Source organism: Streptomyces sp. MA5143a, assembly GCF_900290235.1.
GTDB lineage: Bacteria > Actinomycetota > Actinomycetes > Streptomycetales > Streptomycetaceae > Streptomyces.
Window position 1 is genome coordinate 228,247 of record NZ_OLMK01000050.1, and the last position, 56,343, is coordinate 284,589.

Annotated in this window: 51 protein-coding genes and 1 pseudogene (2 of these 52 cut by a window edge); 26 read left to right on the forward strand and 26 right to left on the reverse strand. The window is 71.9% G+C overall.

What is annotated here, in order from left to right:
* The 3 genes from SMA5143A_RS23630 to SMA5143A_RS23640 form a co-directional block, all read right to left on the reverse strand.
* Positions 1-507, reverse strand: partial view of a phosphoribosylglycinamide synthetase gene (locus SMA5143A_RS23630; protein WP_107464846.1) — the 5' portion only. Its footprint begins 612 nt before the window's first position; only the first 507 of its 1,119 coding nucleotides appear in the window; it begins with the start codon at positions 505-507; the stop codon falls past the left edge of the window.
* 56 nt (positions 508-563) lie between these two features.
* The gene (locus tag SMA5143A_RS23635; protein ID WP_107464847.1) at positions 564-1,142 is read right to left on the reverse strand and encodes an NADPH-dependent FMN reductase; all 579 of its coding nucleotides are present in this window, start codon (positions 1,140-1,142) and stop codon (positions 564-566) included.
* A 372-nt stretch (positions 1,143-1,514) separates the two neighbouring features.
* Entirely contained in the window at positions 1,515-2,087 is a 573-nt protein-coding gene (locus SMA5143A_RS23640) for a YbaK/EbsC family protein (protein ID WP_258193689.1), read from the reverse strand.
* 369 nt (positions 2,088-2,456) lie between these two features.
* Between SMA5143A_RS23640 and SMA5143A_RS23645 the strand changes: the two genes are divergently transcribed.
* Complete coding sequence (locus SMA5143A_RS23645) at positions 2,457-3,338, forward strand: Bax inhibitor-1/YccA family protein (RefSeq protein ID WP_107464848.1); 882 nt, start codon at positions 2,457-2,459, stop codon at positions 3,336-3,338.
* Between the two features lie 119 nt (positions 3,339-3,457).
* On the opposite strand, the gene SMA5143A_RS23650 is transcribed toward SMA5143A_RS23645, so the two are convergent.
* On the reverse strand, positions 3,458-3,688 hold the full coding sequence (locus tag SMA5143A_RS23650; protein ID WP_009338122.1) for a DUF4287 domain-containing protein: 231 nt from the start codon (positions 3,686-3,688) through the stop codon (positions 3,458-3,460).
* Between the two features lie 103 nt (positions 3,689-3,791).
* On the opposite strand from SMA5143A_RS23650, the gene SMA5143A_RS23655 reads away from it, so the two are divergent.
* Positions 3,792-4,103 carry a hypothetical protein gene (locus SMA5143A_RS23655; RefSeq protein ID WP_181361981.1) on the forward strand — a complete coding sequence of 104 codons (312 nt, stop codon included), beginning with the start codon at positions 3,792-3,794 and terminating at the stop codon, positions 4,101-4,103.
* Positions 4,104-4,130: 27 nt separating this feature from the next.
* Here the strand turns inward: SMA5143A_RS23655 and SMA5143A_RS23660 are convergent, their stop codons facing one another.
* From SMA5143A_RS23660 to SMA5143A_RS23670, 3 genes are all read right to left on the reverse strand, one after another.
* Positions 4,131-4,913, reverse strand: a complete 783-nt coding sequence (locus tag SMA5143A_RS23660; protein ID WP_107464849.1) for a hypothetical protein — start codon at positions 4,911-4,913, stop codon at positions 4,131-4,133.
* Positions 4,914-5,196: 283 nt separating this feature from the next.
* Positions 5,197-6,417, reverse strand: a complete 1,221-nt coding sequence (locus SMA5143A_RS23665; RefSeq protein WP_107464850.1) for an acetyl-CoA C-acetyltransferase — start codon at positions 6,415-6,417, stop codon at positions 5,197-5,199.
* Positions 6,418-6,871: 454 nt separating this feature from the next.
* Complete coding sequence (locus SMA5143A_RS23670; RefSeq protein WP_181361982.1) at positions 6,872-7,960, reverse strand: SGNH/GDSL hydrolase family protein; 1,089 nt, start codon at positions 7,958-7,960, stop codon at positions 6,872-6,874.
* A gap of 158 nt (positions 7,961-8,118) precedes the next feature.
* Between SMA5143A_RS23670 and SMA5143A_RS23675 the strand changes: the two genes are divergently transcribed.
* The gene (locus tag SMA5143A_RS23675) at positions 8,119-9,513 is read left to right on the forward strand and encodes a cystathionine beta-synthase (RefSeq protein ID WP_107464851.1); all 1,395 of its coding nucleotides are present in this window, start codon (positions 8,119-8,121) and stop codon (positions 9,511-9,513) included.
* 369 nt (positions 9,514-9,882) lie between these two features.
* On the opposite strand, the gene SMA5143A_RS23680 is transcribed toward SMA5143A_RS23675, so the two are convergent.
* On the reverse strand, positions 9,883-10,332 hold the full coding sequence (locus SMA5143A_RS23680; RefSeq protein ID WP_107464852.1) for a hypothetical protein: 450 nt from the start codon (positions 10,330-10,332) through the stop codon (positions 9,883-9,885).
* A gap of 221 nt (positions 10,333-10,553) precedes the next feature.
* Between SMA5143A_RS23680 and SMA5143A_RS23685 the strand changes: the two genes are divergently transcribed.
* The 3 genes from SMA5143A_RS23685 (at position 10,554) to SMA5143A_RS23695 (ending at position 13,990) form a co-directional block, all read left to right on the forward strand.
* Positions 10,554-12,143, forward strand: a complete 1,590-nt coding sequence (locus SMA5143A_RS23685) for an alpha/beta hydrolase (RefSeq protein WP_107464853.1) — start codon at positions 10,554-10,556, stop codon at positions 12,141-12,143.
* 244 nt (positions 12,144-12,387) lie between these two features.
* On the forward strand, positions 12,388-13,266 hold the full coding sequence (locus SMA5143A_RS23690) for a MurR/RpiR family transcriptional regulator (protein WP_107464854.1): 879 nt from the start codon (positions 12,388-12,390) through the stop codon (positions 13,264-13,266).
* A 127-nt stretch (positions 13,267-13,393) separates the two neighbouring features.
* The gene (locus tag SMA5143A_RS23695) at positions 13,394-13,990 is read left to right on the forward strand and encodes a hypothetical protein (RefSeq protein WP_107464855.1); all 597 of its coding nucleotides are present in this window, start codon (positions 13,394-13,396) and stop codon (positions 13,988-13,990) included.
* A gap of 214 nt (positions 13,991-14,204) precedes the next feature.
* Here SMA5143A_RS23695 and SMA5143A_RS23700 read toward each other — a convergent pair.
* From SMA5143A_RS23700 to SMA5143A_RS23730, 7 genes and pseudogenes are all read right to left on the reverse strand, one after another.
* Positions 14,205-14,645, reverse strand: a pseudogene (locus SMA5143A_RS23700) (amino acid permease); the annotation flags it as partial.
* 98 nt (positions 14,646-14,743) lie between these two features.
* Complete coding sequence (locus SMA5143A_RS23705) at positions 14,744-15,439, reverse strand: lipoprotein (protein ID WP_375136536.1); 696 nt, start codon at positions 15,437-15,439, stop codon at positions 14,744-14,746.
* Positions 15,440-15,552: 113 nt separating this feature from the next.
* On the reverse strand, positions 15,553-15,927 hold the full coding sequence (locus SMA5143A_RS23710) for a hypothetical protein (RefSeq protein ID WP_033524857.1): 375 nt from the start codon (positions 15,925-15,927) through the stop codon (positions 15,553-15,555).
* A gap of 14 nt (positions 15,928-15,941) precedes the next feature.
* Positions 15,942-16,553, reverse strand: a complete 612-nt coding sequence (locus SMA5143A_RS23715; protein WP_107464856.1) for a roadblock/LC7 domain-containing protein — start codon at positions 16,551-16,553, stop codon at positions 15,942-15,944.
* Positions 16,554-16,590: 37 nt separating this feature from the next.
* Entirely contained in the window at positions 16,591-17,679 is a 1,089-nt protein-coding gene (locus SMA5143A_RS23720) for a DUF4388 domain-containing protein (RefSeq protein WP_107464857.1), read from the reverse strand.
* Entirely contained in the window at positions 17,676-18,074 is a 399-nt protein-coding gene (locus tag SMA5143A_RS23725; protein ID WP_037692967.1) for a hypothetical protein, read from the reverse strand. Before SMA5143A_RS23725 ends, SMA5143A_RS23720 begins: the two co-directional genes overlap by 4 nt.
* 453 nt (positions 18,075-18,527) lie before the next feature.
* Positions 18,528-20,030: a diaminopimelate decarboxylase gene (locus tag SMA5143A_RS23730; RefSeq protein WP_107464858.1), complete on the reverse strand. Its 1,503-nt coding sequence runs from the start codon at positions 20,028-20,030 to the stop codon at positions 18,528-18,530.
* Positions 20,031-20,186: 156 nt separating this feature from the next.
* On the opposite strand from SMA5143A_RS23730, the gene hutU reads away from it, so the two are divergent.
* The 4 genes from hutU to hutI all read left to right on the forward strand — a co-directional run bounded on the left by hutU (position 20,187) and on the right by hutI (position 25,886).
* A complete protein-coding gene (hutU, locus tag SMA5143A_RS23735; protein WP_107464859.1) occupies positions 20,187-21,944 on the forward strand; it encodes a urocanate hydratase in 1,758 nt (585 codons plus the stop codon).
* Between the two features lie 101 nt (positions 21,945-22,045).
* Positions 22,046-23,251 (forward strand): allantoate amidohydrolase, encoded by a 1,206-nt coding sequence (locus SMA5143A_RS23740; protein WP_107464928.1) that lies wholly within the window; start codon positions 22,046-22,048, stop codon positions 23,249-23,251.
* A complete protein-coding gene (locus SMA5143A_RS23745; protein WP_107464860.1) occupies positions 23,248-24,603 on the forward strand; it encodes a formimidoylglutamate deiminase in 1,356 nt (451 codons plus the stop codon). The genes SMA5143A_RS23740 and SMA5143A_RS23745 overlap by 4 nt, the downstream gene beginning before the upstream one ends.
* Positions 24,600-25,886: an imidazolonepropionase gene (hutI, locus tag SMA5143A_RS23750; RefSeq protein WP_107464861.1), complete on the forward strand. Its 1,287-nt coding sequence runs from the start codon at positions 24,600-24,602 to the stop codon at positions 25,884-25,886. The genes SMA5143A_RS23745 and hutI overlap by 4 nt, the downstream gene beginning before the upstream one ends.
* A 95-nt stretch (positions 25,887-25,981) precedes the next feature.
* Here the strand turns inward: hutI and SMA5143A_RS23755 are convergent, their stop codons facing one another.
* A complete protein-coding gene (locus SMA5143A_RS23755; RefSeq protein WP_099963883.1) occupies positions 25,982-26,884 on the reverse strand; it encodes an RNA polymerase sigma factor SigF in 903 nt (300 codons plus the stop codon).
* A gap of 248 nt (positions 26,885-27,132) precedes the next feature.
* Here SMA5143A_RS23755 and SMA5143A_RS23760 point away from each other — a divergent pair, with 248 nt between their 5' ends.
* The 5 genes from SMA5143A_RS23760 to SMA5143A_RS23780 all read left to right on the forward strand — a co-directional run bounded on the left by SMA5143A_RS23760 (position 27,133) and on the right by SMA5143A_RS23780 (position 31,919).
* Positions 27,133-27,501: an STAS domain-containing protein gene (locus SMA5143A_RS23760; protein ID WP_055540172.1), complete on the forward strand. Its 369-nt coding sequence runs from the start codon at positions 27,133-27,135 to the stop codon at positions 27,499-27,501.
* 317 nt (positions 27,502-27,818) lie between these two features.
* Positions 27,819-28,334 (forward strand): ATP-binding protein, encoded by a 516-nt coding sequence (locus SMA5143A_RS23765; protein ID WP_107464862.1) that lies wholly within the window; start codon positions 27,819-27,821, stop codon positions 28,332-28,334.
* 204 nt (positions 28,335-28,538) lie between these two features.
* Entirely contained in the window at positions 28,539-29,270 is a 732-nt protein-coding gene (locus SMA5143A_RS23770) for a peptidase (protein ID WP_107464863.1), read from the forward strand.
* A 13-nt stretch (positions 29,271-29,283) separates the two neighbouring features.
* Entirely contained in the window at positions 29,284-30,426 is a 1,143-nt protein-coding gene (locus tag SMA5143A_RS23775; RefSeq protein WP_107464864.1) for a hypothetical protein, read from the forward strand.
* A 38-nt stretch (positions 30,427-30,464) separates the two neighbouring features.
* Positions 30,465-31,919: a hypothetical protein gene (locus tag SMA5143A_RS23780; RefSeq protein ID WP_107464865.1), complete on the forward strand. Its 1,455-nt coding sequence runs from the start codon at positions 30,465-30,467 to the stop codon at positions 31,917-31,919.
* Between the two features lie 98 nt (positions 31,920-32,017).
* Here the strand turns inward: SMA5143A_RS23780 and SMA5143A_RS23785 are convergent, their stop codons facing one another.
* Positions 32,018-33,523, reverse strand: a complete 1,506-nt coding sequence (locus SMA5143A_RS23785; protein WP_107464866.1) for a peptide MFS transporter — start codon at positions 33,521-33,523, stop codon at positions 32,018-32,020.
* 577 nt (positions 33,524-34,100) lie between these two features.
* On the opposite strand from SMA5143A_RS23785, the gene SMA5143A_RS23790 reads away from it, so the two are divergent.
* On the forward strand, positions 34,101-34,778 hold the full coding sequence (locus tag SMA5143A_RS23790) for a response regulator transcription factor (protein ID WP_048819934.1): 678 nt from the start codon (positions 34,101-34,103) through the stop codon (positions 34,776-34,778).
* A gap of 182 nt (positions 34,779-34,960) precedes the next feature.
* Entirely contained in the window at positions 34,961-36,229 is a 1,269-nt protein-coding gene (locus SMA5143A_RS23795; protein ID WP_107464867.1) for an ATP-binding protein, read from the forward strand.
* Positions 36,230-36,265: 36 nt separating this feature from the next.
* Here the strand turns inward: SMA5143A_RS23795 and SMA5143A_RS23800 are convergent, their stop codons facing one another.
* A complete protein-coding gene (locus tag SMA5143A_RS23800) occupies positions 36,266-36,832 on the reverse strand; it encodes a GtrA family protein (RefSeq protein WP_107464868.1) in 567 nt (188 codons plus the stop codon).
* Between the two features lie 252 nt (positions 36,833-37,084).
* On the opposite strand from SMA5143A_RS23800, the gene SMA5143A_RS23805 reads away from it, so the two are divergent.
* The 4 genes from SMA5143A_RS23805 (at position 37,085) to SMA5143A_RS23820 (ending at position 41,410) form a co-directional block, all read left to right on the forward strand.
* Entirely contained in the window at positions 37,085-38,224 is a 1,140-nt protein-coding gene (locus SMA5143A_RS23805; RefSeq protein ID WP_107464869.1) for a 5-(carboxyamino)imidazole ribonucleotide synthase, read from the forward strand.
* Positions 38,221-38,745: a 5-(carboxyamino)imidazole ribonucleotide mutase gene (gene purE / locus SMA5143A_RS23810; protein WP_079058503.1), complete on the forward strand. Its 525-nt coding sequence runs from the start codon at positions 38,221-38,223 to the stop codon at positions 38,743-38,745. Before SMA5143A_RS23805 ends, purE begins: the two co-directional genes overlap by 4 nt.
* Before the next feature lie 99 nt (positions 38,746-38,844).
* Positions 38,845-40,041: a dipeptidase gene (locus SMA5143A_RS23815; RefSeq protein WP_107464870.1), complete on the forward strand. Its 1,197-nt coding sequence runs from the start codon at positions 38,845-38,847 to the stop codon at positions 40,039-40,041.
* 139 nt (positions 40,042-40,180) lie between these two features.
* Entirely contained in the window at positions 40,181-41,410 is a 1,230-nt protein-coding gene (locus SMA5143A_RS23820; RefSeq protein ID WP_107464871.1) for a dipeptidase, read from the forward strand.
* Positions 41,411-41,553: 143 nt separating this feature from the next.
* Here SMA5143A_RS23820 and SMA5143A_RS23825 read toward each other — a convergent pair whose 3' ends face one another.
* Positions 41,554-41,916, reverse strand: coding sequence for a VOC family protein (locus SMA5143A_RS23825; protein WP_107464872.1), 363 nt, complete (start codon positions 41,914-41,916; stop codon positions 41,554-41,556).
* A 110-nt stretch (positions 41,917-42,026) separates the two neighbouring features.
* Here SMA5143A_RS23825 and SMA5143A_RS23830 point away from each other — a divergent pair, with 110 nt between their 5' ends.
* Positions 42,027-42,533, forward strand: a complete 507-nt coding sequence (locus SMA5143A_RS23830; RefSeq protein ID WP_107464873.1) for a CGNR zinc finger domain-containing protein — start codon at positions 42,027-42,029, stop codon at positions 42,531-42,533.
* A gap of 236 nt (positions 42,534-42,769) precedes the next feature.
* Here SMA5143A_RS23830 and SMA5143A_RS23835 read toward each other — a convergent pair whose 3' ends face one another.
* A complete protein-coding gene (locus SMA5143A_RS23835) occupies positions 42,770-44,113 on the reverse strand; it encodes a UDP-glucose dehydrogenase family protein (protein ID WP_107464874.1) in 1,344 nt (447 codons plus the stop codon).
* Positions 44,114-44,332: 219 nt separating this feature from the next.
* On the opposite strand from SMA5143A_RS23835, the gene SMA5143A_RS23840 reads away from it, so the two are divergent.
* Complete coding sequence (locus tag SMA5143A_RS23840) at positions 44,333-45,490, forward strand: acyl-CoA dehydrogenase (RefSeq protein ID WP_055516948.1); 1,158 nt, start codon at positions 44,333-44,335, stop codon at positions 45,488-45,490.
* A gap of 173 nt (positions 45,491-45,663) precedes the next feature.
* Positions 45,664-46,026, forward strand: coding sequence for a four-helix bundle copper-binding protein (locus SMA5143A_RS23845; protein ID WP_107464875.1), 363 nt, complete (start codon positions 45,664-45,666; stop codon positions 46,024-46,026).
* A gap of 110 nt (positions 46,027-46,136) precedes the next feature.
* Here SMA5143A_RS23845 and SMA5143A_RS23850 read toward each other — a convergent pair whose 3' ends face one another.
* A complete protein-coding gene (locus SMA5143A_RS23850) occupies positions 46,137-47,408 on the reverse strand; it encodes an LCP family protein (RefSeq protein WP_107464876.1) in 1,272 nt (423 codons plus the stop codon).
* Positions 47,409-47,527: 119 nt separating this feature from the next.
* On the opposite strand from SMA5143A_RS23850, the gene SMA5143A_RS23855 reads away from it, so the two are divergent.
* A complete protein-coding gene (locus tag SMA5143A_RS23855) occupies positions 47,528-48,076 on the forward strand; it encodes an acyl-CoA thioesterase (protein WP_180303459.1) in 549 nt (182 codons plus the stop codon).
* Between the two features lie 239 nt (positions 48,077-48,315).
* Here the strand turns inward: SMA5143A_RS23855 and SMA5143A_RS23860 are convergent, their stop codons facing one another.
* A complete protein-coding gene (locus tag SMA5143A_RS23860; protein ID WP_181361983.1) occupies positions 48,316-49,737 on the reverse strand; it encodes an LCP family protein in 1,422 nt (473 codons plus the stop codon).
* 136 nt (positions 49,738-49,873) lie between these two features.
* Between SMA5143A_RS23860 and SMA5143A_RS23865 the strand changes: the two genes are divergently transcribed.
* Positions 49,874-50,902, forward strand: coding sequence for a glycosyltransferase family 2 protein (locus tag SMA5143A_RS23865; RefSeq protein ID WP_107464878.1), 1,029 nt, complete (start codon positions 49,874-49,876; stop codon positions 50,900-50,902).
* An 84-nt stretch (positions 50,903-50,986) separates the two neighbouring features.
* Here the strand turns inward: SMA5143A_RS23865 and SMA5143A_RS23870 are convergent, their stop codons facing one another.
* The 4 genes from SMA5143A_RS23870 to SMA5143A_RS23885 form a co-directional block, all read right to left on the reverse strand.
* Complete coding sequence (locus SMA5143A_RS23870; protein WP_107464879.1) at positions 50,987-52,657, reverse strand: LCP family protein; 1,671 nt, start codon at positions 52,655-52,657, stop codon at positions 50,987-50,989.
* A 323-nt stretch (positions 52,658-52,980) separates the two neighbouring features.
* Positions 52,981-54,729: an LCP family protein gene (locus SMA5143A_RS23875; protein WP_107464880.1), complete on the reverse strand. Its 1,749-nt coding sequence runs from the start codon at positions 54,727-54,729 to the stop codon at positions 52,981-52,983.
* Between the two features lie 245 nt (positions 54,730-54,974).
* On the reverse strand, positions 54,975-56,171 hold the full coding sequence (locus tag SMA5143A_RS23880) for an LCP family protein (protein WP_107464881.1): 1,197 nt from the start codon (positions 56,169-56,171) through the stop codon (positions 54,975-54,977).
* 161 nt (positions 56,172-56,332) lie between these two features.
* Positions 56,333-56,343 carry the 3' end of a TIGR03089 family protein gene (locus SMA5143A_RS23885; protein WP_107464882.1) on the reverse strand. Its footprint extends 745 nt past the window's final position, so only the last 11 of its 756 coding nucleotides appear in the window; its start codon lies off the right edge, out of view; its stop codon occupies positions 56,333-56,335.

The following is a 56,343-nucleotide window of genomic DNA, read 5'->3' on the forward strand; positions in this document are numbered from 1 at the left end:
GGGATGGAGGTGGCCCGTGCCGCGGCGGGCGGTCACCCCGATGACCTGATGTCGTCCCTCCGTGGAGAACGCCTGAACGCTGAATCCCGGCCACTGCGGCACGGGGCCGGAGGGACCGGGACGAGGAAGCGGATCGGGCGGGGCGGGGCGGACACGGCTCAGGGCACGGACGGCGGACGGGGGGTTGGGGGCCCGGCCGAGCCGCCAGCCCTCCTCCAGCGCCGGCAGCACGAGCTCCAGCGGGTCCTCGGCGGACAGATGCAGCACATGGCCGATGCCGTGCCGCCGCACGGTCCCGCGCACCAACGCACGCAGCCCCTGCTCGTCGGAGTGGTCCGTGAGCAGGAGCTCGTGCGAGGCGTCCTCGATCTGGCGCAGGCTCCGCGCGTCGGCGAGGCCGGGGTCCCACAGGGACCACACGTCGAATCCGGCGGCGACGGCCTTCCGGACGACCCGGTACCGGGGCAGCACCAGCAGCAGCCGCCGGTCGTCGATTCGACCCGCCATGGTCACGAGTCCGCCTCTCTCTTGTTGTGGAGGAACCGGAGCCGGAACCCGGTGGGTCAGGCCGCCGCTTCCTGGGGGGTGGCGGCGAGGTGGCCGGCGACCGCGTCGACCAGGCTGTCGAGGGCCTTGACCACGGCGGGCTCGGTGATGACGCCCTCGGGCGTGCGGAGCTCGATCGCGTTGCCGACCGCGACCTGCTCGCAGTCGATGAGCGCGGCACCGCAGTTGCCGAGGATCTGACGGACGTGCGGCTGTACGTTCTCCCCGCCGGCCGGGCCCGGGGAGGCGCTGACGACGACCGTGGGCAGGCCCTCCAGCGGCGCGCGGTCCGCGTCGCCCGGCCGGGACAGCCAGTCGAGGGCGTTCTTGAGGACACCCGACGGGTAACCGTTGTAGGCGGGGCTGCTGATGATCAGGACGTCGGCGGACGCGACCTGCGCCTTCGCGGCCAGCAGCTCGGGTGTGCCGCCGTCGCTCTCCAGGTCCTCGTCGAACAGCGGGAAGTGACGCAGCGACAGCTCCGTCACCTCGTAGCTCTCGTCCCGCTGCTCCAGCAGTCGCCGGACGGTGGCGATCACGGCGGCGTTCGCCGACTCCCGGCGGATGCTGCCGGAGGCGAGCACGATCTTGGGCATGGCTTGGGGTCCTCTCCGAGGTTCCTTCCGGGCGCGCGACCCGGCTCCGGTCGTTGAAGGGCGAGCATGCCGGGGCCCGTTCCCGTCCCGTTCCCGTCCCGTTCCCGCCCACGGCACCGCGCGGGGATCGGGGTGTCGGCCGGGGGAGATCCCGGGCCCCGCGCGGAGACGGACGGGGGGGAACCGTCTCGCGCGGGACCCGGAAGCGAGGGGTGGGGCCCTGTGGCCCGGGGAGTGCGGATGCGAAGGGCTGCCGATGTGGGGGGCGCGGGAGGGGCGGGGTGTGGGGGTGTGGGGCGTTGGGTCCGGCGGGCGGGAGCCCCGGCCGGCCGGGGGGCCAACCGGCCGGGGAGCCGGGGGAGGGGTGCCGGCTCAGCCGGCGATCGGCGCCACCCGGGGGCGGGCGAGCACCTTGTAGTCCTCGGTCCGGATCGCGACCGAGAGGTCGAGGCGGCCCGCGGTGAAGTAGATCTCCTCGTGCTCCAGCAGCTCCGGGGCGACGACCAGCTCCAGCTCGGGGCCGCAGGCGAAGGGGAGGACCGCGCCCCGCGGGGTCCCGCTGAGCCGCTCGGCCTCCTCCGGAGGGGTGAACGAGGCCGCCGTACCGCCGAACAGCCGGGCCACCGCGACCAGGTCGACCGTCCGGTCGCCCGGCACCACCGCGACGACGTCCCGGATGACACGGCGGCCGCGCCTGACCCGGACCATGAGGGAGCGGGCCGACTGCTCCAGAGGGCTGTCCCGGAGCCTGCTGGCCTCCTCGACACGGTCCTCCGGCGCGTGCGGGATGACCCGGTAGCGGGCACCCCGCAGATCGAACGTGGTCAGCAGGCGCGGCCAGTCACGGGAGTGCTCCGCGGCGGGAGCGGTGGCCTCCGGGGCGGGCGCGGCCGACGCCCCGGGCGTCTCACCGCGTGAGCGGTCGGTGTCGAGCAGGGTAGGCACCGGATCCCTCTCCTTAGGTTCCTTGGGTCGTCCCTCGGTTCGCCGCGTGCTTTCCGCCGGCACCCGAAAGGTCGCAGACCCGCCTCCCCTTTCCCTCCTGCCTCGTTCCCGCCCCGCCACCCGCCCGCCCGGAGGAGCGGTGGAGTCCGCCTCGACGCCCGCCCGCACCGCCCCGTTGATCTCCGAATGGTCGCGAGCCGGTAGCGGCTTGGTCAGGGGTTGGGGCGGTCGGAGCGGGGAATCAGGGGAACGCGTAGCGTGTTCGATGACACGGCAGGGGAAAGATCCTCCCTGAGCACTAGAGTCAATCCCTTTGCCTACCTATTACTCTTGAGCCAAGGCCACGCAGGGTGGCCATGGAGGAGTGAAATGAGGAGCAGCAACCCGGTCTTCTCGCGACGGGGGTTCAGCCGCGACAACGGCTACGCGGGCTTCAACACCGCGCCGCAGGCCGGGGGAGCAGCTGTCGGCACCCAGGGCAACCCCTACGCCCAGCAGGGCGCCAACCCCTACGCGACGAACCCGTACGCCCAGCAGGACGTGCAGCACGGCGCCCCGCCGCAGGCCCCGGTCACCACCGGCCGTATGACGATGGACGACGTCGTCATGCGCACGGGCCTGACCCTCGGCACCGTCATCGTCGGCGCCGTCCTCGCCTGGGCCCTCCTGCCGGTCTCGCCCACCAGCTACGGCCTGGCCGTCGGTGCCGCGCTGATCGCGTTCGTCCTGGCGATGGTGCAGTCCTTCAAGCGCAAGGCCTCGCCCGCGCTGATCCTCGCGTACGCCGCCTTCGAGGGCGTGTTCCTCGGCGTGATCAGCGAGATGTTCAACAGCCAGTGGGACGGCGCGCCCTTCCAGGCGGTGCTCGGCACCATGGCCGTCTCCGGCGCCACTCTGCTGGTCTACAAGGCCGGCTGGATCCGGGTCACCGCGCGGTACGCCCGTATCGGTCTGACCATCGCGATCGCGTTCATCCTGGTGATGGCGGTCAACCTGCTGCTGGTCGTCTTCGGGGTCGCCCCCGACGGCGGTCTGCGCAGCATGGGCCCGCTCGGCGCGATCGTCGGCATCTTCGCGATCCTGCTCGGCGCGTTCTTCCTGACCCTCGACTTCAAGCAGATCGAGGACGGCATCGCGTACGGCGCCCCGCGTGAGGAGTCCTGGCTGGCCGCGTTCGGCCTCACCATGACCCTCGTGTGGATCTACATCGAGATGCTCCGCCTGGTCGCCATCTTCAGCGGCGACGACTAGCAGGAGGCGGGCCCCGCGCCCGCTTCCCGCAGGGCGGGCCCCGCGCCCGCCCTCCCGCGGCAAGGCGAAGGGCCCCCGGACCTCACGGTCGGGGGGCCCTTCGTGGTGTCTCGGCGCCCTCAGCGGAGCTTCCTCGCGGCCCTCCTCAGGTCGTACTCATGAACGATCGCTTTGGCGTGGCCGTACGCGAGGTCGTACTCGTGCCGGAGCCAGCTGACCTTCTCCTCGAAGTTGAAGAGAGCGGGGCCTTCATCGACTTTGCGCAGCCAGTCGGAGACTTCACGACCGGTGCAATGGGGGATGCGGGCGAGCAGATTGCGATGGGTCTCCTCGGAGAAGACTTGGGACATCGGCGCCTCCGGACGAAAGGAAATGTAAGCCGGTCCTTCAGGTCACGTTGCCTGAGTGGCGGCGTGTTGGCAACAGTCCGGTTCCTGCGCGTACGCTCGCGGCGTGCTTGATACGACGCCGTTGACCCGTGCCGTGGACCATTTCGCCGACCGGTTGCGGGCCGCGCCGCAGAGCCGGCTGCAAAGGGGCGCCGCGGCGGAGGCACTGGGGCTGGCCAGGGAATTGGCACTGCGTGCCCAGCGGCTGGAGGCGCCCGATCAGGCGCCCCGGGAGATGCCGGACGCGGGAATGTTCGCCGCGGCGGACCAGGTGATGGTCGCCGGGAACGATCTCGCGCTCGTGCTGCCCGACGAGGCCGGGCTGGCGGAGGCGGTGGCGCTGGTGGAGGAGGCCCAGAAGAGGGCGGGTGTGTGATCCCGCCGGGCGCCGCCGGCGGGTCGCCTACAGGGAGGCGATGACCCGGTCCGCCAGGATGTAGACCATGTCGTCCCCGCACTCGAACGTGAGGGTGTACGCGCCCGAGACGCCCGAGCCGCCCAGGAGGACCGGGGTGTCACCGCCCTGGAGGGCCCTGGCGAGACGCTCGGCGGTCTCCCGGTGACCGGGGGTCATGCACAGGGTGGTGCCGTCGGCGAAGACATACACGTCGAGGGTGCCGAGGGGGCCCGGACGGACGTCGGCCAGCTCGGTGCGGGAGGCGGCCAGGTCCTCCAGACAGGCGACGGTGCGCTCGTGGTCGTTGCTGACCGGGGACTGCACCGGCACGAAGTCGGGGTGCGAGGGGTGGCGGCGGCGGGCCGCGGCCAGCTCCGCCGACTCCCCGGCGAACTCGTCGCCCTCGAGGCTCGGCTCGGTCACCGGCTCCAGATGCTCCAGGCCCGCGAAATCGGACTGCCGGGGCAGGAACAGCTCACTGTCGGGCAGGCCCAGCAGGGAGGGCGCGTCGGAGCCGTCACGGGCCTCCTGGGCGGCCCAGAACGCCCGCGCCTCGGCCAGCTCACGCTCCCGCTCCTCGGCGAGCGCCTCGGCCACGGCGGCGCGTATCTCCTCGGTGTCCGCGGCCGGACGGGCGGCGGGCACGACGGCCCGCGCACCGGCGGGACGGCTCTCGGCCAGTTCCTCCCGCAGAGCGGCGACCTGACGGCGCAGCCCGGCGAGGCTGCGCAGGACGGCGACGCCCACGGCGGCGGTGGCGGCCGTGGTGAGCAGCAAGGCGATCGGCATGGCGCTCACTGACGTACTCCCAGGTTCAAAGTCGACCCCCGACTTCCTACATCAGCTTGAAGGGCGGACTAACCAGCTGTCAGTGCGTAACGTCACGAAAGGGACAGGACTTTGCCCGGGTGTTTCGTGGTGAAACGGCTCTGACCTGCGTAAATCGCTCTCCGGGGGGAGATAGGTCACATCCTGGGGGAGATTGGATCACAAAACGGCCCGGAGTCCCGGGGATTCCGGGACTCCGGGCCACAGCGTCACGGTCGGTTCCCGTGCGGCTACGGCAGAGGGGTCAGCTGAGGCGCTCGATGACCATCGCCATGCCCTGGCCGCCGCCGACGCACATCGTCTCCAGGCCGAACTGCTTGTCGTGGAACTGGAGGGAGTTGATCAGCGTGCCGGTGATGCGGGCGCCGGTCATGCCGAAGGGGTGGCCGACGGCGATGGCGCCGCCGTTCACGTTCAGCTTCTCCAGTGGGATGTCCAGGTCGCGGTACGAGGGGATCACCTGGGCGGCGAACGCCTCGTTGATCTCGACGAGGTCGATGTCGCCGATGGTCAGGCCGGCACGGGAGAGGGCCTGCCTGGACGCCTCCACCGGGCCGTAGCCCATGATCTCGGGGGACAGGCCGGAGACACCGGTCGAGACGATCCGGGCGAGCGGGGTCAGGCCCAGCTCGCGGGCCTTCGTGTCGGACATGATCACGAGGGCGGCGGCGCCGTCGTTGAGCGGGCAGCAGTTGCCGGCGGTGACCAGGCCGTCCTCGCGGAAGACGGGCTTCAGACCCTGCACGGCCTCCAGGGTGACGCCGGCGCGGGGGCCGTCGTCCTTGCTGACCACGGTGCCGTCGGGCAGCGTCACCGGGGTGATCTCGCGCTCCCAGAAGCCCTTCTTGATGGCTTCCTCGGCGAGGTTCTGCGAACGGACACCGAACTCGTCCATGTCCTCGCGGGTCACACCCCAGGAGCGGGCCAGGTTCTCGGCGGTCTGGCCCATCGAGATGTACGCGTCGGGGAGCAGGCCGTCCTCGCGCGGGTCGTGCCAGGTGGCGCCGACCGACTTCGACACGGCCTCCGTGCGGGCCTCGGCCTCGGCGAAGACCGGGTTGTGGGTGTCGGGCATGCCGTCGCTGGTGCCCTTCACGCTGCGGGACACCATCTCGACGCCGGCCGAGATGAAGACGTCGCCCTCGCCGGCCTTGATGGCGTGCAGGGCCATGCGGGAGGTCTGCAGCGAGGAGGAACAGTAACGGGTGACCGTGCAGCCCGGCAGGTGGTCCATGCCCATCTGTACGGCGACGATCCGGCCGAGGTTGTGGCCCTGCTCACCGCCGGGGAGACCACAGCCGAGCATCAGGTCGTCGATGTCCCTGGGGTCCAGCGCCGGGATCTTGTCCAGGGCCGCCTGGATGATGGTGGCGGTCAGGTCGTCGGGGCGCAGGTCCTTGAGCGAGCCCTTGAAGGCGCGGCCGATGGGGGAGCGGGCGGCTGAGACGATCACGGCTTCGGGCATCACGGCTCCATAATCAAGAAGGTGTGGCGCGTAGCGCCCCGTTGAGGGGCGGTGGTCGGGCGACGGGCGGGCGTATGGTGCCCCCGGTCGTGAGGGGCAGGGCTGTGGGGGAAGTTACCCGTACGTATGGTCGAGGTCACGGGCATCGAGGTGTGACTCCGACCGCACTTTTCTAAGCGCTTGCTTTTTGGCCGGGGGGTGCCTAGTGGCTCGGGGGTGCGCGGTTCGTCGGCGGGTGCGGGTGCGTGGTGCTTTCTCGCGCAGTTCCCCGCGCCCCTGGAGGGACGGGCCTGCGGCCCGCCCTCCCCCATGAAAAGCACGGGGCGCAGCCCCGGTCGCTTTTCAGGGGAGCGGGGCGGTGACACATGCGGCTCCGCCGCGTGGGCGCGAACGGCCCCCACCCACCCGCACCCGCCGACGAACCGCGCACCCCCGAGCTATGAGGCGCCCGGCGCTACGCAGACGGCTCGGTCGCCGTCGTGGGGGCCGGGTCCGTCGCCGGCACCCGGCGGCGCCGGCGTCGCTTCAGCAGGGCCCACGGCCCCCGCGGCCCCGTCGGCATCGCCGCCGTCACCTCCGTGCCGGCCTCGGACGCCGCCTCGGCGGCCGCACGGGCGACCGGCAGGAAGCCCTCGCGGCGGGAGACGTCGGGGCGCTCCTCCTCCGCGGGCCACAGGTTGAGCGCCGCGCACATGGTGGGCAGGACGGCCATCGCCGCCGTCGCGTACCCCTCCGCGGAGGGGTGGTAGTTGTCGGGGCCGAACAGCTCCCGCGGGTTCGCCTCGAACTCGGGGCCCAGCAGGTCGCCCAGCGACACCGTACGGCCGCCCTGTTCGACGACACCGATCGTCTGGGCGGCCGCCAGCTGCCGGGACGCCCGTCGGGCGAGCCAGCGCAGGGGCTGCTGCACGGGCTCGATCGTGCCGAGGTCGGGGCACGTGCCGACGACGACCTCCGCGCCGGCCGTGCGCAGCCGGCGCACCGCCGCCGACAGGTGCCGCACCGAGCGGGTCGGCGGCATGCGATGGGTCACGTCGTTCGCGCCGATCATGATCACACAGACGTCGGGGACCCGGGCCGGGTCCTCCAGCACCAGCGCGACCTGGCGGTCCAGGTCGTCGGACTGGGCGCCCGGCAGCGCGACGTTCCGCAGCTCCACGGGGTGCTCCGCCACCGCCGCGAGCCCCGAGGCGAGGAGCGCGCCCGGTGTCTGCCGGGCCCGGTGGACGCCCTGGCCCGCGGCGGTGGAGTCACCCAGCATGACCAGACGGATCGGCGGATCCTCGGAGGGGTCGTAGGTGCCGTCGTACGGGGCGAACGGGCCGGACCGGCGGCCGTACCGACTGCCGTAGGAACGGCCGTAGAGGCCCTCCGCGCTCGGTGGATGCGGACTGTTGCCGTTGCCGACGGCCCGCTTGGCCATCCGCACCTCGGCCAGCAGCACGCCGACGGCCGCCGCACCGACCAGTCCGATGCCGCCGCCGCCGTACGCCGCGCCCGCCGCGATGCGCCGGGCCACCCTCGCTCTGGACATGCTCGACATGCGTCGCCGCCACCTCCTCGTAGCCGTACAACCACTCATTGCCCCGAAGCGGCCCTCGGCCAATCCCTGGGCGAAGTGAACAGGGAGGAGATCAAGAGGGGCGGGGCTTAGGCTGGCGTGACATCAAGACCATCACTTTTGCGGCTCCGGAGACAACGGTGCAATTCCACGACTCGATGATCAGCCTCGTCGGCAACACCCCGCTCGTGAGGCTCAACAGCGTGACCGAGGGCATCCAGGCGACCGTCCTGGCCAAGGTTGAGTACTTCAATCCCGGCGGGTCCGTGAAGGACCGCATCGCCCTGCGCATGATCGAGGCGGCGGAGAAGAGCGGAGAGCTGCGGCCCGGCGGCACGATCGTCGAGCCCACCAGCGGCAACACGGGCGTCGGGCTCGCGATCGTCGCGCAGCAGAAGGGGTACAAGTGCATCTTCGTGTGCCCCGACAAGGTGAGCACCGACAAGATCAACGTGCTGCGCGCGTACGGCGCCGAGGTCGTGGTGTGCCCCACGGCCGTCGACCCCGAGCACCCCGACTCGTACTACAACGTCTCCGACCGGCTGGTGCGCGAGACGCCCGGCGCCTGGAAGCCGGACCAGTACTCCAACCCCAACAATCCCGAGTCCCACTACCACTCGACCGGCCCTGAGCTGTGGGAGCAGACGGAGGGGCGCATCACCCACTTCGTGGCCGGGGTCGGCACCGGCGGGACGATCTCCGGCACCGGGCGCTACCTCAAGGAGGCGAGCGACGGCCGCGTCCAGGTCGTCGGCGCCGACCCCGAGGGCTCCGTGTACTCCGGCGGGTCCGGGCGGCCGTACCTGGTCGAGGGCGTGGGCGAGGACTTCTGGCCGACGGCGTACGACCGGACCGTCGCCGACGAGATCGTGGCCGTGTCCGACAAGGACTCGTTCCAGATGACCCGGCGGCTGGCCAAGGAGGAGGGGCTCCTGGTGGGCGGCTCCTGCGGTATGGCGGTCGTCGCCGCGCTGCGCGTCGCCGAGCGCCTCGGCCCGGACGACGTCGTCGTCGTGCTGCTCCCGGACAGCGGGCGCGGCTACCTCAGCAAGATCTTCAACGACGAGTGGATGGCCGACTACGGCTTCCTGGAGGACGAGGGGCCGAGCGCCCGCGTCGCCGACGTCCTCACCGACAAGGAGGGCGGCCACATCCCCTCCCTCGTCCACATGCACCCGGACGAGACGGTCGGTCAGGCGATCGAGGTGCTGCGCGAGTACGGCGTCTCCCAGATGCCGATCGTGAAGCCGGGCGCCGGGCACCCGGACGTCATGGCCGCCGAGGTCGTGGGGTCCGTCGTCGAACGCGAGCTGCTCGACGCGCTGTTCACCCAGCGGGCCTCGCTCGACGACCCGCTGGAGAAGCACATGTCGGCGCCGCTGCCGCAGGTCGGTTCCGGTGAGCCGGTCGGCGACCTGATGTCCGTGCTCGGCCGGGCCGACGCGGCGATCGTGCTGGTCGAGGGCAAGCCGACCGGGGTCGTCAGCCGGCAGGACCTGCTGTCGTTCCTCGCCAAGGACGGTCTCAAGCAGTAGGCCGACCTGGAGGAATCGCTCCAAGAGGGCCGCAAGGGTGAAGATTTGCCCGGGTATCGCGTGCGACTTCGCAGAAGTGGTACGAGCGCGTCACGTCCGCGCAGCACCCGCTTAACACGGGTCCGGCACATTAGTGGGTGTCGGCAGGGCGGGAGCGGCTCCTCGCCCCGGCCGGCACCCGAAACGGCGTCAAGGACCTCCGGAGCGGCTCCCGGACCTCCATGGACGCCATGGACGCGAAGCCCGGCCTGACCCGGCCCGCGTCCCCGCGGGGACCGCCGTCGTCCCGCCCCCCGTCGCACGGGGGTGCGGCGGTCCCCGCGCATATCCCTCGTGCTGCGTACCTCCGGGTTCGCGCCCGGCGCACTCCTACTCCTGCCAGTCCGGGTCACCGGACGTGTCGCCCTTCCGGCTGCCCAGGCGCGGGGACGTGCGCAGCGCCCAAGCCACGTTCACGCCCACGATGCCCGCCCAGGTGACGAAGAGGCCGGGGAGTTCGGCCACACCGCCGCCGATGCCGGAGAGCGGGATGGCGACGACGAGGGAGACGACGCCGAAGCCGTAGCGCTCGCCCCAGGAATCGGTGGACCTGGGCGAGTGGGAGCCACGGGCCACCACCATCTGCTGCTCCGCGACCTGGCGCCGGACCCGGCGGTCGACCGCGCCGTCGATGCGCTGGTCCACCTTCTCCAGGAACGACTCCACCAGGGCGGACTCGTAGTCCTCGCCCAACTCCCTGCGCGCGTGCAGGGTCGCGGCGAGTTCCTTCTTCAGCTCGGTGTCCCCGAGCCGTGTGTCACGGGCATCCATTCCGGTCATGCCCCTCACGGTAGGCAGCCGCGCCCCGCCCGGCACTGGGGACAGCCCCCCTCTTTCACCCCGGACGGCAAAGAGCCGGTCGAGGTTGTCCGACTCCAGCACTATCGGCCCCAACTCCCCCTCCCCCCAGGGTGGGAGAAGGTCTGCCCCGTGGAGGGATCACGCCGCGCGCGGTGATCGACAGGATGAGTGCGTCCCGTACCCATCGACCCGAGGACCTCATGCGCGCGCGCAACAGTCGAACAGCCCTTCTCGTGGCGGTCAGCGCCGTCACCACACTGGTTCCCGTGCTGACCCCCACCGCGGCGTCCGCCGCGAACGACCCCCTGCGCCCCTACCTCACGCAGAAACCTTCCTGGCACCGCTGCGACAAGTCGCTGCCCGCCTCCCTCCAGTGCGCCACGATCAAGGTGCCGCTCGACTACCGCAGACCGGGCGGCAAGAAGCTCGACCTCGAGATATCCCGGATGAGGACGAGCACCAAGAAGGAACGGCGCGGTGTGCTCCTGCTCAACCCGGGCGGTCCGGGCGGCACGGGCGTCGACATGCCGTACTACATTGGCCGCGAGCTGCCCAAGTCGGTGAAGAACACGTACGACCTCGTCGGCTTCGACCCGCGGGGCGTCGGTCTGAGTTCCCCCGTCGGCTGCGGTCTGACGTCCGGTGAGCGGAACTGGGAACGGCCCTACAAGGCCGCCACGTTCACCAAGGACGTGAAGTGGGCCCGGACCGTCGCGGAGAAGTGCGACAAGAAGCAGGGCGACAAGCTGGCCCACCTCACCACGCGCAACACCGCCCGGGACATGGACGTCATCCGCGCGGTGCTCGGTGAGAAGAAGATCTCCTACCTCGGATACTCCTACGGCACCTATCTCGGCGCCGTCTACACGCAGCTGTTCCCCAAGCGCTCCGACCGCATGGTGCTGGACAGCGCCGTCGACCCGGCCCGGATCTGGCGCGGGATGATCCAGGTCTGGGCGGAGGGCGCCGAGCCCGCCTTCACCCGGTGGACCGAGTGGACCGCCGAGCGGGACGCCAAGTACAAGCTGGGCGCCACGCCCGAGGCGGTCCGCACGACGTTCTACGACCTGGTCGCCCGGGCCGACCGCAAGCCGATCGACCTCGACGGCACGCTGCTGACCGGGGACGACATCCGCTCCGGCCTGCGGGCCCTGTTCTTCGGCGGCACAGGCGACGTCGCCGAAGCGGTCGTCGAACTGAAGAAGGCCGCGGACAAGGCCCCGACGTCCAGCACCAGCAAGCCCCGCACGCCGGAGCCCGTTCCGCCGTCCTTCGGCCGCGCCGTGCCCAAGGACAACAACGACGCCGCCTTCTGGGCCGTCGTCTGCGCCGACACCCGCAACTGGCCGCGCGACCCCGAGCAGTACCGCCAGGACGCGATCAAGGACAAGGCCACGTACCCGCTGTACGGCGACTTCGCCTCCTCGATCAAGCCGTGCGCCTTCTGGAAGAAGCAGGGCAGCGAGCCCGCCACCAAGGTCGACAACAAGGTCGGCGCGCTGATCCTCCAGAACGAGTGGGACTCCCAGACGCCGCTGGTCAGCGGCCAGGGCCTGCACCGCGTCATGAAGGGCTCGAAGATGGTCACGGTCGCCGGAGGGGTCGGGCACGGCATCTACGGCAACAAGTCGTGCGCCGACAAGACGGCCACCGCCTACCTGACCACCGGGAAGCTCCCCGCGAAGGACGTCACCTGCAAGGCACGTCCGGGCGCGGAGGAGGACGCCACCCGCAACCGGCTGCCGCTCCCCACGCCCCCGGGCATCCCGGGGATGGCCGGCCGCTTCTGACCGTTTGAGCCCCCGGGACGCCGACCGCTCGCGGAGGCGTCCCGGGGGCCCGGAGCGAGCCCCGCACGAGCCGAACCCCGACGGCCGGAAGGACGCGTCACGCACGGCCCCGGAGGAAAAGGTGTGCATAGGACCATGCAGACTTCTCGGTGACTGAATAGGCTGGGTGCCGCACTGCGCTGATCGCGGGACGGCGACGCGTCTCCCGTTCCGGCGCGGGCGGGACGTGGAAGGGGAGCGCGCCATGAGCGCCGAGCGGAACACCGGCGGCACGGGGGCGGCGGGCGGTGCGGACAGCCCCGCCGCGCGCCTCCAGACCCTGTTCGAGGGACACCGGCTGACGCCCACTCAGCGGCGGATCGCGCACAGCATGGTGCGGCGCGCCGCGGACGTGCCGTTCCTGTCGAGCGTGGAACTGGCGGAACTCGCCGGGGTGAGCCAGCCGTCCGTGACCCGGTTCGCGGTGGCGCTCGGCTTCGACGGGTACCCGGCGCTGCGCCGGCACCTGCGCGAGGTCGCGCCCGCCGAACCGGCCTCGGCCGCCGCCGCCCTCAACGAGTACCAGCAGGCCGTCGAGGCCGAGATCGAGAACCTGCGCCATCTGGCCGAGGTCCTCGCCGACCCCGCCCCGGTGGCACGGGCCGGGCGGCTGCTCGCCGCGTCCAGGCCGCTGCCGGTCCTCGGTCTGCGGGCCGCCGCCGCCCAGGCGTACGGCTTCGCGTACTTCGCCGGGAAGGTCCACCCCGACGTACGGCTGCTGCACGAGGGCGGCAGCATGCTCCACGACCGGATCGACGCGGCGGTACGCGCCGGGGCCACCGCGCTGCTCTGCTTCGCGCTGCCCCGGCACCCGCGCGAGGTCGTCGACAGCCTCGCGTACGCCAAGGAGGCCGGGCTGACGGTCGTCACCGTCGCCGACTCCGCGTTCGCGCCCGTCGCCAAGGTCTCCGACCTGCTGCTCCCCGCCGCCGTCGGGACCGGCCTGGCCTTCGACACCGCCTGCGCGCCGATGCTGCTCGGACGGGTGCTGCTGGAGGCCATGTGCGACGACCTGCCCGAGGCACAGGCGCGCCTGGAGGAGTTCGACGCGAAGGCCGCCGCCAGGGGACTGTTCGTGGAGTAGGACCTCTTGGGTTCCGGCCCTGTCGGTGGTATCCGCTTTCTCAGGCGCGTTTCACCTTCGCTGGTTACCGTGCCTGACGACCGACGTACGACAGGGAAACCGAACCTGGGACACGGGAGGCGGGAGAGTGGCGCGCGGAGGACAGGGACTGGCCCGTGTGGCCGTCGTGGTGCGGGCCGGGGCGGCACCCATGGGGTGGCTCGGAGTGATCGCGGCGGGCGCCGGCCTGGTGCCGTCGGGGATGACCGGACGGCGCGTCGGGGTGCTCGGCGGGGCGGCGTTGTTCATCGTGGCGGCCGTCGTCGTCGCGGCGTCGCGACGGGGACGGTACGCGGAACTGGCGCGCGGGGCCGCGCGGGCGGGCAAGCACGATGTGCTCCAGGACCGTGCGGTGACCCTGCGGAACTGGCGGCGCGGACACCGCTGGTGGCTGCTGCTCGCGTTCGCCGCGGCGCTCGCCTCGTCCTTCGCCGTCCCGGCGGCGGGCGGGATGCTGCTGGCGGGCGCCGGCGCCGGCCTGTGGCTCAAGTCGGGCCGGCTCGGCCGCCGCGAACACGCCGGCGGACACCTGCTGTGGGTTCGCGTCGACTGGCTCTCGTCCCGCGGCGGCGCCCCGGCCGGCAAGCGCGTCACCGCCTACCGGTCGACGGGCGCCGGCGCGGGCGACGCGGGCCCCGGGGGCGGCAGGCGGCCCACGAGGGCGACGGCGGCCGGGCGGGCGTAGGAGGCCGGGCGGGCGTAGGAGGCCCCCACCGGCACGTGGTCCCGGCCCCCGGCGCGGGTCACGCCTCGCCGCGCACCCGGAGGACCAGCTTGTTCACCGCCGACAGGGCGATACCGATGGCCAGCAGGACGCCCGCGCGGATGTAGACCTCCGCGGGGCGGTCGGCCAGCGGACTGGCGAGGACCAGGGAGGTGAGGGCGCCGAGGACCGGGAGGACGACGAAGGCGATGGCGATCAGCGTGGGCGGCAGCGCGTCGTTCGTCAGCTCGCCCAGGTAGTCGCCGCTGAACGCGCGGGCGGCGGCACTCGCCGACGACAGGCCCGAACACATCACCATGAACGCGACGATGAACGTCAGGAAGGGCAGCTTGAACGCCTTCTGGGTGTAGAGGGCCGCCCCGGCCGCCTTCGGGTACTTGCCGACCAGCTCGACGTACGAGGCCGCCGTCAGGATCGCCACCACGAACCCGATGACGAAGGGCAGCCAGAGGGCCCCGCCGACCTTCCCCGCGACCTTGCCCGTCGTCGCGTAGATACCGGTGCCGAGGATGTCGCCGATCACGAAGAGGATCAGCAGCTTCGGACCGAGTACGCGTTTGAGGCCGGGCTCCTCGGCGGGCGCGGGAGCCCCGGCGGTCGTTCCTGTGGTGGACAAGAGAACCTCCCCCGATCGGTGTCCGTCCGGGGGCTTCTGCCCGGTGCCGCGCCGGAAAAGCCCGCGGGGGCGATTCCCGGAGCTTCGCCGGGGTCCGCTCAGGTGGCGCGCAGCGTCCGCCTGGCCAACTCGTACGCCGGGAGCATGTCCTCGTGCTCCCGGGTGTCGAGGCCGCCGAGGTGGACGACGACGGGGCCCTCGGCGGTCACGGTGAGGAAGGCCCGTTCCTTCTTCGTCTCCTCCAACGCCTCACTGGTGTAGAGGTACTCGACCTCGGCGCCGGAGACCTCGGAGTCCGAGGTGAAGTCGCTGTACTTCGCCTTGCTGGTGTCGCCCTCGGCCTTCACGAACTCCTTCAGCAGCGCCCGCGCGTCCCCGGCCCCGGCGCCCGCCTCGCCGGTCCACACCCGGATGAAGCCGAGGTTCCCGGCGGGCTTGGCGTCGATCTCGCACGCGGCGGTGAAGGGGCCCTGGTGCATCAGCGCCTCGGCCAGTTCGGCGGCGAGCTCGTCCCCGCCCTCCGTGGTGCCGGTGTCGATGGCCTCCGCCTTCCAGTTCTTCGCCGTGTCGAAGGCGACCGGCAGCTCGCACGCGGAACCGGCCGCGCCCACCGAACCCCCGCTCGCGGCGACGCCGTCCCCCCGGCCGGAGCCGGCGGAGCCCGCCGCCCCGCCGGCCGAGGCCGACGGCTTGGCCCCGTCGCCCTCCGCCGGCTGCGAGCATCCCGCCAACAGCCCTGCCAGCACCGCCACCTGGGCGAGCGCCGCCCCCCGTACCGCTGTGCGCACCGTCACCTTCTCCTCTCGATCCGGGTCTCGATCCGAGGCGGACACGGTAGCCCGCGGTGGGGCATGCCTGGGCGGCGCGCCCCGGTCGGGGTGCGCCGCCTCGTGGGTGGGCGTTCGGGTCAGACCTCCAGTTCCGCCTCGATCCTCTTCAACTGGTGCCTGGCCATCGCCAGGTTGGCCCGCTTGGCGTCGAGCACGAGGTACAGGAAGAGGCCGTTGCCGCCGCGGCCGGTGAGCAGCCGGATCAGGTGGTAGGCGTCGGACAGGGTGATCAGGATGTCCTCGATCTCGCCCTTGAGGCCGAGGTGCTCCATGGTGCGCAACTTGGCGCGGACGACGTCCGTGTTGCCCGCGGCGGCGACGGTGAGGTCGAAGCCCTTGCTGCCGCCGATCGTGCCCAGTGCCATGCCGCTGGTGTAGTCGACGAGGGCGGCGCCGGTCGCGCCCTCGATCGACGCGAGGGCCTCTTTGAGTGCGGTCTCGGTGTTCGCCATGGTGTGCGGTCCTTTCAACTCTCTGACGTGGTGGGTGAGTGGGGAGCGGTACGGGGGGTGGATCGTGAGGTCGTGGCGCCGGGCGTCCGGCGGGGCATGGTCGACCTGACCGTGGCCCTGGACGGCGTCTGCGACGTGGTCGGTTCGGTGCCCGGGGGCGTGGTCTGGGCGAGGGACCTGGCAGGGCTCCGCCCGGTCCTGTCGGCCGGGGCCTTGATCGCGGCCCGGCCGGGGACCGGGTCGGCCGCGCGGCGGGGCGAGGCGTCCACCAGCTCCCCGATACGGGTGCCGGTCCGGCGGCCCTCCAGGTGCAGCCGGCCCACGTTGACCCGGTCCTGGGCGAGCAGCGTGAGCACGGCGGAGGCACCCGCCGCGTACGTCGCCACATAGCCCTGCTCGCCGCGCAGCAGCAGCTCGCGGAGGTCGCCCCGGCCGCCCGCGTCGGTGATGCGTACGGCGACGCCCAGTGCGGCGGCGGTGAGTGCGGCCAGGCCCTCCGGCTCCACGCCGGGGGTGTCGTGGGCCAGCACCAGCCCGTCCACGCTGGCCGCGAGCGCCCCGGTCAGCTGGGGCACACGGGCCCGCAACCGGTGCAGTTCGTCGAGGACTTCCGCCTCGGCGGCCATGGGTGATCTCCTCTCGGCGGGGCGCTCCCGCTGCCGCTCAAAGGGCCTCCAGCGCATCCCTGAGCCTTTGCAGTAGGGCGATGTCGGGGTCGGCGGTGACCAGCGGCCACGGCGGTGCGGGGACGGGGACGGGGACGGGGACGGGGTTTGGTGTCGAGTCGGGGTCGGGGTTCGGCGGGGTGGTGCCCGGTGCGTCGGCCGGCTCCGGCGGGGTGGGGCCGGGCACGGTGGCCGTCCCGGCCGGGGAAGAGCCCGGGAGGCCGTCGGGGGCGTACGCGCCGGGGTGCGGGGCGGCGCAAGGGGTGGCGTACAGGGCGGTGGCCGGTGTCGGCGGGGTGGCCGGTGTCGGCGCGGTGGGGCCCGGTGCCGGCACGGTGGTGCCGGGCGCGGTGTCCGGTGCCGGTGGGGTTCTGGACGGGTGGGGTGGTGCCGGGGAGATGAGGCCCGCCGCGGCCAGCCGGCGGACGGCCACCAGGGTGTGGAAGGTGGGGCGGCCGAGGGTCAGGGAGATGTCGGCGGCGGTGCGGAAGCCGTTGATCTGGTCGAGCACGGCTCCCTGGCGGATCGGGACCGGTGGGGAGGAGAGGCCGACCGCCCGCATCAGCGGGGCGTCGTCCGCCGCCGCGTCGGGCCAGATGCGGTGCAGCAGGTCCCGGCGGCGCAGCGCCTCCCGCGTGATCGCGGCCACCGGCACCGGGCGTATCGGGCCCAGCCAGTGCGCGGCCCCGTAGCGGAAGCGGGCCGGGGCGCTGCTCGGCCCCAGCACGAAGTACGCCGCGTCGAACAGGGCACCCGCGTGGCACAGTTCCAGCGTGCCCTTGGTGACCCGGCCGCTGTCGACGAGGAACCGTCCGACCCGCAGCTTGGCCCCCGCCGTGTCGACGGCCTCCCGCCAGCCGTCGGTGTCGAGGACACCCCCGGCGCTGAGCAGCACGTCGAGCCCGGGGGAGCGGGGGCTCTCGGCGTGTACGACCTCTCCGTCGGAGAGATAGAGCGAGCCGGACTCGCGCAGCAGGACGCCGGTGGCCCGCTCGGCGGCGAGCCGGTGCAGCATCGGGGAGACGGCGTGCCGGGTGTGCTCGCCGCGCACGGGCAGCGGGGGGGCCGACGTGGTGATCACGCTCATGCCAGCACCAGCCGCCCCGCCATCTCGCCCAGCCGGATCCGGGCCAGCGCGAGATTGCCGTCCGACCTGGCCAGCCACAGATGCAGGAAGACACTGCTGTCGAACGTCGTCCGCACGAACCGCAGCACGTGGTAGGTGTCCCGGTTGCTGACGATCAGGTCCTCGACCGGGAGATCGGCCCCGGACCAGTCCGACCCCTCCTCCGGGGCGAACGCCCGGTGCTCCGCCGCGAGCCGGGCCAGCTCCGCCGCCTCCGCCGCGGTCGTCTCGTGGTCACCGCCGGGTGCCTCCCCGACCGTGCCCAGTGCCAGTCCGCTGGTCCAGTCGACCACCGCGGCGCCCAGGGCACCGGGCAGCCTCATGGCCTCCACCAGACACTCGTCGATTCCGGGCACCGTGGCTCCCCTCCTGCCTGCGGTTCGGCTGAGTGACGCAGACGCTACGCAACGTGTGCGCGAGGGGTGAGCGATCTGGCATTTTCCAGCGGAACATGCGGAGAGGTGACTAAGGTGGGTCGACTTGCCTCATTTTCACCGCTGTTGAGGTCCGCGAGGGCGGCCGGTGCGCTGAGGTGGGGGTATGCGGTCGACTCGCATACGGGCCCCGGGCGGACCGCCGGGCGTCGACCATTGTGGGGGGAGCGAGGGGCGTGCGAAGTGAAGCGTCCGTCAGCCCGCGCGCCCCCGCGTTGACGAACGCGCGGGGAACCGCGCGACGGGCCGGAGGCAACGTCCGCCCGCCGCACGGGATTTCCCTAACGGTGGACCGCATTTCCCGGTGGTGAACGGCATTGCCCGGTGGGCAGTCCCGGCAGTGGACGGCCCTTTCCCCGGGGCGGAGGACGGGCGTCAGAGCCCCAGGAGCCCCGACCGTTCCCCGCCGCCCGACTCCGCGACGATCTCCTCCGTCGTCTGCGCCCGCCGGACCACAGCGAAACGCACTTCGCCCCCGCCCTCGCCGGGCGCGTAGCCGTGGATCGCCGGCCGCGGCAGCGAGTTGTACCCGTAGTGGTGCGCGAAGTAGTACGCCCCGGTGTCCAACGCCGCCGCGTAGTCCCCCGGTTCGAGGCGCGGCAGTGAGCGCCCCCGGGCGAGCAGGTCCCCGGCGAAGCAGGCCGGTCCCGCCACGTCCTGCACGACCGCCGGCCCCTCCTTCACCCGGCCCTTGCTGTCGTACGCCGCGATCCGCAGCGGCCACGCCCCCGGCGCGTACACCGTCCGCGCCGCCACCTGCACCCCCGCGTGGGTGACCGCCACGGCCCGGCCGCCCGCGCTCTTGGTGTACTCCACGCGCGCGACCACCGTCCCGTGCTTGGCGAGCAGCGACCGCCCGAACTCGGTGACCAGCCCGTGCCGCCCGTCGAACAGTCCCGGCACCGCCTCCGCCAGCAGCCGCGCGTACTGCGCGTGCGTCGGAGTCGCCGCCTCCGACGCGAAGTTCACCGGCAGTCCGCCGCCGATGTCGATCGTGTCGATCTGCTGCCGCCCGATCCGCCGGTTGATCTCCTCGGCGAGTTCGTACGTCTCCGCGATCCCCCGGGTCATCAGTGACAGCGGCATGCCCTGCGACCCGGAGTGCGCGTGCAGCCGGCTCAGCCAGGGCCGCTCCAGATACGCCCGCACGACCCACTCCCGGGCGCCCTCGTCCCGCAGCGGCACCCCGAACTTCGAGGTGGCCGTCGCGGTGGACAGCGCGTCGATCGCACCCCCGCCCACCTGCGGGTTCACCCGGATGCCGAGAGGGGAGCGGGTGGTGGCCGAACGGACGAGCGCGTCGAGGCGGTCCAGCTCCTGCGGATTGTCCGCGTTGACGGCGATGCCCAGCGCCAGCGCCTCCCGCAGCTCCGCCGGGGTCTTGGCGGGCGAGTCCAGCACGGTCTGCCGGGGCGACACCCCGGCGGCCCGCGCCAGGGCCAGCTCACCGGCGCTCGCGACCTCCGCGCCGATCCCCGCCTCGCGCAGCAGCCGCAGCACCGGCACCAGCGGTGTCGCCTTCACCGCGAACGCGTGCAGCACCGGCGTGCCGGGTGCCGTCACCTCGTCGAACGCCTGTCGCAGCGCCGCAGCCGACGCCCGGATCCCGGCGACGTCCAGCAGCCCGATCAGCGGGGTGCTCGGCCCGAGCAGCCCCTGCTCCACGGCCGCCCGTACGGCGTCGTCCCGCCGGGCCGCGCGCTCGTCGTCCGTCTCGAACAGGCGCAGCGTGCGCTCGGCGTCCGTTTCGGCGTCCCCGTCCGGCCGGGAAGCGCGGTCCCCGGCCGCGCTCTCCGGCAGCGGGGCGCGATCCTGCGGCGCCCCGTCACGCCGGGCGGCGGGCCCCGTCCCGTCGGTCCCGCGCGTCGCGTCTCCCATCTCGTCCCCCCGTGGTGGTGTCGTTCCCGGGCCCATGCACCCAGTGTGTCCAGCCAAACATCCACGGCGCGCGGTCGCTGGCGTACGGGCGTATTGACTAGCTCTATTCATCGAGTCAGGATGTGAATAGTTGCTGTAAATCGAGGAGGCAGACCCGTGTCAGGACCCCGCCCGCCCGTCTCCCACCACCACCCTCAACCGAGGCCCTACGGGCCGCCCCCCGGTCCTGTTCGAGCCCCGCGCGGTACGGAACTGAGCACCCTGGGCTGGCAGCAGGAGGCCGCCCTCCGCATGCTGCAGAACAACCTCGACCCCGAGGTCGCCGAGCACCCCGACAAGCTCGTCGTCTACGGCGGCACGGGCAAGGCCGCCCGCGACTGGCGCTCCTTCGACGCCATGGTCCGCACGCTGCGGACCCTCAAGCAGGACGAGACGATGCTCGTCCAGTCCGGCCGCCCCGTCGGCGTCATGCAGACCCACGAGTGGGCCCCGCGCGTCCTCATCGCCAACTCCAACCTCGTCGGCGACTGGGCGAACTGGGAGGAGTTCCGCCGCCTCGAACAGCTCGGCCTGACCATGTACGGCCAGATGACCGCCGGCTCCTGGATCTACATCGGCACCCAGGGCATCCTCCAGGGCACCTACGAGACCTTCGCGGCCGTCGCCGCCAAGAAGTTCGGCGGCACCCTCGCCGGGACGATCACCCTCACCGCCGGCCTCGGCGGCATGGGCGGCGCCCAGCCGCTCGCCGTCACCATGAACGACGGCGTCGCGCTGTGCATCGACTGCGACCCGCGCGCGATCGAGCGCCGCATCGAACACCGCTACCTCGACGTGAAGGCCGACAACCTCGACCACGCCCTGCACCTGGCCACCGAGGCCCGTGACGCCCGCCGCCCGCTGTCCATCGGCGTCCTCGGCAACGCCGCCGACCTCGTCCCGCGGCTTCTCGCCATGGGCGCCCCCATCGACATCGTCACGGACCAGACCTCGGCCCACGACCCCCTGGCGTACCTCCCCGTCGGCGTCGACTTCGACGACATGGCCTCCTACGCCGCCAAGGACCCGGCGGGCTTCACCACGCGCGCCCGTGAGTCCATGGCCCGGCACGTCGAGGCCATGGTCGGCTTCCAGGACGCCGGCGCCGAGGTCTTCGACTACGGCAACTCCATCCGCGGCGAGGCCCAGCTCGCCGGGTACGACCGCGCCTTCGCCTTCCCCGGCTTCGTCCCCGCCTACATCCGGCCGCTGTTCTGCGAGGGCAAGGGACCCTTCCGCTGGGCCGCCCTGTCCGGCGACCCCGCCGACATCGCCAAGACCGACAAGGCGATCCTCGACCTCTTCCCCGAGGCTGCATCTATTCACAACGCGTCCCTGCACCGCTGGATCAAGATGGCCGGCGAGCGCGTCCACTTCCAGGGCCTGCCCGCCCGCATCTGCTGGCTCGGCTACGGCGAGCGCGACAAGGCCGGCGAGCGCTTCAACGACATGGTCGCGAGCGGCGAACTGGCCGCCCCGCTGGCCATCGGCCGCGACCACCTCGACTGCGGCTCCGTCGCCTCCCCCTACCGCGAGACCGAGGCCATGCTGGACGGCTCGGACGCGATCGCCGACTGGCCGCTGCTCAACGCCATGGTCAACGTCGCCTCCGGCGCCTCCTGGGTCTCCCTCCACCACGGCGGCGGCGTCGGCATGGGCCGCTCCATCCACGCCGGCCAGGTCACGGTCGCCGACGGCACGAAGCTGGGCGGGGAGAAGATCCGCCGCGTCCTCACCAACGACCCCGGCATGGGTGTGATCCGGCATGTCGACGCCGGCTACGACATCGCCGAGTCGGTCGCCGACGAGCGGGGCGTGCGGGTGCCGATGCGCGAGGGCGCCGAAGCCACGAACGGCGCGGGTGAGGACGCGTGACCCCGAGCCACGGCGGCCACGACGGCGGCTCCCCGGCGGGAGCCGCCGCCTCACCGGCGCCCACGGGCCCGACCGGGGCCGGCGGCGCCTCCTTCCACGAGATGTGGCGTGATCTGCTCCCCATCGGGCGGCACCCCGACTCCGGCGGATACCGGCGGTTCGCCTGGACCGGCGCGGACGCCGAGTGCCGGGCCTGGTTCGAGGAGCAGGCCCGCGACCGGGGGCTGACCCACGAGGTCGACCGCAACGGCAACCAGTGGGCCTGGCTGGGCGACCCCCGGCAGGGCGACGCCGTCGTCACCGGCTCCCACCTCGACTCCGTACCCGACGGCGGGGCCTTCGACGGGCCCCTCGGCGTCGTGTCCTCCTTCGCCGCGCTCGACGAACTCCGCGCCCGCGGAGCCCGGTTCGACAAGCCGATCGGGATCGTGAACTTCGGCGACGAGGAGGGCGCGCGCTTCGGCCTCGCCTGCGTGGGCTCCCGGCTCAGCTCCGGGCAGCTGACCGTCGAACAGGCGCACCGGCTGACCGACGGCGACGGGGTGACCCTGCCGCAGGCGATGGAGGCCGCCGGGTACGACCCGGAGGGCATCGGCGCCGACCCCGAGCGGCTCGGCCGGATCGGCGCGTTCGTCGAACTGCACGTCGAGCAGGGGCGGGCACTGGACCTGTCCGGTGCCGCCGTCGGGATCGCCAGCGCCATCTGGCCGCACGGACGGTGGCGCTTCGACTTCCGGGGCGAGGCCAACCACGCGGGCACCACCCGGCTCGTCGACCGCCGCGACCCCATGCTGTCGTACGCGGAGACCGTGCTCGCCGCCCGCCGCGAGGCACGGCTCGCCGGCGCGGTCGCCACCTTCGGCAAGATCTCCGTCGAGCCCAACGGGGTGAACGCCATCCCCTCCCTCGTCCGCGGCTGGCTCGACTCCCGCGCCGAGGACCAGGAGACGCTGGACACGGTCGTCGACGCGATCCAGGAGGCGGCCCACGACTACGCCCAGCTCCACGGGGTCGAACTGGACGTCGTCCGCGAGTCCTTCACCCCGGTCGTCGAGTTCGAGCACGCCCTGCGCGACGAACTCGCCCGCATCCTCGGCCGGGGCGCCGCCGAGCGAGAGGTGCCGGTGCTCGGGACCGGCGCCGGACACGACGCCGGGATCCTCTCCGGACACGTCCCGACCGCCATGCTGTTCGTACGCAACCCCACGGGCGTCTCGCACTCCCCGGCCGAGCACGCCGCCGAGGACGACTGCCTGGCCGGGGTGACCGCGCTCGCCGACGTACTGGAAGGGCTGGCCCGCAGGTGACGGAGACGACCTACTGGCTCGAACACGCCTGGCTCGGCACCGATGTCGAGCCGGGCGTGACCCTGACCGTGGCCGGGCCGGGCAGCCCCCGGGCCGGCCGCGTCACCGCCGTCCACACCGGCATCCCCACCCCGCCCCCCGGCGCCGAGCCCCTCCGGGGGCTCACCCTCCCCGGACTGGCCAACGCCCACAGCCACGCCTTCCACCGGGCCCTGCGCGCCACCGTCCAGGTCGGCTCGGGCACCTTCTGGACCTGGCGCGAGGTCATGTACCAGGTGGCGCACCGGCTGACCCCCGACAGCTACCACGCGCTCGCCCGGGCCGTGTACGCCGAGATGGCGCTCGCCGGCATCACCGCCGTCGGCGAGTTCCACTATGTGCACCACGCGCCCGGCGGCACCCCCTACGCCGATCCGAACGCCATGGGCGAGGCACTGATCGCGGCCGCCGCCGAGGCCGGCATCCGGATCACCCTCCTCGACACCGCCTATCTCTCCTCCGGGTTCGGCCAGGCACCCGACCGGCACCAGCTCCGCTTCTCCGACGGCACCGCGGACGCCTGGGCCGAACGCTGTTCTGTTCTCAAGGAGCGGGATCACGCGCGGATCGGGGCCGCCATCCACTCCGTACGGGCCGTGCCCGCCGGACAACTGGCGACCGTGGCCCGCTGGGCCGAGGAGCGGCGGGCCCCGCTGCACATCCACCTGTCGGAGCAGACGGCCGAGAACGACGCCTGCCGACAGGCGCACGGCCGCACCCCCACCCAGCTCCTCGCCGACCACGGGGTCCTGGGGCCCCGGACCACCGGTGTCCACAACACCCACCTCACCGACACCGACATCGCGCTCATCGGCGGCAGCGGCACCGGCACCTGCATGTGCCCCACCACCGAACGCGACCTCGCCGACGGCATCGGGCCGGCCGTCGCCCTCGGGCGGGCCGGCTCCCCGCTCTCCCTCGGCTCCGACAGCCACGCCGTCATCGACCTGTTCGAAGAGGCGCGCGCGATGGAGCTGAACGAACGGCTGCGCAGCCGTACCCGAGGCCACTGGACGGCGGCGGCCCTCCTGCGGGCGGCCTCGGCCGACGGCCACGCGGCGCTCGGCTGGGACGAGGCGGGCGCCCTGGAGCCAGGAGCGCTCGCCGACTTCACGACGATCGCGCTCGACTCCGTCAGGACGGCAGGCCCGCTTCCACGGCTGGGCGCGGAGACGGCTGTATTCGCCGCGTCGGCAGCAGACGTGTCGCACACGGTCGTGGGTGGTCGGCACGTCGTCCGGGACGGGGCGCACGCCCTCGTACCGGATGTGCCGAAGGCGCTCGCCGAGGCCGTCGCAGCCCTGCGCGGATGAGGCCCGCTCGCGCACCCGAAGCAGAGCCCGCACCCCACCCGACCGCCGAGAAGGCCACCAAGGACGCCATGAGCAGCCCGACGACCGACAGCCCCGCCCACTCCGCGAGCACCGCCAGCACGCTCATCACCAACATCGCTGCCCTGGTCACCAACGACCCCTCTCTCGGCGACGGATCCCCTCTCGGCCTGATCCGGGACGCGGCACTCGTCATCGACGGTCAACGCGTCGCGTGGACCGGTGAACGAAGCAAAGCACCCGCCACTGACAATCGGGTCGACGCCGGTGGCCGGGCGGTGCTCCCCGGCTTCGTGGACTCCCACTCCCACCTCGTCTTCGCGGGCGACCGGACCGCCGAGTTCAACGCCCGGATGTCCGGCCGGGCCTACAGCGCGGGCGGCATCCGCACCACCGTCGCCGCCACCCGCGCCGCCACCGACGAGGAACTGGAGGCGAACCTCACCCGCTACCTGCGCGAGGCCCTCCGCCAGGGCACGACCACCTTCGAGACGAAGTCCGGCTACGGCCTGACCGTCGAGGACGAGGCGCGGGCCCTGCGCATCGCCGCCCGGCACACCGACGAGGTGACCTACCTCGGCGCGCACATCGTGTCCCCGGACCACGCCGAGGACCCGGCCGCGTACGTGGACCTCGTCACCGGCGAGATGCTCGACGCCTGCGCCCCGTACGCCCGTTGGATCGACGTCTTCTGTGAGAAGGGCGCCTTCGACGGCGACCAGGCCCGCGCGATCCTCACCGCCGGCAAGGCCAGGGGGCTGCACCCGCGCATCCACGCCAACCAGCTCTCCCACGGCCCCGGCGTGCAGCTCGCCGTCGAACTGGACGCGGCGAGCGCCGACCACTGCACCCATCTGACCGACGCCGACGTGGACGCCCTCGCCCACAGCGCTACGGTCGCCACCCTGCTGCCCGGCGCCGAGTTCTCCACCCGCGCCGCGTGGCCGGACGCCCGCCGTCTGCTCGACGCGGGCGTCACCGTCGCCCTGTCCACCGACTGCAACCCGGGTTCGTCCTTCACGTCGTCGGTGCCGTTCTGCGTCGCGCTCGCCGTGCGGGACATGCGGATGACGCCGGACGAGGCGGTCTGGTCGGCCACGGCCGGGGGCGCGCGGGCGCTGCGCCGGGACGACATCGGCCGCCTCGCTCCGGGCGCGTACGCCGACCTGCTCCTGCTGGACGCGCCCAGCCATGTCCACCTCGCCTACCGGCCGGGCGTCCCCCTGGTCACGGGCGTGTGGCGCAGGGGCGTACGCGAGGTCTGAGCGGCGGCCGGGGCCCGGACACAGTGCGGCCGGGTGCGGGAGGAAGAAGGTTCCTGCCGCACCCGGCCGGCATGTTTCGTCGTGGCCGACGCGTGCTACTCGTCGAGGGTCAGTCCCTTGCGCAGGCGGACCAGCGTGCGGGACAGCAACCGGGACACGTGCATCTGCGAGATGCCCAGTTCGTCCCCGATCTCGGACTGCGTCATGTTGGCGACGAACCTGAGGGAAAGGATCTGACGGTCGCGCGGTGCCAGCCCGGCGATCAGGGGCTTCAGGGACTCGACGTACTCGATGCCCTCCAGCCCGTGGTCCTCGTAGCCGATGCGGTCGGCCAGCGCGCCCTCGGAGTCGTCCTCCTCGGGCTGGGCGTCCAGCGACGAGGCCGTGTAGGCGTTCGACGCGGCCATGCCCTCGACGACCTCGTCGTTGGTGAGGCCCAGGCGCTCCGCCAACTCTCCCACTGTCGGAGCGCGATCGAGCTTCTGGGCGAGCTCGTCACCGGCCTTGGCCAGGTCGAGGCGGAGCTCCTGGAGCCGACGCGGGACCCGCACGGACCAGCTCGTGTCACGGAAGAAACGCTTGATCTCGCCGACGATCGTCGGCATCGCGAAGGTGGGGAACTCCACGCCTCGGCTCAGCTCGAAGCGGTCGATGGCCTTGATCAGGCCGATCGTCCCGACCTGGATGATGTCCTCCATGGGTTCGCTGCGCGAGCGGAACCGGGAGGCGGCGAACTTCACGAGCGCGAGGTTCAGCTCCACCAGGGTGTTGCGGACGTATGAATATTCGTGCGTGCCTTCCTCGAGCGATTCGAGGCGCTCGAAGAGGGTCTTGGACAGGGCCCGTGCGTCCACCGGCCCCACCTCGTCGTACGGGGGGATCTCCGGAAGGTCCGCGAGCGAGTCGCCCGATGGGTGGGCGATGTCGTCGAGACCGTCTTCCAGAGAGGGTGTCGACGTCGCCCTCTGGGTATGCGATTCGTCGAGCCGGGGTGACATGATGTCCTCCATCGTTCTCGGCATATGGCCGCCGATGCCAATACGTGCACTGCGGTGTGCGGCGCCTCCGAAGCCGGCCGTGTTGATTGGTGTCACTACTAGGCCTACCCGGTTCCGGGACACCGTCGCAAGTGCCTACTGTGGCGAAATGTCCTTTTGCGGGTGATTGTTCGGGTGTCGGGGAGTGTGGAGAAGGCGTAGTGTTCGAGGGCGAGTCAGCAGCCACGACGGTCGGGAGAGATGACGGCATGGACCGTGGGACGGTCGGCAGCGCACAGTCGGGCCGGCTACGGGTCGAGGTGCGGGAAGAGGGCGCCAGCGCCGTCGTGACGCCGGCGGGTGAGCTCGATCACCACACCGCCGATCTGTTGCGCGAGCCGCTCGAAGGGTGCCTCGACAAGGGCTTCGCCCGCCTTGTGGTGGACTGCACACAACTGGAGTTCTGTGACTCCACCGGACTCAACGTCCTGCTGGGTGTCCGCCTCCGGGCGGAGGCGGCGGGCGGCGGGGTCCATCTGGCGGGGATGCTGCCGGCGGTCGCCCGGGTCTTCGAGATCACCGGCGCCGAGGCCGTCTTCACCGTCCACGACACCGTCGAGGCGGCCCTGTCCGCCTAGGGGGATTCTCCCGGGGCGCGTCGGCGGACTGCCTCGCGGTCGGCCGCACCGCCGCGGGGGGCTGCCCGCGTGTCACACAGTGACCGGTGGGTTACTGGCGTCACAGGTTTCGTGCCGAAAACGTGGGTGTTCTGACGGTTCGCTCGGGCAGGAGACATCCTGAACGGGTCGCAAGCGCCGGCCGACGGCTCGACGGCCACGACGGAAAGACGGATGGCACAACGGATGACAGCAGGAAAAAGCACGTGCGGCGGGCTCCGTTCCCGCACTCTTGAGTCCTGATACGTGAACTGGTGAATCGGTGAGGTGAAGCGCTGATGAGCACCACCCGGCCTGTCTCGCCGGGCGACCGCGGCCCGGAACCGGGTGCCGGCGGCGCTTCCGGGGCGCCCGGAGAGGACCGGCCCGCGGCGACGGCCGCCGGTCGCCGGTCCCGCCGGCTGAGCTTCGACGGCGAGAGCGGCGTGGTCCCGCTCGCCCGTGACTTCACCCGCCAGGCGCTGTACGAGTGGGGATGGCTGCCCGCCGCCACCGCCGACCAGCGGGCCGCGGCCGAGGACGTGCTGCTGGTGGTGTCCGAGCTGGTCACGAACGCCTGCCTGCACGCCGGGGGGCCCGCCGAGCTGTGGATCAGCTGCGACAACAAGGTGCTGCGCATCGAGGTCGCCGACCGGGGGGCCGGGAATCCGGCGCCGCGCACACCACACCGGGCGGGACGGCCCGGAGGGCACGGCATGTTCATCGTGCAGCGCCTGTGCCTCGACTGGGGGGTCGTGCGGACGCCGGGCGCCTCCGGCAAGACCGTGTGGGCGGAACTGGGCGCCCCGGCCTGAGCCCGGCGGCGGCTCGGCGCGCCCCGGCCCGAGTCCGGCAGTTGCTCCGCGCGCCGCCCCGACCCGAGTCCGGCAGTCGCTCCGCGCGACCCGTGGGCCCGGAGCGCCGCCCCGGTGCGTCGACACACATCCGACACTTGCGTGTGTCTTCCCTCCTCAAGACCCCCGGCGTACCTTGAGCGGCCGATCTGATGTTCCGTCAGAATGTGGGGTGCCGAGGTGTCGTACCGGACGTACCAGAAACGAACCGCCGCGCTCACGTCCCTCGTGGCCCTGGCCGGCTCGGCGGTGCTGATGGCCGCCCCGGTGGCCCATGCCGAGGTCGTGGACGTCACGTACAACTGCAAGACGCCGATCGGGGACAAGTCCGCGGTCTCGCCCATCGACATCAAGGGCGTGAAGCGGGGCGACGGCTACCGGATCACCATGTCGTGGCAGAAGGGCGTCTCGTCCAGCCCGGTCGAACTGGGCAAGGGCGCGATGAGCCCGAGTGCCACGATCAGGCTGAGCGGCGCCGAGAGCGGGACGCTCACGGTCACGGGGCCGGCCAACCAGGAGGCCCTTCCGGCCAACACCCCCATCAAGATCAATGACCTGAGCGGGACGTACACCCCGAAGAAGACCGGCAAGGTCGACTTCACCGCCGGCGTGCTCACCATCAAGGCCCTCGGGACGGTCACCACCTGCACCCCGGGCAACGATCCGGGGCCGTCGCTGACGCTGGACGTCACCGCGGCGGGCGGGGGCGGGTCCGGTGGCTCCGGAGGGTCGACCTCCGGGGGGACGAGCGGTACCGGCGGCTCCGGCGGTGAACTGCCGCAGACCGGCCCGCTGGACTCGGCGGTCGCCCTCGGCACGCTCGGCGGCACGGTGCTGCTCGCGGGCGCCGCGGGCGCGCTGTGGCTGACGCGCAGGAATCAGACCGCGCGCCGCTGACGGGAGCGGTGACGTGAGGAGTGCGCGGATTCGCGCGGCGGCGGTCGTGCTCGTGCTCGTGTCGGCGCTGGCGCTCGGCGCGCCGCTCGGTGGCGGGCCGGGCCCGGCCGTGGCGGCGGACGGCCCGGCCGTGACACTGTCCAAGTCACAGGCGGGGACGGGCGGTTCCCTCACGGTCACCGGCAGCGGCTGGCGGTCGAGGGCGCTGCTGATGATCCTGATCTGCGGTCGGTCGACGCCGTCGCGGGGTGTGCCGGGCGGCACCGACTCCTGCGCCAACGCCGACGGCCGGGCCGTGACGGCCGACGCCGAGGGCGACTTCAGCCGGAGCGTGCCGGTGGCGGAGCCGCCGGTGCCGTGCCCGTGCGTGGTGCGCGTCGCCACCATCACCGGGAAGAAGGCGGAGGCATTCGCGGCCTTCCAGGTCGCCGGGCACTCGGTCGAGCCGCTGCCCCCGGAGGCCACCGGCGGACGGCTCTCCGTGCTGACCGACACGGAGTTGAGGGGCACGAGCGGGCTGCTGACCTGGTTCGGGGCCCCGGCCACCCGTGAACTCGTCCTCACCGTCGGCAATGTGGGCGCCTCCCCGGTCAAGGACCCCGTCTTCCAGGTCGGCACCTCGCACGGGGTGTACGCGCCGCAGTGGGAGGACCACCAGTGGCGCGGCACCATCGAGCCGGGCCGCAAGGCGCGCGTCTCCCTCCCCGTGGAACTCGCCGCCGGGGCGCACGGCGACTACACCGTCTCCCTCACCTACGGCGGCAAGGTCCTCGCCGAACACCCCTGGGACGTGGGCCGCCCCTGGGGCGTCACCCTCTTCTGGCTCCTGCTCTGCCTCGTCGTACCGGCCGCGCTGTTCCGCGTCGGACTGGCGGTGGTGGACCGGTTCCGGCCGCGCCGCACCGCCTCCGGCCGGCGGTCCCGCCGCCGGTCACCGCTCCCCGGGCGCACCCGTCGGCTGCTCCGGTGGGGCGCCTCGACGGGCGCGCACGCCGAACCCCGCCCGTCGCCCTCCGGGGCCCGCACCACGTCTCGTACGACCCCGGCCCTGCCGTGGTTCACCCCGGACACCGATCCGGGGACCACGGCGGCCGGGGCGCTCTCCGCACCGAGGGAAGACAGCCCCACGACTCCGACCAGAGAGGGAAGCGCGTGAGAGCGCAGCGAAGAGCCAGTGCACTCGGGGTCGCCCTGATGCTCGGCGGGGCCGGTGCCCTGCTGGGGGCGGCGGCCGTGCCGGCGTACGCGGGCGAGGTGTCGTACGCGACGAAGTGCGTGCCGCCGCCGATCTCCGGACTGCCGCCCGTCGAGGGCACGACCAAGGTGGAGATCACCGCCCCGAAGTCGGCGAAGGTCGGCGACGAGGTCGAGGTGGTGTGGAAGTTCGTCCAGGCCGCGTCCAAGAACCCCGACCTCATCGACCTGCCCGCCAACACCGTCCAGCCGACCGGCACGCTCAGGGCCGCCGGGGCGCAGACCGCCGACATCGCCATGAAGGGCCCCCGCGAGAACCCCGCCATCCCCAAGGGCGCCGCCATGGTCCTCTCCACGATGAAGGGCACCCTGAAACTGACGGCGCCCGGCGCGGTGACCCTGACCCCCGGCGGGTACGCCATCGACGTCTTCTCGACCCAGACGACGTGCGCGCCGACCGTACCGGTGGCCGCCGGGGCGACCATCGACGTCACGGGCGGCGGCGGGACTTCGGGCGGTACCAGCGGCACCACGGGCGGCAGCGGCACGAGCGGCACGAGCGGTACCACCGGCACGAGCGGCGGCACGACGTCGGGCGGCACCACCGCGGGCGGCACCACCGCGGGCGGCACCACGGCGGGCGGGACGACGGCGGGCGGGACGACGGCGGGCGGTACGACGGGCGGGACGACGACCTCGGGCACGACCTCCGGCGGCACCTCTTCCGGGGGCACGACCCACGGAGGCGCGACCGGCGGCGGCACGACCGGCGGCGGCACGACCGGTGGCGGTGGTGGGCAGACCGACTTCCCCGGCAAGGAGGTCCGGGTCCCGTACGACTGCGTGACGCCCATCGGCGACCGGAGCGTGGTCTCGCCGGTGCGGATCGACGCCACGAAGGACGGCGGGAACTTCGACCTCACCGTGCGGTTCAAGAAGTCGGTGATGGACAGCCCCGCCGACATCCCCGCGGACTCGGTGAAGCCCGCCATGGAGATCGTCCTCGGCGGGGCCGACAAGGGCTCGGTCCGGGTCGAGGGACCGACGAACGCCGAGCCGATCAAGGCGGGCGACCCCATGGAGATCCCCGACCTCACCGGCACCTACAAGCCGGGCGCGAGCGGTGAGTCCACGCTGGCCCCCGGCGTGCTGACGATCAAGGCGCTGGGTACGACCACCACGTGCACCCCCGCCGAGTCGCTGGTCTCGCTCACCCTCGACACCGAGGAGCAGCCGGGCGGCGCGGCGGGCGGCTCCTCGTCCCCCGGTTCCGTGGGCGGCGGCTCCGCGTCCGGCTCCGGCACGGCATCCGGCGGCGCCATCGGCGGCGGACTCGCGGACACGGGGGCGGGCGGCGGTCAGGGCACGCTCAAGGCGCTGGCCCTGCTCGCCGGCACGGCGGCGCTGCTCGGCGGCGCGGTCTTCACCTTCATGCCGCGCCGCTGTCTGCGCTGAGTCCCGCGACCACGGCGGGCGGGTACGTCCCCAGAAGCCCGCAGGGCCGCCGCACCCCGAGGTGCGGCGGCCCTGCGCGAAAGGCCGGGGCGGCGGGCTCAGCGCACGTCGCCCATGAGCCGCTTGACCTTGTTGCGGTACAGGTACAGCGCGACACCGGCGAGCGCGGCCAGGGTGGCCTCGACGGCGACGAAGCCCGCCCGGTCGAGGTTGACGCCGCCGACGGCCTCGTTGGACAGCAGCGCGGTGACGGAGTCGCCGGCGCTGACCGCGAGGAACCAGACGCCCATCATCTGGGAGGCGTACTTCACCGGCGCCATCTTCGTCGTGACGGACAGACCCACCGGGGAGAGCGTCAGCTCACCGAGCGTCTGCACGAAGTAGATCCCGGCGATCCACAGCGCGGCGGCCTTCTCGCCGTCCCCGGCGATCGCCAGCGGCGCCAGGAAGAGGAAGAACGACGCACCGACCAGCAGCAGCGCCGCCGAGAACTTGACGATGGTGCTCGGCTCCTTGCCCCGCCTGTTCAGCCACACCCACAGCCAGGCGAAGACCGGCGCCGCCGCCATGATCATCAGCGGGTTCAGGGACTGGTACCAGGAGACGGGGAACTCCCAGCCGAGCACGCTGTTGTCGGCCGACTCGCTGGCGAAGACGGCCAGCGTCGAGGCGCCCTGGTCGTAGATCATCCAGAAGATCGCCGCGGCGACGAAGAACCAGACGAACGCCGACATCCGGGACTGCTCGGCGGCGTCCAGGTCGCGGTCCCGCTTGATCCGGGCGATCACCCAGATCGGGACGAGCAGACCGATGAGCGTGACCGGGATCACCGCCCAGTTGACGGTGTAGTGACCGGACAGGCCGAGGGCGCCGTAGAAGACGACCGGGACGGCCAGCCACAGCAGGGCCTTGCGCAGGACGGCCGCCTTCTCGGCGGCGGGCATCGGCGTGGGGACGATGTCGCTGCGCTCGCTCAGATGGCGGCTGCCCAGCAGGAACTGCGCGAGGCCCAGCGCCATGCCGACCGCGGCCATGCCGAAGCCGAGGTGCCAGCCCACCTTCTCGCCGACCGTGCCGATGGCCAGCGGCGCGGCGAAGGCACCCGCGTTGATGCCGATGTAGAAGACGGTGAAACCACCGTCGCGGCGCGGGTCGTTCGGGCCGTCGTAGAGGTGGCCGACCATGGTCGAGATGTTGGCCTTCAGCAGGCCCGAGCCGATGGCGACGAGGGCGAGGCCCAGGTAGAAGACACCGGCCGACGGCAGGGCCAGGGTCAGATGGCCGAGCATGATGACGACGCCCGCGACGGCGACCGTCCTGCGCGGGCCGAGGAAGCGGTCCGCGATCCACCCGCCGGGGAGGGTGAGCAGGTACACCATCGACCCGTACACCGCGGTGATGGTGATCGTCGCCGCCGCGCCGAGGTCCAGGCCGTTCGGCGCGACCAGGTAGAGCGGCAGAAGGGCCTTCATGCCGTAGTAGGAGAATCTCTCCCACATCTCGGTCATGAAGAGAGTGGCCAGTCCTCGGGGGTGGCCGAAGAAGGTGCGCTCGTCGCCGGGGGTCCCCCGGTCGGCCGAGTCCTTCGTCAGGCTGGACGCCATGGTCGTTCCTTGCGCTTCGGGACGCCGCACACGGGGTGCCGCGCCCGGTCGGAGGGGCGGCCGGCACCACCGGGGATCCACGCCTTCTACGCGCGTCGACGGCAGGGGATTCCGTCGGCGCGGGGGCCGGCCACAGGTCATTCCCGCGGGGCCGGAGAATCCGGCTCCGCGCACAAAAGAGACCTTCAGCGCATATATGCCGCCAAAGGTCCCCACGTGTCGCTATAGGCGTTCCATCACCATACGCCAGAGTAGACAAGGGAATGGAAGGGATTGAGAGGCGGATCACAGGTAAGAATGCGATAGCGCTCGTGTATTCGAAGGTGGGTTCGGGAATTGCCTCCCCACAGAGCGGGGTGCCCATTCCGGGAGGCGAAACCGCCGCGGAAATCCGCACGGACCGTCCCCGATCTCCATGGACCCTCGACGGCCGCGGCCTGATCTTCACGGGGCAGGGGCGGAATGCCCGACCTATTCGATCTTGGCCGTCAGGGGTAAGAATTCCGCCGGACAAAGGTGTGAATCAGGCTTGCCGATCACCCTCCACCTGCGGTTCTCGGCGGACTACCATCAGCGCATGACCCGTGTACTGCTCGCCGAGGACGACGCGTCCATCTCGGAGCCGCTGGCCCGCGCACTGCGCCGGGAGGGGTACGAGGTGGAGGTCCGCGAGGACGGCCCCACCGCGCTGGACGCCGGAATGCAGGGTGGCGTCGACCTGGTCGTCCTCGACCTGGGGCTGCCCGGCATGGACGGTCTGGAGGTCGCCCGCCGGCTGCGCGCCGAGGGCCACACCGTGCCGATCCTGATCCTGACCGCGCGCGCCGACGAGGTGGACACCGTCGTCGGCCTCGACGCGGGCGCCGACGACTACGTCACCAAGCCGTTCCGGCTCGCCGAGCTGCTCGCCCGCGTACGGGCGCTGCTGCGGCGCGGCGCGGCCGAGCCGCAGCAGCCGCCCGCCACGCACGGCGTCCGGATCGACGTCGAGTCCCACCGGGCGTGGATGGGCGACGAGGAGCTCCAGCTCACCGCCAAGGAGTTCGACCTGCTGCGGGTGCTGGTGCGGGACGCGGGCCGGGTCGTCACACGTGACCAGCTGATGCGCGAGGTGTGGGACACCACGTGGTGGTCCTCCACCAAGACCCTCGACATGCACATCTCCTGGCTGCGCAAGAAGCTGGGCGACGACGCGGCGAACCCCCGGTACATCGCGACCGTGCGGGGCGTCGGCTTCCGGTTCGAGAAGAACTGAGAGCCCTGTGAACAAACCCGCGCCCGGATCCGCCTCGGGGCCCGGGCGCGGGTTCGTTCACAGGCTCTGAGGGACCCGTGCGGGCGCCTGACGGCCCCGGGGTCCGGGCGCCGCCCTGACCCCGTACCGGGTGCCGCACAATCGAAGGTCCCAGAACACCCCGCCCCGCCCGGAGGGCAGCCGTGCGTCGCCGTCTCATCCAGTCCACCCTCGCCGTGGTCCTCGTGGTCATCGCGGTCTTCGGCGTCTCCCTCGTCATCGTCGAGACGCGGACGATCAGCAACAGCGCCCAGGAACGCGTGGAGTCCGAGGCGGTCCAGCTGACCAGCATCGTGGACAGCCGGATCATCGGGGACGAGCGGATCACCGCCGAGGTCCTGGAGGACCAGGTCGGCGACGACCGCTACGCCCGCATCCAGATCCCCGGCCAGCGCACGATCGAGATCGGCGCGAAGCCCGTCGGCGACGTCATCCGCCACGAGGCCAAAGGTGAGAAGGACGAGGTCGTCACCGTCGAGGAGTCCCGCTCGGCGGTCAGCCGTGAGGTCGGCCGCACCCTGCTGATCATCGCGGCGGTCGCCCTGCTCGCCGTCGTCGCCGCGGTCCTCCTCGCCGTACGGCAGGCCAACCGCCTCGCCTCCCCGCTCACCGACCTCGCCGAGACCGCCGAACGCCTCGGCTCCGGCGACCCCCGCCCCCGGCACAAGCGGTACGGCGTCCCCGAGCTGGACCGGGTCGCGGACGTCCTGGACGCCTCCGCCGAGCGCATCGGCCGCATGCTGACCGCCGAGCGGCGCCTCGCCGCGGACGCGTCCCACCAGCTGCGCACGCCGCTGACCGCCCTGTCTATGCGGCTGGAGGAGATCACGCTCACCGACGACCCGGCCACGGTGAAGGAGGAGGCGCACATCGCGCTCGCCCAGGTCGAGCGGCTGACGGACGTCGTGGAGCGGCTCCTGACGAACTCCCGCGACCCGCGCAACGGCTCCGCCGTCGCGTTCGAGCTGGACGAGGTCATCAAGCAGCAGCTGGAGGAGTGGCGCCCCGCCTACCGCAGCGCAGGCCGCGCCATCGTCAGCTCCGGCAAGCGGCACCTCCAGGCCGTGGGCACGCCGGGGGCGGTCGCGCAGGTGCTGGCCGCGCTGATCGAGAACTCGCTGATGCACGGCGGTGGCACGGTGGCGCTGCGCACCCGCGTCATCGGCAACCAGGCGGTCATCGAGGTCACCGACGAGGGGCCCGGTGTCCCGGCCGACCTCGGTGCGCGGATCTTCGAGCGGGCGATCAGCGGGCGGAACTCCACGGGGATCGGGCTGGCCGTCGCCCGCGACCTCGCGGAGGCGGACGGCGGACGTCTGGAGATGCTCCAGGCCCAGCCCCCGGTGTTCGGCCTGTTCCTGTCCCGGACCCCGGTCAGGACGCCGCCCGGCGACGACCGGCCCGTGCGGTAGCAGCGACGACGGGGCGGCGGCAGCGGGCGAGAGTGCCTAGCGCCGGTCGTCCGGGCGCTTGGCCGGGCCCCCGCCGGTCAGCGCGGGCGGGTGGGCGGCTCCCGCCTCCAGGAACGATTCCGCGCTCGCCACCGCCTCGCGGGCGGGCAGGGCGCGGAACACCCACGTCCGGTACGACCAGAAGCGGAAGAGGGTCGCGACGCCGATGCCGAGGAACTTGAAGATGTTGCTCTGCAGCGGGCTGTCCCAGCCGAACCCGTAGGTCGCGGTGTAGAGGACGCCGTTCTCGACGACCAGGCCCACCGCGCTGAACAGCAGGAAGAGGCTGAGCTCCTTCGTGCGGCCGCTCTTGTCGCGGTCCCGGTAGGTGAAGTAGCGGAACCCGACGTAGTTGAAGGCGATGGCGACGACCGTGGCGATCACACTGGCCCGGACGACCTGGAGGTCGGTGGTGTGCCGGACGAGGTTGAACACGGCGAGGTTCACCAGCAGCCCGGCACCGCCCACCGCACCGAACTTGGCGACCTCACGGACGAGGAGGTCGATCCGTCGGCGCAGGACGCCGCGGGGCTTCGGGTGAGGCCCCGAGGTGGTGCTTCCCATCGTCTGCCGGCCCCCGTCGCTCGGTGGTCTGTCGTACCTCGGTCGGTACCAGGTCGGCCCTGTCGGCCCTGTCGGTCCGAAAACAGTTGATCTTCGTTCGAAATCCACTGGAAAATCCACTGGTTCCGCCATGCTAACCAGCGCCCCTGGGCAGCGCCCGTGCAGCACCTCACACCCGCTTCCCGGGCGCCGGAAGGGGGCGGGAACCGGACACCGGGAAGTGGCCGATTCCATGGCCGATACTCTGGGGGTGTGACGTTCCCGGTAGTCGGCATGGTCGGCGGCGGTCAGCTCGCTCGTATGACGCACGAGGCTGGCATCCCGCTCGGCATCAGGTTCAAGCTCCTCAGTGACACCCCTCAGGACTCCGCGGCCCAGGTCGTCGGTGATGTCGTCATAGGCGACTACCGCGATCTGGAGACGCTGCGCGCGTTCGCGCAGGGCTGCGACGTGATCACCTTCGATCACGAACACGTACCCACCGAGCACCTCCGGGCGCTGGAGGCGGACGGCATTCCCGTACGTCCGGGCCCGGACGCCCTCGTGCACGCCCAGGACAAGGGTGTGATGCGGGCGAGGCTCGACGCGATCGGCGTGCCCTGCCCGAGGCACCGCATCGTCGCCGACCCGGCGGACGTGGTGGCCTTCGCGGCGGAGGGCGAGGGATTTCCGGTCATCCTCAAGACCGTCCGCGGCGGCTACGACGGCAAGGGCGTGTGGGTGGTCCGCTCCGCCGAGGACGCCGCCGAGCCGTTCCGCGCCGGGGTCCCGGTCCTCGCCGAGGAGAAGGTCGACTTCGTCCGGGAACTCGCCGCCAACGTCGTACGGTCCCCGCACGGCCAGGCCGTCGCCTACCCGGTCGTCGAGTCCCGGCAGGTCGACGGGGTGTGCGACACCGTGATCGCCCCGGCGCCCGACCTCGATCCGGCCCTCGCCCTCCAGGCGGAGGAGATGGCCCTGCGCATCGCCAAGGAACTGGACGTCGTCGGCCACCTCGCCGTCGAGCTGTTCCAGACCCGCGACGGCCGCATCCTGGTCAACGAGCTGGCCATGCGCCCCCACAACTCCGGCCACTGGAGCCAGGACGGCGCCGTCACCTCGCAGTTCGCCAACCACGTCCGGGCCGTCCTCGACCTCCCGCTCGGCGACCCGCGCCCCCGCGCGACGTGGACCGTCATGGTCAACGTCCTCGGCGGCGACTACCCGGACATGTACTCGGCGTATCTGCACTGCATGGCCCGCGACCCCCAGCTCAAGATCCACATGTACGGCAAGGACGTGAAGCCCGGCCGCAAGGTCGGTCACGTGAACACCTACGGCGACGACCTCGACGACGTGCTGGAGCGCGCCCGTCACGCCGCCGGATACCTGAGAGGCACGATCACCGAATGAGCCCGGTCGTAGGCATTGTCATGGGGTCGGACTCCGACTGGCCCGTCATGGAGGCCGCCGCGCAGGCCCTCGACGAGTTCGAGATCGACTACGAGGTCGACGTGGTCTCCGCGCACCGCATGCCGCGCGAGATGGTCGCCTACGGCGAGGAGGCCGCGGACCGGGGCCTCAAGGTGATCATCGCCGGGGCGGGCGGCGCCGCCCATCTGCCCGGCATGCTCGCCTCCGTGACCCCGCTGCCGGTCATCGGCGTGCCCGTACCGCTGAAGTACCTCGACGGCATGGACTCGCTGCTGTCGATCGTGCAGATGCCGGCCGGGGTGCCCGTCGCGACCGTGTCCGTGGCCGGCGCGCGCAACGCCGGACTGCTCGCCGCCCGCATCCTCGCCACCCAGGACGAGGAACTCCTCGGCCGGATGCGGGAGTTCCAGCAGGAGCTGAACGACCAGGCCACCGAGAAGGGCAAGCGCCTGCGCACCAAGGTCGAGGGGTCGGCGGGCGGCTTCGGCTTCGGCAAGTGACGCACCACTGACCGCGAGAGCCGCGACGACCCGGGCGACCGGGAGGACGGGGGAGTACGGCAAGTGACCGGGACGACGGGGGACGAGGAAGTGACCGGGATGACGGGGACGGGTTCGCTGGAGGAGGCCCGGGAACTGCTGCGCGAGTTCCCGGTCGCCGACGGGCACAACGACCTGCCGTGGGCGCTGCGCGAACAGGTCCGCTACGACCTGGGCGCCCGCGACATCGCCACCGACCAGAGCGCCTATCTGCACACCGACCTCGCCCGGCTGCACGCCGGCGGCGTCGGCGCCCAGTTCTGGTCGGTGTACGTGCCCTCGGACTCCGCGTTCCTGCCGGGCGCCGTCCCCGCCACCCTCGAACAGATCGACTGCGTACGGCAGTTGATCGACCGTTACCCGGCGCGGCTGCGGTCCGCGCTGACCGCGGCCGACATGGAGGCGGCCCGTACCGAGGGCCGTATCGCCTCCCTGATGGGCGCCGAGGGCGGTCACTCCATCGACAACTCCCTCGCGACGCTACGCGCGTTGTACGCGCTCGGCGTCCGCTACATGACGCTCACCCACAACGACAACATCGCCTGGGCGGACTCCGCGACCGACGAACCGGCGGTCGGCGGCCTGTCCGCCTTCGGCCGCGCCGTCGTCCGGGAGATGAACCGCGAGGGCATGCTCGTCGACCTCTCGCACGTGGCCGCGACCACCATGCGCGACGCGCTGGACGCCTCGGCCGCACCGGTGATCTTCTCCCACTCCTCGTCGCGTGCCGTCTGCGACCACCCCCGCAACATCCCGGACGACGTCCTCGAACGCCTGTCCGCCAACGGGGGAGTGGCGATGGTGACCTTCGTACCGAAGTTCGTCCTCCAGGCCGCCGTCGACTGGACGGCCGCCGCCGACGAGAACATGCGCGCCCACGGCCTGCACCACCTCGACACCACCCCCGAGGCCATGCGGGTGCACCGAGAGTTCGAGGAGCGCAACCCGCGCCCCGTCGCCACGGTCGCCACGGTCGCGGACCATCTCGACCACATGCGCGAGGTCGCCGGCGTCGACCACCTCGGCATCGGCGGCGACTACGACGGCACCGCCTTCACCCCGGACGGCCTGAACGACGTCTCCGGCTACCCGAACCTGATCGCCGAGCTCCTCGACCGCGGTTGGTCCCGGACCGACCTCGCCAAGCTCACCTGGCGGAACGCGGTCCGTGTGCTGGGCGCCGCCGAGGACGTCGCCCGCGACCTGAAGTCCCGTACGGGCCCGTCGAACGCCACCCTGGAGCAGCTGGACGGGTGACACCCGGCCGGCGGTACGGCCCCCGTCCGGCGGCGACGGGGAGGCCGTACCCCCGAACGCCGCACCCACCAGGAATCCGGGCGGCCCCTGTGGCACGGTGACGGTGACTGCGTTCACCGACCGGGTACGGAGGTCCGCCATGGCAGACCTGCAGGACGAACTGCAAGCGACAGCGGAGGCGGGGCGGCTCGACGCCCCCGCGAAGCGGAAGCCGAAGCCGAGCCATCGGTTCGGAGCGGCCGAGCCGATAGCCCCGCCGGACGACACGGCCGAGCCCGACTCCACCGAGCCCGGCACCGCCGACGGCGCGCAGACCCCCGAGCAGGCACCCGAGCAGTCGGACGAGCAGTCGGACGGGCAGTCGGACGGGCTGGAGGAGGCACACGCCTTCCTCGCCGACCACCCCGTGGCCGACGGCTACAGCGGGCTCCCCTGGGTGCTGCGCCACCTGCCCTGCTACGACCTGGAACTCGGCGAGAGCGGCGTGGACACGGACGTGCCCCGGATGCGCGAGGGACACATCGGCGCCCTGTTCTGGTCGCTGCACCTGTCCGAGCCGCTGACCGGCGACCGGGCCGTCGGCGCCACCCTGGAGCAACTCGACCTGGTCCACAAGGCCGTCCACGCCCATCCCGAGGGCCTGCGACTGGTCCGCACCGCGGGCGAGGTCACCGACGCCCACCACTGCGGCCGCGTCGCCATCCTGCCCGGCCCCGCCGGCGCCCCCGCCCTCGGCGACTCCCTCGCCATCCTGCGCGCCCTGCACGCGCTCGGCCTGAAGGCCCTCACGCTCGCCGGCGTCTCCTGGGCGAGCGAGGCCGGGCTCAGCCGGTTCGGCGAGGAGGTGGTCCGCGAGATGAACCGTGTGGGCGTCCTCGCCGACCTCTCCGGCGCCGGTGAGCAGACGATCCGCCGGACCCTCGCGGTCTCCCGCGCCCCGGTCCTGTGCACCCGCTCGGCGGCCCACGCCCTGCGCCCCCACCCCGCGAACCTCACCGACGACCTGCTGGCCGCGCTGGGCGAGGCCCACGGCCTGTGCATGGTGCCGCTCACCGCCGAGCAGACCGGCCCCTCCGTGCGCGACGTCGCCGACCACCTCGACCACGTCCGCTCGATCGCCGGACCCGGGAGCGTCGGCCTCTCCGGCACCTACGACTCCGGCGCCGCCCACCCCGAGGACCTCGCCGACGCCTCCTGCTACCCCCACCTGGTGGTCGAGCTCCTCCACCGCGGCTGGTCCCACGACGACCTCGCCCTGCTCACCTGGGGCAACGTCCAACGCGTCCTGCGCAGCGCCGACTTCACGGCGCGGGTGGCCCGTGACCGCCGCGAGGCCTCGACGGCGCGGATCGCCGACCTGGACGGCTGACACCAGAGGTGAGGGCCCGACCGGGCGACAGCCCCCGGGCCCTCACCGGCCGACCACGAGGCCGACCACGAGGCCGACCACGAGACCGGGCACACCGGCCCGACCTGCGCGGCCTTGCTCACGCTCAGGCCCGGCACAGGCACTCAGGCCCGGCACAGGCAGAACGGGTGCCCCGCCGGGTCGGCGTACACCCGGAAGCCGCGCTCACGGTCGGCCGTGTCCAGCGGCTTCGCCCCGAGCGCCAGCACCTCCTTCTCCGCCGCGTCCATGTCCTCCACGTTCACATCGAGATGGAACTGCTGAGAACGGGACGGCGACGGCCACTGGGGCGGCACGAAGTCCGGCGCCTGCTGGAACGCCAGCCGGACACCCGCGTCCGGCACCCTCAGGTCCACCCAGTCGCCCTCGCCCGAGACCTCCCCGCCGACCAGCTCGGCGTAGAACCCGGCGAGCGCGGCCGGGTCGGGACAGTCCAGGACGACGACATCCAGCTTGGCGATGGCCATGACTGCTCTCCTTCGCTCTGCGATCCGGTTACCTGTAGAAGCGGGTAACCAGTAACGGTTACTGCATGCTTCCCTATTGGCGGTAACGTCGCAAGCATGAGGTCGCACGCATGAGTGAGAGAGTGCCCGCACCCGGCGGCCTGGCCCTCATCGAGAGCCTGGTGAACACGCTGGACGTGGAGTCGGGCGCCGACGCCCTCGACACCCCGGAGGGCCGGGCCCGTCTCGCCCTGACCGCGGCCGAGGACCTCGCGGACGTACGGGAACTGCGCGAGTCGCTGCGCGCCGTCTGCCTCGCGCACGCGGGACACCCGCCGCACCGCGCGGTGACCCCGCTCGGCGACCTGCTGGCCGCGGCGCCGCTCGTCGTCGACGTCCGCGCCGACGACGGCTCGGCGCGCCTGCGCCCCGCCGCCGACCCCGCGACCCTCCTCGCCCGCGTGGCCGCGGCCGTCGCCGAGGCCCTCACGGAGGGCACCTGGCAGCGCCTCAAGGCGTGCGAGGCCGCCGACTGCCACTGGGCGTACTACGACCGCAGCCCCGCCGGGCGCGGCCGCTGGTGCTCGATGCAAGTGTGCGGAGCCCGCGCGAAGATGCGCCGCTACCGCGCCAAGTGAGCCGGTGAGCCCGCCGAGTGAGCCGGTGAGCCCGCCGAGTGAGTCCGATGAGCCGTACATCACCCCGTGAGTCACCGGCGAAGTAAGCGCTTAGCACCCACGGGGGACCGGAACGGTGGAGAATGAGCGCAGACGCCGTTCCGGCCGACTGAGCCTCGGCCGGAACGGCGTCGCCCGCTCCCCGCCCGGTCGAACTCCGGGCCCGCCGCGGCCCGGAAACGGACCGCGGCCCCGGGTCAGGCCGTCGGCCGGCCCATCGCGCGGTACGTCCAGCCGGCCCGGCGCCACAGCTCCGGGTCCAGGGCGTTGCGGCCGTCCAGCACCAGCCGCCGGGACGCGACCTCGCCCAGCGCCCGCGGGTCCAGCTCCCGGAACTCGCGCCACTCCGTCAGGTGCAGCACGATGTCGGCGCCCCGCACGGCCTCCAGCGCCGAGTCGGCGTACCCGAGCGTCGGGAACAGCCGGCGCGCGTTGTCCATGCCCTTCGGGTCGTAGACCGTGACCTGTCCGCCCTGGAGGTGGATCTGCCCGGCCACGTTGAGCGCGGGGGAGTCCCGTACGTCGTCGGAGTCCGGCTTGAACGTCGCGCCCAGCACCGCGACCCGCCTGCCCAGGAAGGGGCCGCCGCCGAGCGCCTGCCGGGCCAGTTCCACCATCTGACCGCGCTGGCGCATGTTGATGGAGTCGATCTCGCGCAGGAACGTCAGTGCCTGGTCGGCGCCCAGCTCACCGGCGCGGGCCATGAACGCCCGGATGTCCTTCGGCAGGCACCCGCCGCCGAACCCGATGCCGGCCCGCAGGAACTTCTTCCCGATCCGGTCGTCGTGCCCGATGGCCTCCGCGAGCTTCGCGACATCGCCCCCGGCGGCCTCGCACACCTCGGCCATGGCGTTGATGAAGGAGATCTTGGTGGCGAGGAAGGAGTTCGCGGAGGTCTTCACCAGCTCGGCGGTCGGGAAGTCGGTGACGACGAACGGGGAGCCTTCCTCGACCGGCGTCGCGTACACCTCGCGCAGCAGCTTCTCGGCCCTCTCGCCGCGGACACCCACCACGATCCGGTCCGGGTGCAGCGTGTCGTTCACGGCGAAGCCCTCGCGCAGGAACTCCGGGTTCCAGGCCAGCTCGGCGTCCGCCCCCGCCGGGGCGTGCTCGGCGAGATACGCGGCCAGCCGGTCGGCGGAGCCCACCGGCACGGTCGACTTGCCCACGACCAGGGCCGGGCCCGTCAGATGCGGGGCGAGCGAGGCGAAGGCCGCGTCGACGTACGACATGTCGCAGGCGTACTCGCCATGCCGCTGCGGGGTGTTCACACACACGAAGTGGACATCGCCGAAGGCCGCGACCTCGGCGTAGTCCGTCGTGAAGCGCAGCCGCCCGGTGGAGCCCTCGATCCCGGCGACGTGCCGGCGCAGCAGCTCCTCCAGACCCGGCTCGTACATCGGGACCTCGCCCCGGCGCAGCATGTCGATCTTCTCTTCGACGACATCGAGCCCGAGCACCTCGAATCCCAGCTCGGCCATGGCCGCGGCGTGGGTGGCGCCGAGATAGCCGGTGCCGATCACGGTGATCTTGAGGGCCATGGATGCTCCTGGGACGTACGGCCGTGGGTGCGCCGCGACGTGCGCGGCGGGTGCGCCCTGAGCATAGTCGGGGCGTGTCCGGGCCCCTCACCGGGCAGATTCCCCCTGGTGCCGCGACCGGTCCGGGACCTGTCGCCAAGCTCACGTATCTCTCGCGTGGGCAGGCCCTTTAAAATTTGAGTTACTTAACGGTAGTTAGCATCGGGAGCGTGAGAGACCTTGGCCGGATCGGCTGATTTCGACCTGTACCGCCCGTCCGAGGAGCACGACATGCTCCGCGACGTGATCCGTTCCCTCGCCGAGGCGAAGATCGCGCCCCACGCCGCCGCGGTCGACGAGGAGGCCCGCTTCCCCCGCGAGGCGCTCGAAGCGCTCGTCGCGAACGACCTGCACGCCGTGCACGTGCCGGAGGAGTACGGCGGCGCCGGCGCCGACGCGCTCGCCACGGTCATCGTGATCGAGGAGGTGGCCCGCGTCTGCGTCTCCTCCTCCCTCATCCCGGCCGTCAACAAGCTGGGCTCGCTCCCGGTGATCCTCTCCGGCTCCGAGGAGCTGAAGAAGAAGTACATGGGCCCGCTCGCCAAGGGCGAGGGCATGTTCTCGTACTGCCTCTCCGAGCCCGACGCGGGCTCCGACGCGGCCGGTATGAAGACCAAGGCGGTCCGCGACGGCGACCACTGGATCCTCAACGGTGTGAAGCGCTGGATCACCAACGCCGGCGAGTCCGAGTACTACACGGTGATGGCCGTCACCGACCCGTCCAAGCGCTCCAAGGGCATCTCCGCGTTCGTCGTCGAGAAGTCCGACGAGGGCGTCTCCTTCGGCGCCCCGGAGAAGAAGCTCGGCATCAAGGGCTCCCCGACCCGCGAGGTCTACCTCGACAACGTCCGCATCCCCGCCGACCGCATGATCGGCGAGGAGGGCACCGGCTTCGCCACGGCGATGAAGACCCTGGACCACACCCGCATCACCATCGCCGCCCAGGCCCTCGGTGTCGCCCAGGGCGCCCTCGACTACGCCAAGGGCTACGTCCAGGAGCGCAAGCAGTTCGGCAAGCCCATCGCGGACTTCCAGGGCATCCAGTTCATGCTCGCCGACATGGCCATGAAGATCGCCGCTGCCCGCGCCCTGACCTACCAGGCCGCCGCCGCCTCCGAGCGCGGCGACAGCGACCTCACCTTCCAGGGCGCCGCCGCCAAGTGCTTCGCCTCCGACGTCGCCATGGAGGTCACCACCGACGCCGTCCAGCTCCTCGGCGGCTACGGCTACACCCGCGACTACCCGGTGGAGCGCATGATGCGCGACGCCAAGATCACGCAGATATACGAGGGCACGAACCAGGTTCAGCGGATCGTCATGGCCCGTAACCTGCCGTAACTCCTTCGGCGCATTCGGTGAACGGCCCCCGGCACCCCGCCGGGGGCCGTTCATTTGTGGGGCGAATGGTGCGGAATGTTTGCGTCCGCCCAATGGCGGGTGGCGGCCCGGGGGCGTAGGACGGTAGTGCACGGGGTCCGCCCCGGACCCCCGCTCCCACCTCTGGAGGAGCCATGCAGGAGACCGGAACCATGACCGCGATGAGCAAGGAGATGCAGGACTGCGTCAACGCGTGCATGACGTGCCACACGGTGTGCGAGGAGACCATGAGCTCCTGCATGCAGGCCGGCGGTCAGGCCCAGATGCAGATCATGCGCGCGCTGATGGACTGCGCCGAGATGACCCGTATGTGCGCGGACATGATGATGCGCCGCTCCCCGATGAGCGCCGAGATGTGCGCGATGTGCGCCCGCGCCTGTGACATGTGCGCCGAGGCGTGTATGTCCATGCCCGACGATCCCCAGATGATGCGCTGTGCCGAGGCGTGTCGTCGCTGCTCCGAGATGTGCCGGGCGATGTCGGGCGCGACGGCCTGAGACGAGGCCGGTCCCACCCGCACGACCGTACGCGCACGACCGAGGGGCACCCCGTGCGGGATGCCCCTCGGCTGTGCGGTGCGGTTGCCGCCGTGTCGTCCGGCGGTAGGTCAGTTGCCCGACACCGTCACCGTTTCGTCGTTCTTCAGCTCCTCCACCAGCTTCTTCACCTTCGCGGTGTCCCACTGGAGGTTGCCGTTGCCGGTGTTGCCCGAGATCGGCATGTTCATGGACTTGCCGTCGCCGCCCGTGACGCCCTTCATCGCCCAGAACATGTCGGCCAGGTCGAACAGGCTCATGTCCTTGTCGACGATCAGCGTGTCGAGGCCGGCGCTCATCGTCGGGTACAGCTTGAAGGGGTTCAGGACCGTGCTCGGCGTCGCCGTCTGGCTGGCGAGGGCCGCGAGGAACTTCTGCTGGTTCTTGGTGCGGTCGAGGTCGCTGCGCGCGAGGGCGTAGCGGGTGCGGACGAAGGCCAGCGACTGCTCGCCGTTCAGCGTCTGCTTGCCCGCCTCGAAGTTGGCGCCCGACTTGGTGTCCTTCAGGCCGCCCTTGGGGATGTCGATCTCCACGCCGCCGACCGCGTCGACGATGTTCGCGAAGCCGGCGAAGCCGATCTCCACGTAGTGGTCGATGCGCAGTCCCGTGTTGGCCTCGACGGTCCGGACCAGCAGCTCCGGCCCGTCCTCGGCGTACGCGGCGTTCAGCTTCACCTGGCGGCCGGTGCCCTTGTACGTCTTGCCGGACTCGGAGCCCACGAAGCTGGGGATCTCCACGTTCGAGTCGCGGGGCAGCGAGATCAGCGTCGGACCGTTGGACCCGGTGTGCAGGATCATCATCGAGTCGGTGCGCTTGCCGTCGGCGGACCCGGTGTGCAGTTCCTTCTTCTGCGTGTCGGACAGGCCCTCGCGGCTGTCGGAGCCGACGATCAGGTAGTTGGTGCCCTCGCCCTCCTCCGGCCGCTCGATGACCTTCGACAGGTCGACCTCGCGGTTCAGCTTGGAGTCGGCCCAGAAGTAGGTGCCGATCGTCGTGCCGAGGAGGACGACGGTGACGGTGATCGCCGTCCACTTGATCCGGCGCCGCCAGTTCGGCGCGGGACGCTCACCCCGGCCGTCGTAGCCGCCGGGGCCGCCCGGACCGCCGCCGCCGTACACCTGGCCGGTGTTGTAGCCGCTGTCGTAGTGGTCGGAGCCGCCGCCGTAGTTGTCGTACGCGTCGCCGTACGCCGGCTGCTGTGGCACGCCGCCCTGAGGAGGTGCCGACGGGCCGCGGCGGACCTGGCGCATCACGCGCGGCCCGTCAGGGTGTGCGCCGGCGCTTCCTTGTCCGTACCCGCCGCCGCGGTTGCTGTCGGACCATCCCTCGGGCCAATCGTTCATGCGCCCCAGTGTGCAGGGCTCCCCTGTGGGCCGTACAAGGGTCGGCGGGATTTCGCAGCGCGGCTGTTGCCAAGCTGATGCAAAGCGGACCTTACGAGGTCACGCATAAGGTGGGCGCCATGACAGAGCAGGCCCCCGCAGCGGAATCCGATATACCCGGCAAGCCGACCTCGGCGTCCCGGACCACCCTGAGCCACATCATGACCCACAACGACACCAACCTGCTGGGGACGGTGCACGGCGGTGTGATCATGAAGCTTGTCGACGACGCGGCGGGCGCGGTGGCCGGGCGTCACTCCGGTGGGCCGGCCGTCACCGCCTCCATGGACGAGATGGCCTTCCTGGAGCCGGTCCGGGTGGGCGACCTGGTCCATGTGAAGGCCCAGGTGAACTGGACGGGGCGGACGTCCATGGAGATCGGGGTCCGGGTGCTCGCGGAGCGGTGGAACGAGTCGACACCGCCGCAGCAGGTGGGGTCGGCGTATCTGGTGTTCGCGGCGGTCGACGCCGACGGCAAGCCGCGCCGGGTGCCGCCGGTGCTGGCGGAGACCGAGCGGGACCGGCGGCGCTACCAGGAGGCGCAGATCCGCCGGACACACCGGCTGGCCCGCCGCAAGGCGATCCTGGAGCTGCGGGAGAAGAGGATCGCGGACGGCCTGGGCGACTGAGCCGGCCCCGGGCACCGAGCACCGCCCGCGCCCCGCAGGGCAGGGCGACTGAACCGTCCCGGGCGTCGAACACCGCCTGTGCCCTTCAGGGGCAGGGCAACCGATCCTTCCCAGGCGGCGGACACCGCCCGTGCCCCTCAGGGCAGGGCGACTGAACCGTCCCGGGCGTCGGACACCGCCTGTGCCCTTCAGGGGCAGGGCGGCTGAGCCGTCCCGGTGTCGGACACCGCCCGTGCCCTTCAGGGGCAGGTCACCTCGTCGCCCGTGACCACGCCGAACTCGCCCTGGTCGGGGTCCTCGGCCCGTACCTTGCGGACCTTCTTGAAGTCCGTCCCGGCGATCACCCGCAGGACGGGGCCCTGCCCCGGGGCCTCCCGCAGCTCCGCGCCCGGCAGGGCGGTCGCCAGGGACCGCGCCGAGCGGTCCCAGCGCGGGTCGTGCACGACGACCGTCCGGCGGACGTCGGAGCGCCCGGCGTTCACGGGGGTGCGGGTGGTGCGGAAGCCGGTGGCGGCCAGCTGGCGGTCCACCCGGCGGCCGAGGCCGACGACGGTCGTGCCGTTCTCGACCTGGACGCGGATCTGCTGCGGGGCCACCTCGACCAGGGCGCGCCTGCCGCGCGTCCGGTAGGGGGCGAGGGGGCGGTCGTCGCGGAGGGCCTTGAAGAGGCGGCGCGACTTCACGGCGTCCCACTGGAGGGTCGAACCGAGTCCCTCGACGACGTGGCCCATGCGGCCGATGGGGACGGTGGTGAACTCGGACGACGCGGGTGTGAGATTGCGCATGGCGCGGCCGAGGTCGATCAGCTCCCCGGTGCCGAACTCCTTGTCGGCGCGGACCGAGCCGAGCACGGCCCGGGTGACGTCGCGGAACCTGATCGGGTTGAGGAGCACCCCGGAGGACGTCGCCTGGGCCATGAGGGCGGCCATGAAGCGTTGCTGGCGCCTCATGCGGCCGAGGTCGGAGGAGCCGTCGGCGTGGCGGGAGCGGACGTACTGAAGGGCCTGCCCGCCGTCGAGGTCGTGGGAGCCCGCAGCCAGGTCGAGGCCGGTGTAGGAGTCCCTCAGCGGTTGGGCGGTGCAGATCCTCACGCCGCCGAGGACGTCCACGGTCCGCATGAAGCTGGTGAAATCGACCTCGACGTAGTGGTCGATCTTCACCTTGGTCATGTGCTCGACCGTGCGGACGGTGAGCGGGGGTCCGCCCTCCGCGTACGCGGCGTTCAACTTGACCGGGTGGGCGGGGCGGTTCTTCCCGGTGGCGCGGTCGGTGTGCGCGGGGACCTCGGCGTAGGAGTCGCGCGGCAGGCTCACGACGCTGGCCCGCTCCCGGTCCGCCGAGATGTGGACGATCATCATGGTGTCCGTGCAGTGGCAGGGGGCGCCGCCGAGCCGGTAGGCGCGCCGCTCCTCCTCGCTGATGCGGTCGCGGCCGTCGGTGCCGACCAGCAGGACGTTCATGCCGTGGCCCGCCTCGGGGCGGTTCTTCATGTCCTTGAAGGGGTCGACGCGGGCGATCTTGCCGTCGAGGCTGGTGACCACCGCGTGCCCGATCCCCGCGGCGGCCAGCACCATCACCGACAGCGTGGTCGCCACCCGCAGGGCCCAGCCCCGTTTCCTCGGGCGGACCGGGGGCCTGGGCTGCTGCGGCCGTGCGGGCATGGGGGACACCTCCGCGTGACACGGTCGGGGAGACGGGGGGAACGCTGAGCACCGTAGGCGCAGTCGCCGCGCGGCCCGTACCGGCGACCGGGCGGCGCGCGTCGCTGTCCCCCGTTCGCGGTAACGTGAGCCCCCTATGAACGCCAAGCCCGACGTGCGGCTCCCCGCCGTGTCTGTGATCATGCCCGTCCTCAACGAGGAGCGGCATCTGCGCGGGGCCGTCCAAGCGATCCTCGCGCAGGAGTACGCCGGCGAGATGGAGGTCGTGATCGCCCTCGGTCCGTCCACGGACCGTACGGACGAGATCGCGGCCCAGCTCGTGGCCGAAGACGCGCGCGTGCACACCGTGCCGAACCCCACCGGTCGTACCCCCGCCGCGCTGAACGCCGCGATCAAGGCCTCCCGCCATCCGATCGTGGTCCGCGTCGACGGCCACGGCATGCTCTCGCCCAACTACATCGCCACCGCCGTGCGGCTCCTGGAGGAGACCGGCGCGCAGAACGTCGGCGGCATCATGCACGCCGAGGGCGAGAACGACTGGGAGCGCGCCGTCGCCGCCGCCATGACCTCGAAGATCGGCGTGGGCAACGCAGCCTTCCACACGGGCGGGCAGGCCGGTCCGGCCGAGACCGTCTACCTGGGCGTCTTCCGGCGCGAGGCGCTGGAGCGACAGGACGGCTACAACGTGGAGTTCATCCGCGCCCAGGACTGGGAGCTGAACTTCCGGATCAGGGAGGCCGGCGGCCTCATCTGGTTCTCGCCGGAGCTGAAGGTGTCCTACCGGCCCCGGCCCAGCGTGAAGGCGCTGGCCAAGCAGTACAAGGACTACGGGCGCTGGCGCCATGTCGTCGCCCGCTACCACCAGGGCTCCATCAACCTGCGCTACCTCGCCCCGCCGACCGCCGTGTGCGCGATAGCCGCCGGTCTGCTGGTGGGCGGGCTGCTCACGCCGATCGGGTTCGTCGTCCCCGGCGGCTATCTCGCGGCGATCGTCGCGGGCTCGGTCCCGGCGGGCCGGGGCCTGCCGCTGAAGGCGCGGCTGCAGATCCCCCTCGCCCTCGCCACGATGCACATGTCGTGGGGCTTCGGCTTCCTGACCAGCCCGAAGTCGCTGGCGAGGAAGGTCATCGCGTCCCGCCGCCCGGCCGTGCTCACCGAGAGCTGAACCGGACCGGCGCACACGTGCCCGACGCATACCCGTGGGGCCCCTCCCGAGCTTCGGGAGGGGCCCCACACACGTCGTGCCGGACTACCAGGTGAAGTTCGGGTTCACCTTCATGCAGGCGTCCTTGTCGGCGCCGTTCAGCGCGTCCGCCGACTTTGGGGTCTTGTCGTCCTTCTTCTCGGCCTTGTACGCGTCGCCCTCGCGCCAGTCGGCGCCGACGACGAGCGTGACGCCGCTGACGTTCGTCGACTTCTCCACCTGGCTCAGCGGGATGCCGAGCGCCTTGGCGACCGCCTGGGCGTCGCCCTCCAGTTCGGCGCTCGGGTAGCGCACGACCGTCTTGTCCTCGGTGGTGGCGGTGGTCGAGTCCGCCGACGCCTTGGCGAAGCCCTCGCGGACGAGGAGCTGGGAGACGGTGTGGGCCCGGCCGGGGGCCGCGCCGAGGGCGGTCGTCAGGGTGCCGTTCTGCACCAGCACGCCGATCTGGTCGTCCGCCGCCGCGGGATCGTCGGAGGTCGGGTCCTCGGAGGTGGCCTTCTTGGCGTCCTTGCCGTCGAGGGCGATGTCCTCGCGCACCAGCCGGAACAGCTTCTCCGCGTCGCCCTCCTTGGGCACCACGCGCGCGCCGACGTAGGTGAACGGCATCGTCGTCATCGTGATCCGGGCCGGCTCGACCTTGCGCAGTTCCTTGCTGAGGTCGTAGAGCGCCGCCACGTCACCGAGGCCGGGGTCGACGGTGAGGGCCGTCGTGGCCTCCTCGGCGAGCCGGCGCAGCTTGTTGGGGTTGGTGATGGTGGCGTTCTCCCGCAACTCGCGGACCATCGAGTTCATGTACATGTGCTGCGCCTTGGCGCGCGCGATGTCGCTGCCGTCCTCGAAGCCGTACCGGGTGCGCAGCCACTGGAGGGCCTGCTTGCCCTGGATGTACGTGGTGCCCTTCTCCAGCTTCAGGCCGGAGCCGTGGCCCAGGCTGTCCCGGGACTCGATGTTGTCGGTGACGCAGACCGGTACGCCGCCGATGGCGTCGGCCATCGAGACCACACCGGCGAAGTCGACCATCATGAAGTGGTCGATGTGGATGCCGGTCAGCTCCTGCCAGGTGGCGACCGTGCAGCCGGGTCCGCCCCGGCCGAGCGACTCGTTGGTCATCGCCCGGCTGCTCGCCGCGTACACCTTGCCGTCGTCGGGGTCGGTGCACTTGGGGATGTCGAGCAGCGTGTCGCGGGGCATGCTCACCACCGACATGTTGCTGCGGTCGGCGGACAGGTGCAGCAGCATCTGGACATCGGCGAGCGGGGTGCCGCCGAAGGTCTCCCGGGCGCCGCCGAGCTTCTGGTTCTCCTTGGTGTCCCGCGCGTCGGAGCCGATGAGCAGGATGTTCAGCGGGGTCTGGCCCGCCGCGTTGGGAGTCGGCTCGGCGATCTTCGTGTCGCCGAGGTTGAGCTTCTCCTTCTTGATGTTGCCGTTCAGGTGCCGGTAGTAGAGGTAACCCGCTCCCGCGGTCCCGAGTATCACCACCGCGAGCACCGTCGCCGACCAGCGCAGCACCCGCCTGCGCCTGCGCGGCGTGGCCGTACCGGCCCGCCTGCGCCCTCCGGCGCCGCCCTGGCGGCCGCCGCGTCCCCGTTGTTCCGGGACTCTGGCGCTCCCGTCGTCGCCGGTCGAGCCGTCCGTCGACCCGAGGCCACCGCCCCGCTCGCCGGGTTCCTCGACCCGCGGCCGCCCCCCGTCCCCGCGTACGTCGCTCCGTACCATCTCCCTGCCCCTCCCCACCCTGCTGTGCCGACGGGGCCGCCCCCGCCTCCTGTTGGACTTCCGAGACCCCAACCGGGATGTACGCATGCTCTGTTGAACGCGTCATACGCCCTGCTCGGATGACATCGGCCACCCATGCGTACGACCGGTACCGCCCCTGTGCGCCCGGTCGAACACCGGACGTGGACGCGCACATGGGTCGCTACGGCGGCGGGTGCCGCCGTATGACCACCGGAACCCGCCGGGCGGGCGCATCCTCGCGCCCGCCCGGCGTCTGTACTCCTGTTGCGTCCTGATAGACGCGAGAAGACCCCGTCAGGTCATCAGCCGGCGCACTTTTCCTTGTCCGCCGTGTTCTTCTCGACGTCCAGGTCCGCCGCCGACGACGAACCGCTGATCTTCACCCCGGCGCCCTTGAAGTCCTCGCCCAGGGTCAGCACCATCGCGGGCAGCCCCTGGGAGTTGGTCTCGCTGTTGCCCTCGCCGGGCTTGAGCGCGGACGCGGACAGGCCCATGAGGTCGGCGAGCTTGCGCGCCTGGTCGGCCTGGTCCGGGTCGTACTCGAGGGTCGTCTTCGCCAACGTCTTGCCCGCGTTGCCGAGTTGGCTGGACTTCGTCACGCCGACATCGTTCTGCAGCCAGTTGAGAGTGGCCTGTGCGCTGCCGGCCTCGGCACCGCCGTTGTAGACGTTGACCCGGACCTCGGAGGCGTCGGCGCGCTTGCCCTTGAGCTTCGCCGCCTGCTTCTGCTTCTCCTTCTTCTTCACGTCGCTGAGCGAGACGTCTTCGCGGACGGTCTGGAACAGCTGCTCCGCCTTGCCCGGCATCGGCAGCACGGTCGCGCGGTCGGTGTTGTCGACGACGGGCACCGTGGTGAAGGTGATGTTCTTCGTGTTCACCTTGCCGACCTCCTGGCCGAGCGAGGCCAGCTTCTTGATGTCGGCGATCTTGTCGTCGACGGAGAGGGCCTTGGTGGCTGCCTCCGCCAGGTCGATGACCTTGCGCGGGTCGGTGAGGGTGTCCTCGGACTTCATCTGGCGGATCATCGAGCTGAGGAACTGCTGCTGGAGCTTGATCCGGTCCAGGTCGCTGCCGAAGCCCACGCTGTAGCGGGTGCGCAGGAACGACAGTGCCTGCTCACCCTGGATGACGTGCTCGCCCTTGGAGAGGTCCAGCTTGGACTTGGAGTCCTTGATGGGCTTCGCGAGGCACACCTTCACGCCGCCGATCGCCGTGGACAGCGTCTTCACCGCGTTGAAGTCGGCGACCATGAAGTGGTCGGGGACGATCCCGGTGAGCTCCGTCACGGTCCGCATCGTGCAGCTCGGGGTGCGGCCGTCCTGGCCGAGGCTCGTGTTGAACCGGACACCGGTGGAACCGCCGATGGTCTTCTTGGAGCCGTCCTCCTGCGTCGTCTCGCAGTCGGGGATGTCCACGATCATGTCCCGCGGGATGCTCATCGCGGTCGCGTTCGTCCGGTCCTTGGAGACGTGCAGCAGGATCGTGGTGTCGGCGTGGCCGACGCTCTCCTTGTCGCCGTACGACTCGTTGCCCTTGCCGGTGCGCTTGTCCGTGCCGATCACCAGCAGGTTGATCGCCCGGTCCTTGCTGAAGCCGCCGGTGCCGGCGCCGTCGGTGGGAATGGCGGTGATGTTGTTGTTCAGGTGCTGGTAGTAGAGGTAGCCCGCGGCGCTCACCCCGACCAGCACGAAGGCCAGCGTGCCGCCCGTCCACACGAGTATCCGCTTGCCCTTGGATTTCTTGGTCTTCGTCCTGCCCCGGCCGCCACGACGGCCCGGCAGCGGCTCCTCCTCGGGCGTCCCGCGTCGACGCCGGGGTCCCGGAACCACCTCGGGGATCTCCCGGGTGTCCGGTGTCGCCGTCGCCGACCGCCCGGAGGCGCCGCCCGCTCTGGCCCCCGCCGCCGCGGGCGTGGCCCGGCGGGGCCTCGGTACGCCTGACTGCGGTGCGGAAGGGGCCAGTCGCAGTTCGTATTCACCGGTGCTCGGGTTGAGTACCCACTGGTCTGCGGGATCGATGTCTTCCGCCCGCCCACGGCCTTGCGCGTCCACGGTTGTCTGATTCCTCCGTCGGGGCCACGCGGCGTCTTCCCCCTCAAAAGACGCTCGGGTCTCGCTGCAAGTGGTGCGTGACCGAGAAGGCCTGCCACACCGGATCGCTCACACTAGCCGCCCGATCAGGCGTCAAGCGACGGCGGTGACAAATTGCACGTCCCTACAAGTGGGCAATCTGCCCATTTCCTAGAGCAATTGTTCCTCGTGTTGACGTGCGTTTTACCTGCGGGGACCCACTCCGGTCACTCGCAGGCCCCTTCGGCGGCCGTGCGGCCGCGAAAAGTGGGCATCGGATCGGGGGTGCGGGAAGACCCGTCCGACAGCCCGTTCGCATGTCCTTCGGGTCCGCCCTCCGGGAGTTCCCGGGCCACGGCCACGGGTGCGTCGGAACGCAGCCGGGCGAAAAGCCGGTGTGCCGCAGGCTCGACGAGCTCGTCACGATTGGCGTCCTGGGCGTACGACTTCCTGGGAACGGTCAGGAATTGCACCCTTTCCATGGGAATGCCGCGCAACCCGCGGACGAGGTCGTAGAGACCGCGCAGACTCGCCAGACCGGGGTCGGTGGTGAGCGAGGACGTGGCCGCGTCCAGGACCGGATAGAGCTTCACCGGATTCAGCAGGACGCCGTTGCTGCGCACCTTCGCGGCCAGTGCCGCGAGGAAGCGCTGCTGGCGGTCCATCCGTTCGGTGTCACTGCCGTCGCCCAGCGTCTTGCGGGCCCGCACATAGCCGAGCGCCTGCTCGCCGTCGAGTCTCACCCGGCCCGCGGGCAGCCGGAGCTTGGCGGCCTTGTCGTGGATGGGCGCCTCGACGCACACCTCGACGCCGTCCACGGCGTCCACCATCTCCTTGAAACCGCTGAAGTCCACGACGACGTGGTGGTCGATGCGGATGTCGGTCATCTTCTCGACCGTCCGGATGGTGCAGGCCGAACCCCCGGCCTGGAAGGCGTAGTTGAACATCGCGAAGGTCGGTTCGGACCGGGTGCCGTCCTTCTGGCGGCAGCCGGGCACGTCCACCATCAGGTCCCTCGGCAGGGACACCGCGGTCGCGCTCCGCCGGTCGGCCGCCAGGTGCAGCAGGATGGTCGTGTCCGACCGCTCGGTGCCCGAGTCCCGCCCGTATCTGCCGTTCTCGTTCCCCGACCGGGAGTCCGACCCGATCATCAGGATGTTCTGCGCGTCCCGCACCAGCGCGGTCGGCCGCTCCCGCTCGTACCGGGCCAGCTCGTCCGCCGCCGTCGTGTCCGACGTGATGTTCCCGTCCAGCCTCCGGTAGGCGGCCCACCCCACCGCCATGCCCCCGAGCAGCATCGTCGCGGCGCCCGCCGCGGTCCAGCGCAGCCACCGCCGTCGGCGGCGGCGCAGCAGCCCGTCCCCGGTGGCGGATCCACCCGCACCGGGCCCGAGCACCCCCGTCCTGCCTCCGGCGTCGTTCACTGTCGGCCACCCCTCACGGCGTACGAGGTACGAGCGAGCTGTGCTCCTACGACGATGGCGCGAGAGGGGGGAAGGGGCGGCCGGGGGTAGGCCGAACGGGGGACGGCGCCTGTGGGCCGAGGCCGGCCGGCGCCGTGCCGGGCGTCGCGAACCGGTGGGCCCTAGCGTGAGA

Bases quoted from the DNA above. Each gene is read 5' to 3' on its own strand.
- SMA5143A_RS23635 (WP_107464847.1), bottom strand. From the start codon at position 1,142: ATGCCCAAGATCGTGCTCGCCTCCGGCAGCATCCGCCGGGAGTCGGCG.
- SMA5143A_RS23645 (WP_107464848.1), top strand. From the start codon at position 2,457: ATGAGGAGCAGCAACCCGGTCTTCTCGCGACGGGGGTTCAGCCGCGAC.
- SMA5143A_RS23650 (WP_009338122.1), bottom strand. From the start codon at position 3,688: ATGTCCCAAGTCTTCTCCGAGGAGACCCATCGCAATCTGCTCGCCCGC.
- SMA5143A_RS23660 (WP_107464849.1), bottom strand. From the start codon at position 4,913: ATGCCGATCGCCTTGCTGCTCACCACGGCCGCCACCGCCGCCGTGGGC.
- SMA5143A_RS23665 (WP_107464850.1), bottom strand. From the start codon at position 6,417: ATGCCCGAAGCCGTGATCGTCTCAGCCGCCCGCTCCCCCATCGGCCGC.
- SMA5143A_RS23670 (WP_181361982.1), bottom strand. From the start codon at position 7,960: ATGTCGAGCATGTCCAGAGCGAGGGTGGCCCGGCGCATCGCGGCGGGC.
- SMA5143A_RS23680 (WP_107464852.1), bottom strand. From the start codon at position 10,332: ATGACCGGAATGGATGCCCGTGACACACGGCTCGGGGACACCGAGCTG.
- SMA5143A_RS23685 (WP_107464853.1), top strand. From the start codon at position 10,554: ATGCGCGCGCGCAACAGTCGAACAGCCCTTCTCGTGGCGGTCAGCGCC.
- SMA5143A_RS23690 (WP_107464854.1), top strand. From the start codon at position 12,388: ATGAGCGCCGAGCGGAACACCGGCGGCACGGGGGCGGCGGGCGGTGCG.
- SMA5143A_RS23710 (WP_033524857.1), bottom strand. From the start codon at position 15,927: ATGGCGAACACCGAGACCGCACTCAAAGAGGCCCTCGCGTCGATCGAG.
- SMA5143A_RS23715 (WP_107464856.1), bottom strand. From the start codon at position 16,553: ATGGCCGCCGAGGCGGAAGTCCTCGACGAACTGCACCGGTTGCGGGCC.
- SMA5143A_RS23720 (WP_107464857.1), bottom strand. From the start codon at position 17,679: ATGAGCGTGATCACCACGTCGGCCCCCCCGCTGCCCGTGCGCGGCGAG.
- SMA5143A_RS23730 (WP_107464858.1), bottom strand. From the start codon at position 20,030: ATGGGAGACGCGACGCGCGGGACCGACGGGACGGGGCCCGCCGCCCGG.
- SMA5143A_RS23740 (WP_107464928.1), top strand. From the start codon at position 22,046: ATGTGGCGTGATCTGCTCCCCATCGGGCGGCACCCCGACTCCGGCGGA.
- hutI (WP_107464861.1), top strand. From the start codon at position 24,600: ATGAGGCCCGCTCGCGCACCCGAAGCAGAGCCCGCACCCCACCCGACC.
- SMA5143A_RS23755 (WP_099963883.1), bottom strand. From the start codon at position 26,884: ATGTCACCCCGGCTCGACGAATCGCATACCCAGAGGGCGACGTCGACA.
- SMA5143A_RS23760 (WP_055540172.1), top strand. From the start codon at position 27,133: ATGGACCGTGGGACGGTCGGCAGCGCACAGTCGGGCCGGCTACGGGTC.
- SMA5143A_RS23765 (WP_107464862.1), top strand. From the start codon at position 27,819: ATGAGCACCACCCGGCCTGTCTCGCCGGGCGACCGCGGCCCGGAACCG.
- SMA5143A_RS23770 (WP_107464863.1), top strand. From the start codon at position 28,539: ATGTGGGGTGCCGAGGTGTCGTACCGGACGTACCAGAAACGAACCGCC.
- SMA5143A_RS23780 (WP_107464865.1), top strand. From the start codon at position 30,465: ATGCTCGGCGGGGCCGGTGCCCTGCTGGGGGCGGCGGCCGTGCCGGCG.
- SMA5143A_RS23785 (WP_107464866.1), bottom strand. From the start codon at position 33,523: ATGGCGTCCAGCCTGACGAAGGACTCGGCCGACCGGGGGACCCCCGGC.
- SMA5143A_RS23790 (WP_048819934.1), top strand. From the start codon at position 34,101: ATGACCCGTGTACTGCTCGCCGAGGACGACGCGTCCATCTCGGAGCCG.
- SMA5143A_RS23800 (WP_107464868.1), bottom strand. From the start codon at position 36,832: ATGGGAAGCACCACCTCGGGGCCTCACCCGAAGCCCCGCGGCGTCCTG.
- purE (WP_079058503.1), top strand. From the start codon at position 38,221: ATGAGCCCGGTCGTAGGCATTGTCATGGGGTCGGACTCCGACTGGCCC.
- SMA5143A_RS23815 (WP_107464870.1), top strand. From the start codon at position 38,845: ATGACGGGGACGGGTTCGCTGGAGGAGGCCCGGGAACTGCTGCGCGAG.
- SMA5143A_RS23820 (WP_107464871.1), top strand. From the start codon at position 40,181: ATGGCAGACCTGCAGGACGAACTGCAAGCGACAGCGGAGGCGGGGCGG.
- SMA5143A_RS23825 (WP_107464872.1), bottom strand. From the start codon at position 41,916: ATGGCCATCGCCAAGCTGGATGTCGTCGTCCTGGACTGTCCCGACCCG.
- SMA5143A_RS23830 (WP_107464873.1), top strand. From the start codon at position 42,027: ATGAGTGAGAGAGTGCCCGCACCCGGCGGCCTGGCCCTCATCGAGAGC.
- SMA5143A_RS23835 (WP_107464874.1), bottom strand. From the start codon at position 44,113: ATGGCCCTCAAGATCACCGTGATCGGCACCGGCTATCTCGGCGCCACC.
- SMA5143A_RS23845 (WP_107464875.1), top strand. From the start codon at position 45,664: ATGCAGGAGACCGGAACCATGACCGCGATGAGCAAGGAGATGCAGGAC.
- SMA5143A_RS23850 (WP_107464876.1), bottom strand. From the start codon at position 47,408: ATGAACGATTGGCCCGAGGGATGGTCCGACAGCAACCGCGGCGGCGGG.
- SMA5143A_RS23855 (WP_180303459.1), top strand. From the start codon at position 47,528: ATGACAGAGCAGGCCCCCGCAGCGGAATCCGATATACCCGGCAAGCCG.
- SMA5143A_RS23860 (WP_181361983.1), bottom strand. From the start codon at position 49,737: ATGCCCGCACGGCCGCAGCAGCCCAGGCCCCCGGTCCGCCCGAGGAAA.
- SMA5143A_RS23865 (WP_107464878.1), top strand. From the start codon at position 49,874: ATGAACGCCAAGCCCGACGTGCGGCTCCCCGCCGTGTCTGTGATCATG.
- SMA5143A_RS23870 (WP_107464879.1), bottom strand. From the start codon at position 52,657: ATGGTACGGAGCGACGTACGCGGGGACGGGGGGCGGCCGCGGGTCGAG.